At 62.7% G+C, this 56,577-nt stretch carries 51 protein-coding genes (2 of these 51 cut by a window edge); 40 read left to right on the forward strand and 11 right to left on the reverse strand.

The window, feature by feature from the left end:
- The 4 genes from GCM43_RS15435 to GCM43_RS15450 all read left to right on the forward strand — a co-directional run.
- Window positions 1-2,126, forward strand: partial view of a 3-hydroxyacyl-CoA dehydrogenase/enoyl-CoA hydratase family protein gene (locus GCM43_RS15435; protein WP_152245798.1) — the 3' portion only. It extends 274 nt beyond the left edge of the window; only the last 2,126 of its 2,400 coding nucleotides appear in the window; its start codon lies off the left edge, out of view; its stop codon occupies window positions 2,124-2,126.
- 24 nt (window positions 2,127-2,150) lie between these two features.
- Complete coding sequence (locus tag GCM43_RS15440) at window positions 2,151-3,347, forward strand: acetyl-CoA C-acyltransferase (protein ID WP_152245800.1); 1,197 nt, start codon at window positions 2,151-2,153, stop codon at window positions 3,345-3,347.
- A gap of 67 nt (window positions 3,348-3,414) precedes the next feature.
- Window positions 3,415-4,194, forward strand: coding sequence for an enoyl-CoA hydratase (locus tag GCM43_RS15445; protein ID WP_152245802.1), 780 nt, complete (start codon window positions 3,415-3,417; stop codon window positions 4,192-4,194).
- 318 nt (window positions 4,195-4,512) lie between these two features.
- Complete coding sequence (locus GCM43_RS15450; RefSeq protein WP_152245804.1) at window positions 4,513-5,364, forward strand: SMP-30/gluconolactonase/LRE family protein; 852 nt, start codon at window positions 4,513-4,515, stop codon at window positions 5,362-5,364.
- A 31-nt stretch (window positions 5,365-5,395) separates the two neighbouring features.
- Here GCM43_RS15450 and GCM43_RS15455 read toward each other — a convergent pair whose 3' ends face one another.
- Window positions 5,396-6,190: an AraC family transcriptional regulator gene (locus GCM43_RS15455; protein ID WP_152245806.1), complete on the reverse strand. Its 795-nt coding sequence runs from the start codon at window positions 6,188-6,190 to the stop codon at window positions 5,396-5,398.
- Between the two features lie 82 nt (window positions 6,191-6,272).
- On the opposite strand from GCM43_RS15455, the gene GCM43_RS15460 reads away from it, so the two are divergent.
- The 5 genes from GCM43_RS15460 (at window position 6,273) to GCM43_RS15480 (ending at window position 10,617) form a co-directional block, all read left to right on the forward strand.
- Entirely contained in the window at window positions 6,273-7,460 is a 1,188-nt protein-coding gene (locus GCM43_RS15460) for an MFS transporter (RefSeq protein ID WP_152245808.1), read from the forward strand.
- A gap of 108 nt (window positions 7,461-7,568) precedes the next feature.
- Window positions 7,569-7,973: a DUF4431 domain-containing protein gene (locus GCM43_RS15465; protein WP_152245810.1), complete on the forward strand. Its 405-nt coding sequence runs from the start codon at window positions 7,569-7,571 to the stop codon at window positions 7,971-7,973.
- A gap of 70 nt (window positions 7,974-8,043) precedes the next feature.
- Window positions 8,044-8,655, forward strand: a complete 612-nt coding sequence (locus GCM43_RS15470) for a TetR/AcrR family transcriptional regulator (RefSeq protein WP_152245812.1) — start codon at window positions 8,044-8,046, stop codon at window positions 8,653-8,655.
- Between the two features lie 86 nt (window positions 8,656-8,741).
- On the forward strand, window positions 8,742-9,905 hold the full coding sequence (locus GCM43_RS15475) for an iron-containing alcohol dehydrogenase (RefSeq protein ID WP_152245814.1): 1,164 nt from the start codon (window positions 8,742-8,744) through the stop codon (window positions 9,903-9,905).
- A gap of 34 nt (window positions 9,906-9,939) precedes the next feature.
- The gene (locus tag GCM43_RS15480) at window positions 9,940-10,617 is read left to right on the forward strand and encodes a type 1 glutamine amidotransferase domain-containing protein (RefSeq protein WP_152245816.1); all 678 of its coding nucleotides are present in this window, start codon (window positions 9,940-9,942) and stop codon (window positions 10,615-10,617) included.
- Here GCM43_RS15480 and GCM43_RS15485 read toward each other — a convergent pair.
- On the reverse strand, window positions 10,606-11,415 hold the full coding sequence (locus GCM43_RS15485) for a metallophosphoesterase family protein (RefSeq protein WP_152245818.1): 810 nt from the start codon (window positions 11,413-11,415) through the stop codon (window positions 10,606-10,608). The two genes, GCM43_RS15480 and GCM43_RS15485, sit on opposite strands and share 12 nt — an antisense overlap.
- Window positions 11,416-11,450: 35 nt before the next feature.
- Complete coding sequence (gene yjjJ / locus GCM43_RS15490; protein ID WP_152245820.1) at window positions 11,451-12,806, reverse strand: type II toxin-antitoxin system HipA family toxin YjjJ; 1,356 nt, start codon at window positions 12,804-12,806, stop codon at window positions 11,451-11,453.
- Window positions 12,807-13,350: 544 nt separating this feature from the next.
- Here yjjJ and GCM43_RS15495 point away from each other — a divergent pair.
- Together GCM43_RS15495 and GCM43_RS25830 are read left to right on the forward strand one after the other, a co-directional pair.
- Window positions 13,351-14,559: an RtcB family protein gene (locus GCM43_RS15495; protein ID WP_152245822.1), complete on the forward strand. Its 1,209-nt coding sequence runs from the start codon at window positions 13,351-13,353 to the stop codon at window positions 14,557-14,559.
- 10 nt (window positions 14,560-14,569) lie between these two features.
- Entirely contained in the window at window positions 14,570-14,740 is a 171-nt protein-coding gene (locus tag GCM43_RS25830) for a hypothetical protein (RefSeq protein ID WP_193315632.1), read from the forward strand.
- On the opposite strand, the gene GCM43_RS15500 is transcribed toward GCM43_RS25830, so the two are convergent.
- A complete protein-coding gene (locus GCM43_RS15500) occupies window positions 14,737-15,549 on the reverse strand; it encodes a metallophosphoesterase family protein (protein WP_152245824.1) in 813 nt (270 codons plus the stop codon). The genes GCM43_RS25830 and GCM43_RS15500 overlap by 4 nt on opposite strands.
- Window positions 15,550-15,652: 103 nt before the next feature.
- Between GCM43_RS15500 and pnuC the strand changes: the two genes are divergently transcribed.
- On the forward strand, window positions 15,653-16,225 hold the full coding sequence (gene pnuC, locus GCM43_RS15505) for a nicotinamide riboside transporter PnuC (protein ID WP_152245826.1): 573 nt from the start codon (window positions 15,653-15,655) through the stop codon (window positions 16,223-16,225).
- A 73-nt stretch (window positions 16,226-16,298) separates the two neighbouring features.
- Here the strand turns inward: pnuC and GCM43_RS15510 are convergent, their stop codons facing one another.
- Window positions 16,299-17,093 (reverse strand): response regulator transcription factor, encoded by a 795-nt coding sequence (locus GCM43_RS15510; protein WP_152245827.1) that lies wholly within the window; start codon window positions 17,091-17,093, stop codon window positions 16,299-16,301.
- A 393-nt stretch (window positions 17,094-17,486) separates the two neighbouring features.
- Between GCM43_RS15510 and GCM43_RS15515 the strand changes: the two genes are divergently transcribed.
- Genes GCM43_RS15515 through GCM43_RS15530 form a run of 4 tightly spaced genes read left to right on the forward strand, consistent with a single transcriptional unit; the run spans window position 17,487 to window position 22,212 of the window.
- Window positions 17,487-18,020: a Csu type fimbrial protein gene (locus tag GCM43_RS15515; RefSeq protein ID WP_152245829.1), complete on the forward strand. Its 534-nt coding sequence runs from the start codon at window positions 17,487-17,489 to the stop codon at window positions 18,018-18,020.
- A gap of 11 nt (window positions 18,021-18,031) precedes the next feature.
- Complete coding sequence (locus GCM43_RS15520; RefSeq protein WP_226929504.1) at window positions 18,032-18,772, forward strand: fimbrial biogenesis chaperone; 741 nt, start codon at window positions 18,032-18,034, stop codon at window positions 18,770-18,772.
- Window positions 18,773-18,814: 42 nt separating this feature from the next.
- Entirely contained in the window at window positions 18,815-21,208 is a 2,394-nt protein-coding gene (locus tag GCM43_RS15525) for a fimbria/pilus outer membrane usher protein (protein WP_152245831.1), read from the forward strand.
- Window positions 21,208-22,212, forward strand: a complete 1,005-nt coding sequence (locus GCM43_RS15530; RefSeq protein WP_152245833.1) for a Csu type fimbrial protein — start codon at window positions 21,208-21,210, stop codon at window positions 22,210-22,212. Before GCM43_RS15525 ends, GCM43_RS15530 begins: the two co-directional genes overlap by 1 nt.
- Here GCM43_RS15530 and GCM43_RS15535 read toward each other — a convergent pair.
- Entirely contained in the window at window positions 22,209-22,445 is a 237-nt protein-coding gene (locus GCM43_RS15535) for a hypothetical protein (RefSeq protein WP_152245835.1), read from the reverse strand. The genes GCM43_RS15530 and GCM43_RS15535 overlap by 4 nt on opposite strands.
- A 259-nt stretch (window positions 22,446-22,704) precedes the next feature.
- Between GCM43_RS15535 and GCM43_RS15540 the strand changes: the two genes are divergently transcribed.
- The 3 genes from GCM43_RS15540 (at window position 22,705) to GCM43_RS15550 (ending at window position 24,749) form a co-directional block, all read left to right on the forward strand.
- On the forward strand, window positions 22,705-23,262 hold the full coding sequence (locus GCM43_RS15540) for a winged helix-turn-helix transcriptional regulator (protein WP_152245837.1): 558 nt from the start codon (window positions 22,705-22,707) through the stop codon (window positions 23,260-23,262).
- A 42-nt stretch (window positions 23,263-23,304) separates the two neighbouring features.
- Complete coding sequence (locus GCM43_RS15545; protein ID WP_193315633.1) at window positions 23,305-23,694, forward strand: CHRD domain-containing protein; 390 nt, start codon at window positions 23,305-23,307, stop codon at window positions 23,692-23,694.
- Between the two features lie 101 nt (window positions 23,695-23,795).
- Window positions 23,796-24,749 (forward strand): AEC family transporter, encoded by a 954-nt coding sequence (locus GCM43_RS15550; protein WP_152245841.1) that lies wholly within the window; start codon window positions 23,796-23,798, stop codon window positions 24,747-24,749.
- Between the two features lie 40 nt (window positions 24,750-24,789).
- Here GCM43_RS15550 and GCM43_RS15555 read toward each other — a convergent pair whose 3' ends face one another.
- On the reverse strand, window positions 24,790-25,245 hold the full coding sequence (locus GCM43_RS15555) for an OsmC family protein (RefSeq protein WP_152245843.1): 456 nt from the start codon (window positions 25,243-25,245) through the stop codon (window positions 24,790-24,792).
- Between the two features lie 114 nt (window positions 25,246-25,359).
- Here GCM43_RS15555 and GCM43_RS15560 point away from each other — a divergent pair, with 114 nt between their 5' ends.
- The 10 genes from GCM43_RS15560 (at window position 25,360) to GCM43_RS15605 (ending at window position 35,437) form a co-directional block, all read left to right on the forward strand.
- Entirely contained in the window at window positions 25,360-25,926 is a 567-nt protein-coding gene (locus tag GCM43_RS15560; RefSeq protein ID WP_152245845.1) for a DNA-3-methyladenine glycosylase I, read from the forward strand.
- Complete coding sequence (gene mnmC1, locus GCM43_RS15565; RefSeq protein ID WP_152245847.1) at window positions 25,923-27,560, forward strand: FAD-dependent 5-carboxymethylaminomethyl-2-thiouridine(34) oxidoreductase MnmC1; 1,638 nt, start codon at window positions 25,923-25,925, stop codon at window positions 27,558-27,560. Before GCM43_RS15560 ends, mnmC1 begins: the two co-directional genes overlap by 4 nt.
- Before the next feature lie 290 nt (window positions 27,561-27,850).
- On the forward strand, window positions 27,851-28,348 hold the full coding sequence (locus GCM43_RS15570; RefSeq protein ID WP_152245849.1) for a rhodanese-like domain-containing protein: 498 nt from the start codon (window positions 27,851-27,853) through the stop codon (window positions 28,346-28,348).
- A 26-nt stretch (window positions 28,349-28,374) separates the two neighbouring features.
- Entirely contained in the window at window positions 28,375-29,385 is a 1,011-nt protein-coding gene (gene epsC / locus GCM43_RS15575) for a serine O-acetyltransferase EpsC (RefSeq protein WP_152245851.1), read from the forward strand.
- A gap of 7 nt (window positions 29,386-29,392) precedes the next feature.
- Window positions 29,393-29,617 (forward strand): helix-turn-helix domain-containing protein, encoded by a 225-nt coding sequence (locus GCM43_RS15580; protein ID WP_152245853.1) that lies wholly within the window; start codon window positions 29,393-29,395, stop codon window positions 29,615-29,617.
- A 153-nt stretch (window positions 29,618-29,770) separates the two neighbouring features.
- Window positions 29,771-30,703 carry a family 2A encapsulin nanocompartment shell protein gene (locus GCM43_RS15585; protein ID WP_152245855.1) on the forward strand — a complete coding sequence of 311 codons (933 nt, stop codon included), beginning with the start codon at window positions 29,771-29,773 and terminating at the stop codon, window positions 30,701-30,703.
- Window positions 30,678-32,543, forward strand: a complete 1,866-nt coding sequence (locus GCM43_RS15590; RefSeq protein WP_152245857.1) for a family 2A encapsulin nanocompartment cargo protein cysteine desulfurase — start codon at window positions 30,678-30,680, stop codon at window positions 32,541-32,543. Before GCM43_RS15585 ends, GCM43_RS15590 begins: the two co-directional genes overlap by 26 nt.
- Before the next feature lie 146 nt (window positions 32,544-32,689).
- Complete coding sequence (locus tag GCM43_RS15595; RefSeq protein WP_152245859.1) at window positions 32,690-33,409, forward strand: sensor histidine kinase; 720 nt, start codon at window positions 32,690-32,692, stop codon at window positions 33,407-33,409.
- Window positions 33,410-33,420: 11 nt separating this feature from the next.
- Window positions 33,421-35,157, forward strand: a complete 1,737-nt coding sequence (locus tag GCM43_RS15600; RefSeq protein ID WP_226929505.1) for a tetratricopeptide repeat-containing response regulator — start codon at window positions 33,421-33,423, stop codon at window positions 35,155-35,157.
- Between the two features lie 64 nt (window positions 35,158-35,221).
- Entirely contained in the window at window positions 35,222-35,437 is a 216-nt protein-coding gene (locus tag GCM43_RS15605) for a hypothetical protein (protein ID WP_152245861.1), read from the forward strand.
- Between the two features lie 23 nt (window positions 35,438-35,460).
- On the opposite strand, the gene GCM43_RS15610 is transcribed toward GCM43_RS15605, so the two are convergent.
- Complete coding sequence (locus GCM43_RS15610) at window positions 35,461-36,183, reverse strand: PhaM family polyhydroxyalkanoate granule multifunctional regulatory protein (RefSeq protein ID WP_152245863.1); 723 nt, start codon at window positions 36,181-36,183, stop codon at window positions 35,461-35,463.
- 161 nt (window positions 36,184-36,344) lie between these two features.
- Here GCM43_RS15610 and GCM43_RS15615 point away from each other — a divergent pair, with 161 nt between their 5' ends.
- The 7 genes from GCM43_RS15615 (at window position 36,345) to GCM43_RS15645 (ending at window position 45,171) form a co-directional block, all read left to right on the forward strand.
- On the forward strand, window positions 36,345-37,466 hold the full coding sequence (locus GCM43_RS15615) for a DUF3108 domain-containing protein (RefSeq protein WP_152245865.1): 1,122 nt from the start codon (window positions 36,345-36,347) through the stop codon (window positions 37,464-37,466).
- Between the two features lies 1 nt (window position 37,467).
- Window positions 37,468-38,232: a DUF3108 domain-containing protein gene (locus tag GCM43_RS15620; RefSeq protein WP_152245867.1), complete on the forward strand. Its 765-nt coding sequence runs from the start codon at window positions 37,468-37,470 to the stop codon at window positions 38,230-38,232.
- 183 nt (window positions 38,233-38,415) lie between these two features.
- A complete protein-coding gene (locus GCM43_RS15625; RefSeq protein ID WP_152245869.1) occupies window positions 38,416-39,795 on the forward strand; it encodes a hypothetical protein in 1,380 nt (459 codons plus the stop codon).
- Complete coding sequence (locus GCM43_RS15630; RefSeq protein ID WP_152245871.1) at window positions 39,788-40,498, forward strand: hypothetical protein; 711 nt, start codon at window positions 39,788-39,790, stop codon at window positions 40,496-40,498. Before GCM43_RS15625 ends, GCM43_RS15630 begins: the two co-directional genes overlap by 8 nt.
- Before the next feature lie 8 nt (window positions 40,499-40,506).
- Window positions 40,507-43,338: an ATP-binding protein gene (locus GCM43_RS15635; RefSeq protein WP_152245873.1), complete on the forward strand. Its 2,832-nt coding sequence runs from the start codon at window positions 40,507-40,509 to the stop codon at window positions 43,336-43,338.
- A 2-nt stretch (window positions 43,339-43,340) separates the two neighbouring features.
- Window positions 43,341-44,363, forward strand: a complete 1,023-nt coding sequence (locus GCM43_RS15640) for a DUF4424 family protein (RefSeq protein ID WP_193315634.1) — start codon at window positions 43,341-43,343, stop codon at window positions 44,361-44,363.
- A 10-nt stretch (window positions 44,364-44,373) separates the two neighbouring features.
- Window positions 44,374-45,171, forward strand: coding sequence for a hypothetical protein (locus tag GCM43_RS15645; protein ID WP_152245877.1), 798 nt, complete (start codon window positions 44,374-44,376; stop codon window positions 45,169-45,171).
- A 1-nt stretch (window position 45,172) separates the two neighbouring features.
- Here the strand turns inward: GCM43_RS15645 and GCM43_RS15650 are convergent, their stop codons facing one another.
- Window positions 45,173-45,691: a hypothetical protein gene (locus tag GCM43_RS15650; RefSeq protein ID WP_152245879.1), complete on the reverse strand. Its 519-nt coding sequence runs from the start codon at window positions 45,689-45,691 to the stop codon at window positions 45,173-45,175.
- Window positions 45,692-45,863: 172 nt separating this feature from the next.
- On the opposite strand from GCM43_RS15650, the gene GCM43_RS15655 reads away from it, so the two are divergent.
- Window positions 45,864-48,362 carry an alpha/beta hydrolase family protein gene (locus tag GCM43_RS15655; RefSeq protein ID WP_152245881.1) on the forward strand — a complete coding sequence of 833 codons (2,499 nt, stop codon included), beginning with the start codon at window positions 45,864-45,866 and terminating at the stop codon, window positions 48,360-48,362.
- 141 nt (window positions 48,363-48,503) lie between these two features.
- A complete protein-coding gene (locus tag GCM43_RS15660; RefSeq protein ID WP_152245883.1) occupies window positions 48,504-48,743 on the forward strand; it encodes a hypothetical protein in 240 nt (79 codons plus the stop codon).
- Between the two features lie 125 nt (window positions 48,744-48,868).
- Here the strand turns inward: GCM43_RS15660 and GCM43_RS15665 are convergent, their stop codons facing one another.
- Both GCM43_RS15665 and GCM43_RS15670 read right to left on the reverse strand, forming a co-directional pair.
- Complete coding sequence (locus GCM43_RS15665) at window positions 48,869-53,281, reverse strand: translocation/assembly module TamB domain-containing protein (protein WP_152245885.1); 4,413 nt, start codon at window positions 53,279-53,281, stop codon at window positions 48,869-48,871.
- Entirely contained in the window at window positions 53,281-55,260 is a 1,980-nt protein-coding gene (locus GCM43_RS15670) for an autotransporter assembly complex protein TamA (RefSeq protein WP_152245887.1), read from the reverse strand. The genes GCM43_RS15665 and GCM43_RS15670 overlap by 1 nt, the downstream gene beginning before the upstream one ends.
- A 230-nt stretch (window positions 55,261-55,490) precedes the next feature.
- Here GCM43_RS15670 and queC point away from each other — a divergent pair, with 230 nt between their 5' ends.
- Together queC and GCM43_RS15680 are read left to right on the forward strand one after the other, a co-directional pair.
- On the forward strand, window positions 55,491-56,207 hold the full coding sequence (queC, locus tag GCM43_RS15675; RefSeq protein ID WP_152245889.1) for a 7-cyano-7-deazaguanine synthase QueC: 717 nt from the start codon (window positions 55,491-55,493) through the stop codon (window positions 56,205-56,207).
- Window positions 56,208-56,387: 180 nt separating this feature from the next.
- Window positions 56,388-56,577, forward strand: partial view of a sensor domain-containing diguanylate cyclase gene (locus GCM43_RS15680; RefSeq protein WP_152245891.1) — the 5' portion only. Its footprint extends 2,885 nt past the window's final position; 190 of the gene's 3,075 nt are visible here — the first part of the coding sequence; its start codon is at window positions 56,388-56,390; its stop codon lies off the right edge, out of view.

Raw genomic sequence — 56,577 nt, forward strand, 5'->3', positions numbered from 1 at the left:
AAGCCATCGCCGAACGCATGGACTGGAAGCACGACCTGTACCAGAAGGTCGCGCCGCATATCGGCCCGAACGCCATTTTTGCGTCGAACACTTCCGGCCTGTCGATCACCAAGCTGGCCGAAGGCTTTGATGCGGACCTGAAATCGCGCTACTGCGGTGTGCACTTCTTCAATCCGCCGCGCTATATGCACCTGGTGGAAATCATCCCGACCGAATTTACCAAGCCGGAAATTTCCGACCAGCTCGAAGGCTTTTTGACGACCACGCTGGGCAAGGGCGTGGTGCGCGCCAAGGATACGCCGAACTTTATCGCCAACCGTGTCGGCGTGTTCGGCATCCTGGCCATCGTGCACGAAGCTGAAAAATTCGGCCTGTCGGTCGATGTGGTCGATGACCTGACTGGCGCCAAGCTGGGCCGCGCCAAGTCCGGTACCTTCCGTACCGCCGACGTGGTGGGCCTCGACACCATGGGCCATGTGATCAAGACCATGCAGGACTACCTGCCGAACGATCCGTTTGCCGCCGTCTACAAGACGCCGGAAGTGCTGGCCAAGCTGGTGGAAAAAGGCGCGCTGGGCCAGAAGAGCGGCGCAGGCTTCTACAAGAAAGTTGGTAAAGAGATTCAACGCCTCGATTTCGCCACCGGCGAATACGTGGCAGGCGGCGCCAAGGCAGCTGACATCATTGCCCGCATCCTGAAAGAAAAGGATCCGGTCAAGAAAATGAAGGCGCTGCACGACTCGACCAATCCGCAGGGCCAGTTCCTGTGGGCGATCTTCCGTGACGCTTTCCATTACATCGCCATCCACCTCGACACCGTGGCCGACAATGCGCGCGATATCGACTTTGCGATGCGCTGGGGCTTCGGCTGGAACGTCGGTCCGTTTGAAACGTGGCAAGCCTCGAACTGGCTGCAGGTAGCGAACTGGGTCAAGGAAGATATCGACGCCGGCAAGGCACTGTGCAATGCACCGCTGCCAGCCTGGGTATTTGAAGGTCCGGTCGCGGACAAAGGTGGCGTACATACGCCGGAAGGCTCGTACTCGGCGGTGTCGAACAGCTTTGTGCCGCGCTCGACCCTGGCCGTGTACGACCGCCAGCCGTTCCGCGCACCCGTTATCGGCAGCGGCGCCATCGATGGCAAAACCGCTGGCACCACCGTGTTCGAAGACGAATCGGTACGCGTCTGGCACAGTGGCGACGAGGTGCTGGTGATCTCGTTCAAGACCAAGATGCATGTGATCGGCGAAGGCGTGATCAATGGCTTGAAACTGGCGCTGGCTGAAGCCGAGAAGAACTTCAAGGGCCTGGTGATCTGGCACGCCGACGCAGCCGAAGGCGGCGCCTTCTCGGCTGGCGCCGACCTGCAGTCGGCCCTGCCGGCCTTTATGCAGGGCGGCGTGAAAGCGGTCGATCCGATCATCGCCGAACTGCAGAAAACCTTTATGTCGCTGAAATACGCGAACGTGCCGGTGATCGCTGCGGTAGCGGGTCTGGCGCTGGGCGGCGGTTGCGAGCTGGCGCTGCACGCCTCCAAGCGCGTGGCCTCGATCGAGTCCTATATCGGCCTGGTGGAAGTGGGCGTGGGCCTGATTCCGGCCGGCGGCGGCCTGAAAGAAGCGGCGCAGCGTGCCTACAAGGAAGCCAAGGGCGGCGACATTCTGCAGTTCCTGAAAACCGGCTTTACCAATGCCGCTACCGCCAATGTGTCGAAGTCGGCGCTGGAAGCGAAAAAGATGGGCTACCTGAAGGAAGATGACGTCATCGTCTTCAACGCCTACGAGCTGCTGCACGTGGCGAAAGTCGAAGCGCGCGCCATGTTCGACGCCGGTTTCCGTCCGGCCCTGCCGTCGCTGATCCAGGTCACCGGCCGCTATGGCTGGGGCACCATCAAGGCGCAGTTGGTCAATATGCGCGACGGCGGTTTTATCTCCGCACATGATTTCAAGCTGGGCGAAATGATTGCCGAGATCGTCTCTGGCGGCAATGTCGACCAGGGCAGCTTTGTCAGCGAACAGTGGTTGCTCGACATGGAACGCAAGGCCTTTTTGGAATTGCTGAACCATCCGAAGACGCAGGAACGCATCATGGGCATGATGCAGACCGGCAAGCCAGTGCGCAACTAAACGATAGCGAAAGCGAAAGCAGATATGAGCAAACAACTTCAAGACGCATACATCGTCTCCGCCACCCGCACCCCGATCGGCAAGGCGCCGCGCGGCATGTTCAAGAATACCCGTCCGGACGACCTGCTGGTGCGCGTGCTGCAATCGGCCCTGGCGCAAGCGCCTGGCCTGGACCCGGCTTTGATCACCGACGCCATTATTGGCTGCTCGTTCCCGGAAGCGGAGCAGGGCTTCAATATTGCGCGCCAGTCGGTGCTGCTGGCCGGCCTGCCGAAAACGGTAGGCGGCGTCACCATCAACCGTTACTGCGCTTCGGGCATTACCGCCATTGCCATGGCCGCTGACCGCATCCGCGTCGGCGAAGTCGATGCGATGATCGCCGGCGGCGTGGAATCGATGTCGATGGTGCCGATGATGGGCCATCACCCATCGATGAACCTCGACATGTTCACCGACGAAAATATCGGCATGGCCTACGGCATGGGCCTGACGGCCGAGAAAGTGGCGCAGCAATGGAAAGTGTCGCGCGAAGCGCAGGACGCCTTTGCCGTCGAATCGCACCGCCGTGCCATCGCCGCGCAGCAGGCCGGTTTCTTCAAGGATGAAACCACGCCGGTCGAGATCATCACGCGCACGCCGAACCTGGCCACCGGCCAGGTCGATGAAAAGCGCCGCACGGTCGACACCGACGAAGGCGCACGCGCCGATTCGACCATGGAGTCGCTGGCCAAGTTGAAACCGGTGTTTGCCGCCAAGGGCAGCGTTACCGCCGCCAACAGCTCGCAGATGTCGGACGGCGCCGGCGCGCTCCTGATCGTGTCGGAAAAATTCCTGCGCGAGCACAACCTGACCCCGCTGGCCAAGTTCTCGTCGTTTGCCGTGCGCGGCGTGCCGCCGGAAATCATGGGCATCGGTCCGAAGTTCGCCATTCCCGACGCCTGCAAAGCGGCTGGCATCACCCAGGACCAGCTGGACTGGATCGAGCTGAACGAAGCGTTTGCCGCGCAGGCGCTGGCCGTGATCGGCGACCTGGGCCTGGACACTGCCAAGGTCAACCCGATGGGCGGCGCGATTGCCCTGGGCCACCCGCTGGGCGCAACCGGCGCCATCCGCGCCGCCACCGTGATCCACGCGCTGCGCCGCAATAACCTCAAGTACGGCATGGTGACCATGTGCGTTGGTGCCGGCATGGGTGCAGCAGGTATCTTTGAACGCGTATAAGACCACGGCAGCGTGATCAGACAGGGCGCTTCGGGTTATTCCGGCGCCCTTATTTTTTGGAGACATAATGGATATTTTGTGCAGCAAGAGTGACGGCATCCTGACGCTGGAATTTAACCGCCTGGAACGCAAGAACGCCATCACCGGCGCCATGTACCAGACCCTGGCCGATGCCTTGCTGGCCGCCGACAGCGACGACAGCGTGCGCGCGATTCTTTTGTGCGGCAAGCGCGAGATTTTTACGGCCGGCAATGACTTGGACGACTTCATGAAAACGGCGCGCCCGAAAGACGGTTCGGTCGATGAGCAGCGCCCGGTGTTCCAGTTTATGCGCGCACTGTCCGGCTGCAGCAAGCCGGTCGTCGCTGCCGTGTCGGGCGCCGCCATCGGCATCGGCACCACCATGCTGATGCACTGCGACCTGGTCTACGCGGCCGACAACGCCAGCTTCTCGATGCCGTTTGCCCAGCTGGGCCTGTGCCCGGAATTTGCTTCCAGCTACCTGCTGACGCAGCTGGCCGGCTACCCGCGCGCGGCAGAAAAACTGATGCTGGGCGAAGCGTTCCCGGCCCAGGAAGCGCTGGAAATGGGACTGGTGTCGAAAGTGCTGCCGCTGTACGAGCTGATGCCGTACGCGCAGGCGCAAGCGGCCAAGCTGGTAGCGTTGCCCGCTGCCTCGATCCGCGCCACCAAGCGCCTGATGAAGCAGAGCCGCATCGAACCGGTCAAGGCAGCCATTGCTGCGGAAAACCAGCTGTTCAGCAATATGCTGGGCGGCGCCGAAGCGAAGGAAGCGTTTACCGCCTTCTTTGAAAAGCGCAAGCCGGATTTTTCAAAATTTGCCTGATGCTGGTGCTTAGAGGTGCTGGCTGCTTGTCGGCCGCACCTCTACGATATTGGGGTAAAAGAGCGCCGCTCAACGCCAGTATTGTTCGCATTTTCTGCATGGTGAAAACCGCCATGCCTGCTTTTTCTGCGCGAGCGGCTGCATTAGACTGCGTGCAACGCAACTGTTCGCACCACTGGCCCCTATCCCGTACTGAATGCTGGTTAAGGCGCCGCCATGATCAGCAAGGATGACTTCGTTCTGCCGGGTGCATGGCATGACCTGGGCGCTGCCATGGTTGCCGATGTTGACTCTCCCACCCCGCACAGCGAGTAAGCCATGTTTGAAATTATTGACCAGTCCGACGATCTGCTCGGCGAATGTCCTATCTGGTGTCCACGCACACACCGTCTTTTCCGGACCAACATTCTCGGAAACGAACTGCTGGCCTACGAGCCGGCAACCGGCGCCCGTGAACGTTGGGCGATGCCTGAACGCCTGGCGTCTTTTGCATTCACTGCACGGCAAGGTGTGCTGTTGCTGGGCCTGGAATCGTGCCTGGCTTTTTTTGACCTGGCGACAGGGACGTTTATGGAAATCGGCGCATCACCTGGCAACCTCGGCACACGCATAGGTGACGGGCGTTGCGACCGGGCAGGCAACTTTGTCTTCGGCACCATGCACGAAGGCGTGCCGCAGGAGCGGGTGGGCGCTTTTTATCGTCTCAATGCACAGACCATGACAATCGAGTCGCTGGCGCTGCCCGGTGTGGCCATTGCCAACGGCATCTGCTTCAGTCCCGATGGCGCGACGATGTATTACTGCGACTCCCTGCAACCCAAAATTTTGTGCTGTGATTACCCCAGCTTGGAAAACCAGCGCGTATTTGCCGATGTCATCGATGGGGGCGGACCTGACGGCTCCTGTGTCGATGCTGATGGTTTCGTGTGGAATGCGCAGTGGGGCGGCAGCAGAGTTGTCCGCTATCAGCCCGATGGCGGCGTTGATCGCGTCATTGCGGCGCCGGCGAGCCAGACTACCTGTCCGGCCATCGGCGGACCTTCGGGCGAGATGCTGTACTGCACCAGTGCTAGAGTCGGTATTGCCACGCCCACCGATGCAGACGGCGCCCTGCTTGGCGTGAGCGTGCCCGGCATAAACGGGCTGCCCGAGACCTGTTTTGCCGCCTGAAACCGGCGTCAGGCAAGGCGATGGCTATCGTCTACAGCAACGATGAAAAGTACTGGGTCGGCGATTTTCCCAAGGCCTTCTTGAACATGGTGATAAAGGCGTTGACGGAGTCGTAGCCCAGGTTTCCTGCCACATTTTGTACGGAGTGGCCTTCTGCCAGCTGGCTCAGGGCGATCATCAGGTGCAGTTGCTGGCGCCATCGGCCGAACGTCAATCCTGTCGCGTTTTCGACCAGTCGCGCCAATGACCGCTCACTCATGGCAAGAATATCAGCCCATTGACGCAGTGTGGTGCGATCACCGGGATCGGCGATAAGAGTATCGGAAATGCGCCTGATTTTGGGATGGCTGGACATCGGCAGGTGCAACTGTTCGATGGGCGCATCGGACAACTGCTCGAGCAATACCGCGATCAGCCTGGCAGTTGAACCATCCGTGGGCGCAGCAGGATCCTGCCCGGCCACATGGCGGATCATCTCCCGCACCAGCGGCGTAATGGCGACGGTACAGCATTTGTCCGGCATGACGGCCGCACCAGGCTCGATAAACAGAAAGAAGATGCGGGCGTTTCCCGTTGCACGGCAGTTGTGGGCGATACCGCCCGGTATCCAGACTGCATGTTGCGGCGGCACCAGCCACAACGCTTCAGCCACTTCGCACGTGACGGCGCCACGCAAGGCCAGGATCAGTTGCCCCTTGCGGTGCTGATGCGCACGGTGCTCTACGCCGTTCTCCTGTGGCGCTAGTTCGAGCGCGACGGCAGTCTGGTCGAACAGGTCGGAATCAAAATCGTCCGGGGATCTGGCCAATAAGCGCGGTGGTGGCATAATTTAGGTATATTCTGTCAGTTCATCTATATTACACAAACTCCTTATTCTTTAAAGTCATATTTTTTCTACTTGAAGATATATGAATACACTGACAAAGAATAATAGATGGGCATCTGTATCACTGATAGCGGCAATCCTGCTCGTTGCAATGAACCTGCGGGTGCCTTTTACTGGTGTCGCGCCCGTGCTGCCCTGGATTCAGCACGATTTCGGCCTCAATACCACCGCGGTCGGCTTGCTGACCTCCTTGCCGCTGTTTGCCTTTGCGGCATTTTCTCCGTTCGGCGCCTCGATCGCCGTTCGCTTCGGCCTGGAGCGTACCGTTTTCGGCGCACTGGCCCTGATTGCCGCCGGCGTGCTGATACGTTCCGGGGGAAACACATGGTTGCTGTATGGCGGCACGGTACTGATAGGCGCTGGTATTGCCTTGGGTAACGTCCTGCTGCCCAGTCTGATCAAACGCGATTTTTCGGCCAATGTGGTTTCCATGACAGGGGCGTATTCCATCACCATGGGCGCTGCCGGCGCCATCGGCTCCGCCGCAGTCATTCCAATGACGCAGGCGTGGGGCTGGCGTGTTGCGCTTGCGATGTTCATCATCGTGCCGCTGGTGGCGCTGTTGGCATGGCTGCCGCAATGGAAGAAGCATGGCAAAGCTGGCAGTTCCATCCGGCACCAGGGGGCAGGCGTTGCTGTCTGGCGCTCTCCGCTGGCCTGGCAAGTCACCCTGTTCATGGGACTCAATGCAATGCCCTTTTATATCGCGGTCAGCTGGCTGCCGACGATACTGATGGAGCATGGCACATCGGCAGCGGCGGCGGGCTCGCTGCACGGGACGCTGCAGTTGGCCACCGCCGTGCCAGGCCTGCTGATGGCAGCGGTATTGCGCCGGATGAAAGATCAACGCGCTGCGGCCGTGATTGCCAGCCTGATGTCTGCTGTTTCAATGCTCGGCCTGATGCTGGCGCCATCGCTGGCGCTGCTGTGGTCGGTCGTGCTGGGATTTGGCTGTGGCGCCAGCATGATACTGGGCCTGACCTTTATCGGCCTTCGTACCAGCAATGCGAAAGACGCCGCTGCGCTGTCAGGCATGTCGCAGTGCGTAGGCTATCTGATGGCTGCTGCAGGGCCGATGCTGCTGGGCGCGGTACACGATGTCACCAAGGGCTGGTTCATGCCATTGCTGCTTGCAGCCGTTATTGGCGTTCTCGGCGCATGGAGCGGGTTGCTGGCTGGCCGGAACAGGCATCTTGAGTCTGACGCGTGATGGCATAGATGGTGGCCGCAGGCCCAGGGCGGCATCCACCTTTCCGATCTGTCATTTGACCCGCTCAAGGCGCCGCGCTAGTATCGGCTGCATGAGGGGGACTGATTGATGACTACTTTCCTGAGTCTGGCTGGCGCCACGCTGTGCAGCATGCTCGTGTGTACAGCCCATGCTGCAGAGTGCCTGAAGTACGAGCCGGCCGTGGTGACCGTGTCCGGAGAGCTGCACCGCGCAACCTTTCCCGGCAGGCCCAATTTTGAAAGCATAGCCAGTGGCGACGAGCCGGAAACCGGCTTCTACCTGACGCTCAAAGAGCCGCTCTGCACGCAGGCCGATGCGGCTGGCGAGCAGGAAGCGCAGGAAAGCGTGCGCGAGGTGCAGCTGGTACTCACGCAAAAGCAGTATGCGCAGTGGCGTCCCAAGCTGGGCCAGCAGGTCACCCTGCGCGGCGGTCTGTTTGCTGCTTTTTCCGGCCATCATCACGCACCGGTCCTGTTGAAGGTAGCGGACTGACCGAGTTCCGCAGCACGCCCGTTTTCTGCTTTGTAGACGACCGGTCTAATTTTGTGCTATAGTGCGTTTCATGAAAGCCGAATACACCGACATCCGCCAGCATATCCTCGACCAGGGCAAGGCCATCATTACCCGCAAGGGTTTTGCCGGCGTGGGCCTGAACGAGATATTGACGGCCGCTGCCGTGCCCAAGGGATCGTTCTACCATTACTTCAAGTCCAAGGAGTTGTTTGGCGAGGCGATGCTGGCCGATTACGTGACGCGCTACCTGGCCGAAATGGATTTGGTATTGTCCCAGCCAGAGCGCAGTGCGGCGCAGTCGTTGATGGACTACTGGGCCGGTTGGACCAGCGAGAGCCTGGACGGCAGCGGTTGCGATTGCCGCTGTCTGGTGGTCAAGCTCAGCAGTGAAGTTGCCGACATGTCCGAACCGATGCGCGTGACGCTGCAAGATGGCACCAGCCGCATCGTGGCGCGCCTGGCGGTGGCCATGCAGCAGGCGGTGGCCGACGGTTCGCTGGCGCCGCTGCCTGACCCGGCGCATACGGCGCTGACGCTGTACCAGCTGTGGCTGGGGGCGGCGTTGCTGACCAAGCTGCGGCGCGACGCCAGCGCCTTGCAGGCAGCCTGGCAGGCTACTCTGGCGATGCTGCAGTTGCCAGCCGATCAGAAAAGCGCATAAGACAAGTACGCGAATGAGCCAAGAAGTCATTCGCGTTTTTTAGAAAGCCAATCTAGACGACCAGTCTAATTGAAAAGGAGCACACCATGAAAAACTTTGAATTCCATAACCCGACCAAAATCGTGTTCGGCGCCGACAGCGTTGCCAAACTGGCGAAGCTGGTGCCGGTTGATGCGCGCGTATTGATCCTGTACGGCGGCGCCAGCGCCGAGAAAACCGGCACGCTGGCTGAAGTGCGCGCCGCCCTGGCTGGCGCCGGGCGCCACGTGCAGGAGTTCGGCGGCATCGAGCCCAATCCGAGCTATGAAACGCTGATGCGCGCCATTGAACAGGTGCGCCGCGACAAGCTCGACTTCCTGCTGGCCGTGGGCGGCGGTTCGGTGATCGACGGCACCAAGTTCGTTGCTGCCGCAGCCTTGTATGACGGCGAGGCATGGGAAATTGCCGAGCAGGGTGGCGCCAACGTGCACCAGGCACTACCGTTTGCTGCCGTACTGACGCTGCCGGCCACCGGCTCGGAAATGAACAGCGGCGGCGTGGTGACGAAAAAAGCCACGCAGGCCAAGCTCAGTTTCCGCAATCCGCTGCTGTACCCGCGCTTTTCCATCCTCGATCCGGCCAAGACCTTTACCTTGCCGGCCAAGCAGGTTGCCAATGGCCTGGTGGACGCGTTTGTGCACACCACCGAGCAGTACCTGACCTACCCGGTCAACGCGCGTGTGCAGGATCGTTTTGCCGAAGGCCTGCTGCAAACACTGGTCGAGATCGCCCCACAGGCGGTTGCCTCGCCGGACGACTATGAAACACGCGCCAACCTGATGTGGACCGCCACGCTGGCGCTGAATGGCCTGATCGGTGCCGGCGTGCCGCAGGACTGGGCCACCCACATGATCGGCCATGAACTGACAGCCCTGTACGACATCGACCATGCGCGCACGCTGGCACTGGTGCTGCCGGCCCTGCTGGACGTGCAGCGCGAGCAGAAACGTGGCAAGTTGCTGCAGTATGGCCAGCGCGTATGGGACATCAGCAGCGGCACGGACGACGAGCGCATCGACGCGGCCATTGCGCAGACGCGCGCCTTCTTTGAAGGCCTGGGCATACCAACCCGCCTGTCGGCCTATGAGCTGGGCCAGGACGCCGTCGAAGCGGTATTGAAGCAGCTTGAAGCCCATGGCATGACGGCACTGGGCGAACACCGCGATATCGACCTCGCGCGCAGCCGCCGTATTCTCGAAGCAGCACTGTAAGTCATACTTTTAATTTCACTGACAAGGACACACTATGAACATCCTGATGGTACTGACCTCGCACGACCAACTGGGCAACACCGGCAAGAAAACCGGTTTCTGGCTGGAAGAATTTGCCGCGCCTTATTACACCCTGAAAGAAGCCGGCGCGACCCTGACGGTGGTGTCGCCCAACGGCGGCCAGCCGCCACTCGATCCGAAAAGCGATGAAGCCGATTCGCAGACCGACGCCACGCGCCGCTTCAAGGCCGACGCACAGGCGCAGGCCGTGCTGGCCAATACCGGCAAGCTGGCCGATGTGAAAGCCGCCGATTTTGACGCCGTGTTCTACCCGGGTGGCCACGGTCCGCTGTGGGACCTGGCGGAAGACCGCAACTCGATCACGCTGATCGAACAGATGATCGCTGCCGGCAAACCGGTCGCCGCCGTCTGCCACGCACCGGGCGTGCTGCGCCATGTGAAAGGCGCCGATGGCAAGCCGCTGGTCAACGGCAAGCGCGTCACCGGCTTTACCAATACCGAGGAAGAAGCGGTGGGCCTGACCAATATCGTGCCTTTCCTGGTCGAGGACATGCTCAAGCAGAACGGCGGCGAGTACTCCAAGCTGGGCGACTGGCAGCCGTATGCCGTAACCGATGGCCTGCTGGTGACCGGCCAGAATCCGGCTTCGTCGGAAGCGGCGGCTGAAGCGCTGCTGAAGTTACTGAAGTAAGGTGTCCAGTTCTACGATCCGGTTCGGATCGTAGAGCGCGTTTTCGGGCGTGCCGTCCGGGCACCGGTAGCCGCACGGGTTGCACACCACGCGGCAGGCGCCGATGCGGTAGTCGTGCGACGCATGCATATGGCCGTGTACCCACAGATCGGCCTGTGCCGCCAGGGCGTCGAGCGGCGAGGCAAACGCGGGTGAACCGAGGTTGCCTGCGTACTGCGCCTCGACCGACTGCATCGACGGCGCCATATGCGTGATCACCACGGTGCGCCCGTCAAACGGCTGCGCCAGCTGCTGCACCAGCCAGCGCTTGTGCTCCGCGTGCAGCGCGGCCGTATCCCCGACGCACAAAAGGCGCTTTTCTCTGCTGCTGCCCGTGCTGATATGCTTGTAGTCGGGCATATAGCTTTGCGCTGCTGTCATCGCCTCTTCACGGCGCTCCTCGCCAAACAGCAGAAAGTCGGTCCACAGCGTGGCGCCCAGAAAGCGTACGCCATCGATGATCACCGCCTCCTGATCGAGCAGCCGGATGCTGGCGCCTTTGACGTTGGCCTTCGCACAGGCCTTGCGTATGGCGTCCTGCATCTGCTCCAGCCGGTGGCCATAGCCCTCATGGTTGCCATGCACATACAGCACCGGTAGCGCGCCAAAGGTGCGTGCGGCCCAGGTCACGGCGTTGCTGCCGGTGGCAATATCGCCAGCCAGTATCACCACATCGGGACGGCTTTGCGCCAGGTCGACGGCGGGTGTGGCGTTACCCCAGACTTCAAGGTGCAGGTCGGACAGGATCAGCAGACGCATATTGGGCGGGTGGCAAAGGCGAAAGCATCATCGTATTACAAAGCCGGCTGCAAGGCTTGCAAGCTGGCCAGATGCGGTTGCGCTACATCGTTCCTGAATGCGGCTGAAATGCGTGCGTCGTCCAGTACATCGCGCCAGAACTGCATGGCCATGGACAGGCAGCGCGGCAGGTGTCGCAGCGCCAGGCCGGCGCCCAGATTGGCTTGCCATTGCCGGGCAATGACTTCGCCATGCGAATTGGGGCGATACAACATGGGCAGCATGTCGTAGGCGGGCAGCAGGCGATAGGGCTGGTCGAAGGCCCAGGACAAGGCGAGGTTGCCATGATGGCGGTCCGTATTGCCGATCAGCGCGCCATACAGATCGAGCACTTCTATTGTGGCCACATCGTGTGCCGGCAGCAGCTTCTGGCGCGCCAGCTCGTGCGCCACGGCAGTCCAGTTCTGATCGAGCATGCCCAGGTCGCCATCGAGCGCAGACAGGGTCACCATCGGCTGGCGCCCGTTCATGCCGATGCGGTCAAAGCGCACCACCTCAAGAAACAGCCGGCCGCCACCTTGCACGATGTCAGTCTGCGCGACGGCGATGTTTTCGCGTGCCAGCACATTCAATGCAAGATGTTCGCACAGCAGCAAGTCAGCCCAGCGCTGGCCGCCAGCGGAGTCCAGCGGTGGTGAAAACTTGACCAGTACGTGTTCAATGCGCTCTGCAGGACCTGAACGCTGCAATACTGCGGTAAATTTGGGTTGTTCGCCGCCGGCGGAAGAACCGGGCGCTTCGCCCTGCATGGCGTCTTGCGCCATGTGCACATAGCGCTGTGCGCGCTGGTCTTCGGGTAACAGCGATTGCGCCAGCGTGGCCTGGTCGGCAAGATAGCGGGCGTAGGATTCGTTACCCAGTATCAGATTGCCCGCTGCCTGTTCGCTGCGGCAGGCGATGTACTTGAGCGCGTGCGCATCGGTCCAGCGCGAAATATCGGCAGGCAGCTCCAGTTCCGGATATTTGCCTGGCTCCATGCGCCCCAAAAAACCCTGCGGGCGCAAATCCTTGATAAAGAAGGGCAGGCCCTGGAACAGGCGCGGGCTATTGCGTTCCGCTTGCTCCAGCGTATAAAAGCCGCCCGCGAGCGCATCGAGCTGGCCTGCAGGCGTAATGCGGCCCATGCCGTCAATCTGGAATACCGGTACCGGCGTGGCGACGCCTGCAACGCTGCGGCTCAGGGCGTAGCGGCGCGTGCGGCCGGCGCCGAGGGTTACGCCCTGCTCAACGCATGCCCACAGGCGTGAGAAAGTCGGCTGGCTGATCCCCAGCGATTTTGTCAGTTGCGCCATGCCTACCGGGCCGCCGGCCAACAAGCGCAACAGTTCTTCAAGTTGTTCGTTGCGGGTCATTTTTGAAAAAAATGAATAGATTAAATTAGGCTGTCTGTAGAGTGAAGTGTACGTTTTTTGAATAGAAAAGTGAATAGATTAGCGCAAGGTTGGCGTAGGTCGGATTAGGCCCCGAAGGGGCCGTAATCCGACAACATTTTTGGCCTCAACGATGTTGTCGGATTACGCGCTGCGCGCTAATCCGACCTACGGTTCTCTTGAGTCGGAGGCATTACCGACAGAACCAATTTATTGAAGAAAACAACAGCTGATCATTTTTGCCATACTGGCGGTTGACAGCGCCGCGCCAGCAGGCGCAAAATTGCAGTCGATTCTGCTCACGCATTCATCCACCGACTACTTTACGAAAGGACGCAACATGCAATACCAGGCTAAACATCAAACGAATAAAAAATAGCCCCGTGCATGTTGCTCGGGGTCACTGATCCCGAGCCGGCGTTCTTTTAACCCCGGCGAGGAAACTCGTCGGGGTTTTGTTTTTACGGCGTCGCATTCATGCATGCGGCGGCCGTGGGCAAAACCTGGACACACCAAGGTTTTACAGATGCCCATTTATCAGACTTTGCACGACGGCCAGGTGCCCGTGCATATTTTTACCGACGATATCGACGACCAGGCGCTGCGCCAGTTGCGCCATATCGCCAGCCTGCCGATCGTCCACCCGTTTGTGGCGGCCATGCCCGATGTGCATGCCGGTATTGGCGCGACCGTCGGTAGCGTGATACCCACGCGCAGCGCGATTATTCCGGCCGCTGTCGGCGTCGATATCGGCTGTGGCATGAACGCCGTGCGCACCACGCTGTCGGCCAGCGACTTGCCGGACAACCTGGCGCGACTGCGCAGTGCGATCGAGGCTGCCGTGCCGGTCGGCTTCGAGCAGCATGACTGGAGCCGCGTGCAGGGTTCGCGCGATGCGCGCGCCACGCGTCCGTTGGCCGGCCGCCTGGAGCGCATCGTCGAGCGCCATCGCGGCATAGCCAAAATGGTGCGCCAGTTCGAGCGCAGCTGGATTTGCCAGGTCGGCACGCTGGGCGGCGGCAATCACTTTATCGAGCTGTGCCTCGATGAGCAGCAGCGCGTATGGGTGATGCTTCATTCCGGTTCGCGCGGCGTGGGCAATGCCATCGGCCGCTATTTCATCGCCGCCGCGCAGAAGGACATGCGGCGCCATCAGCAGCAGCTGCCGGACGCCGATCTCGCCTATGTCAGTGCCGGCTCAAGCGTGTTCGAGGATTATGTGGAGGCGGTCGACTGGGCCCAGGATTATGCGCTGCTCAACCGCAGCGAGATGATGCGCCGCGTGCTCGAGGTGCTGGCAAAACACGCGCCGCCGTTCCAGCTCGATGGCGAAGCGATCAACTGCCATCACAACTATATTGCGCAGGAAGTGCATGGCAGCGAGCAGCTGTACGTCACCCGCAAGGGCGCCATTTCGGCGCAGCAGGGCGAACTGGGGATTATCCCGGGCAGCATGGGCGCGCGCAGCTTTATCGTGCGTGGCAAGGGTAATCCCGACTCTCTGTGTTCGTGCTCGCACGGGGCAGGGCGCAGCATGAGCCGCAGCGAGGCCAGGCGCCGTTTCAACCAGTTCGACCTGGCCGAGCAGACGGCCGGCATCGAATGCCGCAAGGATGGCGGCGTGGTCGATGAAATACCGGCCGCCTACAAGGATATCGATGCGGTCATGGCGCACCAGAGCGATCTGGTGGAAGTGGTGCATACGCTGGGCCAGGTCGTCTGCATCAAAGGCTGAAGGAGAGAACATGAAACTCAAGCTGAAAACCCCCAAGCCGCGCAATCCGCTGGTGGCCGCCGCCAAGCTGCGCGGCGGCGCCGGTGCGCACCAGTCGGAGCAGTCGCCGCGCGCGGCGCGCCGGGCCGGCAAGCATCAACTGCATCAGTTGCTGTCGGGCCGCCTCAAGCCCGAACGTTAACCACGCGGCCGCGCCGGCAGGCTGACCACGAAATCCGGGTCGAACTGCGCATTTTCTGGCTTGCCGGCACGCGTCTTGTAGCCGCACGGATTGCACACCACGCGGCAGGGGCCAATCCGGTAGTCATGCGACACATGCACGTGGCCGTGCACCCACAGGTCGGCCTGCGCTGCCAGTTCGTCCAGCCGCGACGCATAGGCTGGCGAGCACGCGTCGCTGCCATAGGCGTCGTCCACCGATTGCAGCGATGGCGCCATATGGCTGATCACCACCGTGGCGCCGTCAAACGGCTGCGCCAGTTCGCGCGCCAGCCAGGCTTTTTGCTGCGCGTGGTACTGCGCCGTGTCGGCGGCGCGCAGCTTGCGGTAGCCCTGGGCCGCCAGGCGGATGCGCTTGTAGTCGGTCATCATCGCTTCGGCCTCGCGCATGGCCGCCTGGCGCGTGTCGTCGCCGAGCAGGCGGAAATCGGTCCACAGGGTGGCGCCCAGAAAGCGCACCTGGCCACCGTTTTTATCAGCTAGCACGATGCTGTCGCTGTCGAGAAAATGCACGTGGCCGGTGGCGGCGCAGGCGGCGCGCAGCTCCTGGCGCACCTTGTCCAGATGGTGGCCGTAACCTTCATGGTTGCCGTGTACGTACAGCACCGGCAGGCCGGCAAAGGCCTGGTCGGCCCACTCCACGGCCCTGGTGCCGGTATCGATGTCACCGGCCAGGATTACCGCGTCCGGGCAGCTCTGTGCCAGCTCGCCTTGCGGCGCTTCGTCGCGCCACAGTTCGCGGTGCAGATCGGACAGGATCAAGAGGCGCATGCTGCTCTTCTGGCGGGTGGAGAAGCTTTGATCCTACCTGATATGATGGCAAGCCGGTCATTTGGCCGTACGCTACTACGCCACCTGCGCAAAAGGAAACCGCTTGATTGCCCCGCTAGAAATTGCCGCCAATGTGCTGATGACCGTCTCGATCCTGCTGGCCGGACGCAACAATATTCACTCGTGGTGGATCGGCATGGTGGGCTGCGTGCTGTTTGCCGTGCTGTTCTACCAGGTTAATCTGTATGCCGACGTGCTGCTGCAGCTGTTCTTTATCGTCACCTGCGTGATTGGTTGGCTGCAATGGCGCCGCGGGAATGGCGGCAAGCCGCTGCCGATCACGCGCACCGGCTGGCGCAGCCTGGCCTGGGTGGTGCCGGCCGGCGTGGTTGCCGTGGTCATCTATGGCCTGCTGCTGCACCGTTTTACCAATGCCTATGCGCCGTTTATCGATTCGGCCGTGCTGGTGTTCAGCATCATCGCGCAGTTCCTGCTGATGAACCGGCGCATCGAGACCTGGGGCTTCTGGCTGCTGGTCAATACAGTGGCCGTGCCGCTGTACTACAGCCGCGAGCTGTATCTCACTTCCGTGCTGTATGCCGCGTACTGGGTCAATGCGCTGGTGTCGTGGTACTGGTGGCGCCTGCAGGCGCGCCGCGCTGCTGCAACGCCATAACCGCCAGGCTGACGGCCAGCGTTTGACGCTTGACTGCGCCAAGCTGAACACCAGGTTCTGACCAGGCGCACGCTCAGTGGCCTGGCGCCTGCTCCTGCAGGCGCTGGCGATAGGCGCTGGGCGTGACGCCGATCCGCTCGCGAAAGGCGGTGGCGAAGTTGCCGGCGTTGTGAAAGCCGATCATCAGGGCGATATCCTGCACGTCCATGTCGGTCTGTTGCAGCAACTCCACACCGCGCGCAATGCGCGCTTCGCGGATAAACGCAAACACCGTCATGCCGGTCTGCTCACGAAACATCAGCGTGAGCTTTTCACGGTAGGTGCCGACGCTCCTGGCGATCTCGGACAGATTGGGCAAATCGCCGAGGTTGTCGAGGATCAGCTGCTTGACGGCGTTGACAAACACCATGTCGGGATGCTGCTGCGGCGGCTTGCTGTCGCTTTCCCCGGCCGGCGGCACGGTGCGATCGTGGCGGCGTACCAGGCCCAGGTGGACATGGATGCGGGCGGCCAGCTCGGCCGGCGTGAACGGCTTGGCGATATAGTCCACGCCGCCGACCTGCAGGCCCTTCACGCGCTCATCAACGGCATCGGCGCCGCTGAGGAAAATCACCGGAATATTTTCTGTCTCGGGGTTCGCCTTGAGCAGGCGGCAGGCCGTGTAGCCGTCCATTTCCGGCATGCGCACATCGAGCAGGATCAGGTCCGGGTGCGTGGCCAGCGCCAGCTGGTAGCCCTGGTAGCCGTTATAGGCAGCGGTAAAACGGTAGGGCTGCTCGCTGAGCAACTCGGTCAGCATGCGCTGCTCGAACGTGGAATCGTCCACGATCAGGATGTTCTTTTTAATGGTTTCGCTGGTCACTGGCATGGCCTGATCGATTTAAAAGCCTGCTACTTTCCGGTAGTTTTTCTGCACCAGATGGTAAGTCAAGCATGTTAACCAAAAAACAAGTTGTGGTTTATTATGCCCTGCTTTTAAATTTTTTTCTGCTTTTCTCGTATTTCAAAAGCTGTTTCGCGGCTGGAAGAAGCGCCAATCTTTCAGATCGCCAATAATTGAGCCATAGATTGACGAGAAGCAATGTTGATCACTAAAAACTATGTTCTGCCCGCAAGGCAGAACACAGCAGCCCACGAACGATGGCTGCTCTTGAAATTGTTGTCCTGGTTTGCGTGCCCGAGAAACGCCGGCAATACCGTGACTATCCGCGTGCCCTTTGCAAAGGGCCATAGACTGATGAATGATCATCCGGAGGCTATTATGTTGCGTGTTAAATTTTCCCCATTTGCTGTTGCAGCCGCTGCTGCCATCTCCCTGTTTGCTGCCACCGTACCGATGGCCAGTCATGCTGCTTCATACTCGACCGGCATCAATACGGTCAATTTTGAGGTTTCGCTCAAGATCGTGGCCAACTGTGTGATTGCAGCGCAGCCACTCGACTTCGGTCAAACTCAGGGGGTACTGGCTACTGCCGTGAACGTCAATACCACGCTCAACGTTACCTGCACCAATACCACGCCGTACAACGTGGGCCTGAGTCCCGGTACCGGCGCCGGCTCGACCGGCACCACCCGTTACCTGGCCGGCACGGGCGCCAATACGCAAACCGTGCAGTACAACCTGTTCCAGGCTTCCGGCAATACCGTCTGGGGCAACAACCAGGGCACCGACACCCACAGCGGCACCGGTACCGGCGTTTCGCAGCCGATCACGGTCTACGGCCAGGTGCCGGTGCAGTCCACCCCGGTACCCGACACCTACAAGTCGACCATTACCGCGACGGTCTACTTCTAAGTGCGGCGCCCATGACGGCCAGCCGTTTCCTTTTCCCTCCGACACTGCTGGCGCTGTTGCTGGTGCTGTGCATGGCGGGAGCAGGAGCGGCCAGCGCTGCCAATCTGCAGATTTCTCCGGTCACCATCAGTATGCGCGCCGAGCAAAGCTCGGCCGGCATCACCTTGCAGAATCTGGGCGAGGCGCCCCTGTTCGGCCAGGTGCGCGTGTATCTGTGGGATCAGGCCCGGGGCGAGGAAGCGCTGACGCCGACCCAGGAACTGGTGGCCAGTCCACCCATTGTTGAAGTTGCCGCCAACAGCCGGCAGACCATCCGCCTGGTGCGGACACAGGCCGGTGCAGCCCAGGAAGAACGCACTTACCGGGTGCTGATCGATGAAGTCGGGCGCGACGACGATCCGAGCCGCAGCGGCGTCGATATCCGCCTGCGCTATTCGGTGCCGGTGTTTGTGCTGCCCAGCGGCGCGCCGGGCAAGGAAGCATTGAGCTGGCAGGTATTTCGCAAGGATGGCGAGTGGATGTTGCGCATTGAGAACACGGGCACCCTGCACGCGCAAATCGGCAGCATGACGCTGACCAACCAGGCTGGCAAGGAGCATGTGATCAGCAAGGGCCTGTTCGGTTATGTGCTGGCCAAACGCATGCGTGAATGGCGCTTGCCGGTGCCGAAAGATGCTGCACTGGAAGGGCCGCTGGCCATTGCGGTCAATGTGAATACAAAGGCGAACGTTGCCCGCACGTCGCCCCCTTGACAGCGTCATGCAGGGGGGACGGCTTTTTAATCGGGTTGCTGCATGAAATGGACACCGGTCTGGCAGGCGTTGTGGATCAGCATGCTGGCCGTCGGGCCGCTGGCGGCCGGCGCCGCGGAGGTGGCAGCGCTGGCCGTAGCGGCGGCTGATCCCGACGCGGCCAGGATGCCGGCGCCAAACGAAGCGGTCAATGAACTGTATCTGGAGGTAAGCGTGAATACGGAAGCAACCGGCCTGATCTTGCGCTTTACCCAGCAGGGTAAAGGGCTGTTCAGCAGCGTGGAGAACTTGCAGCAGCTTGGGCTGGACCCGGCGCGCTTCGGCGCGTCCGGCCAGGCCGAGGTGGGGCTCGACGCGATTGCCGGCCTCACGTATGTTTATGACGCGGCGCGCCAGAGCCTGGCGCTCACCGTCAGCGACAGCCTGCGCCAGCCATACGCTGTCAGTGCGCGTGCCGTGCGGCGTGCGCCACCGTCGCAGGTCACGCCGGGCGCGGTGCTGAACTACGAGATTTATTCGGAGCTGGGGGAGACGCGCCAGAGCGCCATTTTCAATGATTTCCGCTACTTCAACAGCAGCGGCGTGTTGAGCAGTACCGGCACCATCAACCTGGGCGGCAGCGCGCGTGACGGCCAGCAGAAATACATGCGCTACGATACGTTCTGGAACCATTCCGATCCCGATACGCTGCAGAGCTGGCAGGTCGGCGACCTGATTTCCTCGTCGCTGAGCTGGAGCCGTGCCGTGCGCATGGGCGGCTTTCAGTGGCGCAAGAATTTCCAGCTGCGCCCTGATCTGCTGACCTTTCCGGTGGCCTCGCTTGACGGCACGGCGCTGGTGCCGTCTTCGCTCAACCTGCTGATCAACGGCGTGCAGCAGTACTCGGCCAGCGTGCCCAGCGGTCCGTTCGTGCTCAATCAGGTGGCCGGCATCAATGGCGCTGGCCTGGCGACCGTGATCACGCGCGATGCGCTCGGGCGCAGCGTGGCCACCACCTTGCCGCTGTATGTCGACACGCGCCTGCTGGCGAGCGGCCTCAGTGATTATTCGCTTGAAATCGGCGCACTGCGGCGCGACTACGGCACGCGCTCGTTCGGCTACGAGCGCAGCCCGGTGGCCAGCGCCAGCGGCCGTTACGGCGTGAGCGATACACTGACCATCGAAGGCCATGCCGAGGTCGGCAAAGGCGTGCTCAATGCCGGCGCCGGCGCCCTGCTGCGGCTGGGGCAGGCCGGCGTGATCAATGGCGCGCTGACGGCCAGCAACGGCAGTGGAACAGGCAGCGGCACCGGCCTGCAGGCCAGCATCGGCTATCAGTACCTGGGGCCGCGCTTCAGCATCGATGCGCAAAGCGTGCGCGCCAGCGCTTCCTATGGCGACCTGGCCTCGCGCGACGGCAGCGCCGTGACCCGCATGGCCGACCGGGTCTCGCTGAACCTGGCCTTGCCGGCCGGGCAGAGCGTCAATCTCAGTTATATCGGCTATCGCACGCCTGGGGCGGAAACCTCGAAAATTGCCACGCTTGGCTATTCGACCACTTTGTTCAACGGTATCTTTTTCAATCTCAGCGCCTTCCAGGATCTGCAGCAGCGCGACCAGCGCGGCTTTTATTTTGGTCTCAGCATGGCGTTCGACAATAATATCTCCGTCAGCACCAGCAGCAGCCGCCAGAACGATGTCGGCAGCCGCAGCATCAGTGCCCGGCAGAGCGCCGACTTTGGCGGCGGCTTCGGCTGGACAGTCCAGGCCGGCACGGCGGGCGGCATGGCTTACCGCCAGGGACAGATCGAATACCTGGGCAGCGACGGCCGCCTGACGGCGCGCGCGCAAAGCAATGCGCTGGGCAGCGCGTCGGCGATCGGCGCTGCCGGTGCGCTGGTGCTGATGGACGGCCACCTGGCCACGGCGCGTCAGGTGGGCAACGGCTTTGCCATGGTGTCGACCGGTGGCGTGGCCAATGTGCCGGTGCTGCACGAGAACCGCCAGATCGGCGTGACCGGACGCAGCGGCTATCTGCTGGTGCCCAACTTGAACGCCTATGGCGACAACCAGATCGCCATCGGCACCGATGGCCTCGATGTCGATGCGCGCATACCCGTGACCAACCTGAACCTGGTGCCGCGCAGCCTGTCCGGCGTGCTGGCCGCGTTCCCGGTCGAGCGCTACAGCGCCGCCACCGTGGTGGTGCACGGCGACGATGGCCAGCCTTTGGCGACCGGCTTGCCGGTGCTGCATGTGCAAAGCGGCAAGCGCACCGTGGTGGGTTTTGACGGCGTGGTGTTTGTCGATGACCTGCAGGCCGATAACGAACTGCGTATCGGCGACGACGATCATCCGTGCACGGTTCATTTCAGCTACCAGCGGCCCGCTGCCGGCGGCCTGCCGGTGCTCGGCCCGGTGCGCTGCATCGGCGCCACTTCGGGCGGAGGCCGCTGATGCGCCGCGCATGGGTCGTGTTGGCGCTGCTGCTGGCCTGGACCTGCAGCGGCCAGGCGCAGGCCCAGGGCAATACCTGTACGGTGGTGGTCAACGAGGTCAATTTCGGCCTGGTGTCGCCGATTTCGGGCGCCGATTACACGGTGACGGGATCGGGTACGCTCACTTGCATATTCGCGCCGCTGGCGCCGTTGCTGACCGGTTACGTCAGCGCCTGCCTGAACCTGGGGCTGGGCAGCAATTCGCTGGCGGCTACTGCGCGCCAGCTGGGCAACGGTACGCTGCGCATGCCGTATAACCTGTATGTGGACAGCAGCTACGCGCCTTCGGCGATCTGGGGCGGGCCTGGCGTGACGGGCGCGCCGTCCTCGCTGCCCGTTTCCATCTCGATGGGACTGCTCTCGCTGGGCGGCACCGCCACCAAGAACTTCAGCTTCTACGGCAAGATCCCGTCCGGCACGGCGCTGGCGGCTGTATCGACAGTGGCCGACGCCAATACCGAATACAGCTCGAGCTTTACCGGCGCCGGCACGCTGACTTATACGTTCAGTTCCGTCACGCCGCCAACGAACTGCCTGGGCAGCACGGCCAGCTTCGGCTTTGCCGTCAAGGCAACCGCCGTCAATAACTGCACCATTACCGCTACGCCGATGGTGTTTTCCAATGCCACCATCCTCACCGGTTCGGTGCGCAGCACCAGCACGCTGACCGTACGTTGTGTCAATAATAATGCTTATCAGATCGCCCTGAATGGCGGCACGGTGGCTGGCAGCGTGGCGGCGCGGCAGATGAAAAATACCGTCAGCGCGGCCAGGGTCGGCTACCGCCTGTCGTCAACGCTCGACGGTCCGCTGTGGGGCGATGGCACCGGCGGCACGGCCATGGTGAACGGGAAGGGTACCGGCAGCAGCGTGCCGGTGACGATCTATGGCCGCGTGCCGGCGCAGACCACGCCGGAGCCGGGCGACTACAAGGATACGGTGATGGCGACGATTTACTTTTAAAACACCACGCTGAGCACATTGGCGCCGGCACTGCTGCGCTGCGGCTCGATCAGGTAGGGCGACTGGTGCTGGCAGCGCACCGAAGCACTGCCCGATTGCGTGCTGATGATGCACGATTCGAGCACCACGAAAGTGGCCTGGAACGAGGCCGAGGCGGTGGCTCCGGTTGCCGTGCCCAGCCAGAGGCTCAGGGTAGACAGCGCAGCAAGGGAGGCGAGCTTGAAAAGAGTCATTGCAAACTAAGTATAAAAAAAACGATCAGGGCACCATCGCACGCGGCATCTTGCGATTGCGTCGTTTTTTGCACCGGGTTGGGGTGGAGTTGAAGCAGACACGATTGTACTTGAACAAGAAAAGTGTGAGTTTTCGCGTATTTTCAACTTGTTTCCCTAGTGAAACTCACACTATCGAATCAGTAGTGACGGAAGCTGGTTATGTTTTTGAAGAAATTTTCATTGTTGCGTGGTAACTAATTCAAATAAGGAGATGGTCATGAAACATACCAACTTTAACAATTTGCCATGTCCGATTGCACGCAGCCTGGGCAAGGTCGGTGAATGGTGGAGCATCCTGATTCTGCGCGAGGCGTTTTACGGCAAGACGCGGTTTGACGAGTTTGAAAAAAGCCTGAAGATTGCTCCCACCATCCTGACGCGGCGCCTGGCCGACCTGGTCGAGGGCGGCCTGATGACGCGCCGCCTGTATTGCGCCAAGCCGCCGCGCTACGACTATGTGCTGACCAAGTCCGGCCGCGCCTTCAAGCCGGTGCTGCTGGCCTTTATCGCCTGGGGCAACGAGCACTTTGCGCCCGAAGGCGCCAGCCTGGTGATTGCCAGCCGCGACACCGGCCTGGCCGCTGATCCGGTGCTGGTCGACGCCATGACCGGCCTGCCCATCAACGATGAATACTATGCGTTTGCGCCCGGTCCGGCTGCCAGTGACAGCATGCGCGACATCATCATGGCAGCGGAAAAAAGCAGCGGCATTGCGCCCAAGCCCAAGGCGCCGGCCGCCAACCGCGGCTGGGTGGCCGAAGGCCATCTGGTCTGACGCTGCTCCGGTCCGATGCGCGGCAGGGTGCTGGCTCAGGCCATGGTCGTTGTGGCGCTCCTGGGCGGCTGCGCCCAGCGCGCGCCGCATGATCAGGACGTCACGCTGAGCGGCGCGCAGTGCGTGCCGGCCAACAGCAGTGCAGCCAGCGCCAGCAGCAGCTTGCGCGTGCTGCCCGACGGACGCGTGACGGGCAGCGTGCGCCATACCGGCATGCTTGCGACCGGCGCGCAGCTGCATGCGGCGCTGGCGGGCGCCAACGGCCCGACCATTGTCACGCTGCAACGGACCGGTGAAGGCAGTTTTGCCGCGCCGCCCGACGCGCGGCTGACGCCGCTGCAGTATGCGCTCTACCAGGCCGGCGGCGTCTACGTCAACATACAAAGCGCGGCCTATCCGGCCGGTGAAATCCGCGCCCAGCTCAAGCCATAGCCGCTTGCAGCAGCACAGAGTTTTCCTCCGTACCTCCTTGGGGCCGCATCAGCGGCTCTTTTTTTGGCCGCGCCTGGCAGATATCACTACAATGGCTGGCCATGCTGACCATCCTCGCCATCACTTTTCCTTTTTTCGCGCTGGTGCTGTGCGGTTACCTGGCCGTGCGGCGCGCGCTGCTGCCGCTGGCCGCCATCGGCGGCCTGAACAGTTTCGTGCTGTATTTTGCGCTGCCGTGCATGCTGTACCGCTTTGGCGCGGCCACGCCAATTGCGCAACTGCTCGACGGCAGTGTCTTTGGCGTATACCTGCTGTGCGCGCTGATCATGGTCGGCGTCACCGTGGCGATGACGCTGAGCCATCGCATCGACTGGAACAATGCCGCTTTCGGGGCACTGGTGGCTGCCTTTCCGAATACAGGTTTCATGGGCGTGCCGCTGTTGCTGGCGCTGCTCGGGCCGCGTTCGTCGGGCCCGGTGATCGTCACCATCGTGGTCGACATGCTGATTACCAGTTCGCTGTGTATTGCCCTGTCGCGTGTCGGTAGCGGTGGCGCGCAAGGCAGCCGCGTCGCCATCGCCAATGCCCTCAAGGGCATGGTCGGCAATCCCATGCCGTGGGCGATTGTATTGGGCGCACTGTCGTCATGGCTGGACTGGCGCCTGCCGGCGCCGCTGATGCAAACCGTGGGACTGCTGGCCGATGCGGCCTCGCCAGTGGCCTTGTTTACCATCGGCGCGGTGCTGGCGCGCTCGCAAATGAGCACGCATGACAACGCGCCGCTGCGCGACTATGTGCCGGTGGCGCTGAAGAAGCTGCTGCTCCATCCCTTGCTGGTATGGGGCGCCGGCCATGCGGCAATCGCGCTGGGTGCGCCGCTCGACCCCTATTCGCTGACCTGCGTGGTGCTGGTGGCCTGCCTGCCCAGCGCCAGCAATGTGACGTTGCTGTCGGAGCGCTTTGGTGCCGATACGGCGCGCATTGCGCGCATTATCCTGATCTCGACCGTGCTGTCGTTCCTGACGTTCGCTGCCGCCGTCAGCTATCTGCGCTAGTGGGACTTGCAGAACGGCGCTGACGCGACCGGCCATGGCGTCAGGATTCGACCACCACCTCGGCCTTCAGTGAATTGGCGATATAGCAGCGCGCATGGGCGTCGTGGTGCAGGCTGGCCAGCGCCTCGGGCAGGGGCGCGGCGCCGGCAAACGCGATCTGCGGGCGCAGCACGATGCGTGTCATGGCCAGCTGGCCTTCGGCATTGCGACTGAGCTCGCCTACGGCCTCGTCGCGGTAGTCGTCAATGACGTAGCCGCGCTGCGCGGCCAGCGACAGGAAGAACAGCATATGGCAGCTCGACGTGGCCGCTACCAGTGCCTCTTCCGGATCGACATTGGCAGCGACCGACATCGGCAGCGGCACTGACAGCGGCGAGGACGAGGCCGGCACATGCAGGCCGCCGTCGAATTGCCATTCATGGCCGCGGCTGTAGCGCTGGCCGGCGAAGTCCTGGCCGTCGCGCTGCCAGGCGACGGTGGCGAAAAACTGTTGCATGGCGTCTCCATAAAAGTACAGGCCGGCATATGGTAAGGCCTGCCGGGGCATTTTTCAAAGTGCCGCCGCCGGCCGTTATACTGGCAGCTTGCCCGTCCACTTTGAAAAGTCGCCATGACAGTCACCCGCTGCAGTTGGGCCAACCCGGCCAATCCGCGTTATCTTGCCTACCACGATACCGAATGGGGCGTGCCCTGCCACGACGAGCGCACGCTGTTCGAGATGCTTAACCTGGAAGGCGCGCAGGCTGGCCTGAGCTGGGAAACCATCCTCAACAAGCGCGAGACTTACCGTGCCGCCTTCGACCAGTGGGACGCCGAAAAAATCGCCGCCTATGGCCCGGACAAAGTGGCGCAACTGCTGCTGGACCCCGGCATCGTGCGCAACCGCCTGAAGGTGGCCGCTGCCATCACCAACGCCCAGGCTTATTTGCGCCTGCGCGCCGAAGGACTCACGCTCGACAGTTTTCTGTGGGCGTATGTCGGTGGCAAGCCGATCGTCAACCATTTCCAGCCGGGGCAGTTCCCGGCCAAGACCGAATTGTCCGACCGGCTCTCGAAAGACCTGGCCAAGCGCGGTTTCAAGTTTGTCGGCTCGACCATCATCTACGCCTATATGCAGGGCATCGGCATGGTCAATGACCACGCGCCCGACTGCTTTTGCCGCACGGGCGTGCAATGACGCTGAAATTGCTGCATGTGCTGCTCGACACCGGTTTCGATGCAGCGCGCTTTGCCGACGCCTGCCAGGCGCACGCCGGAGCGCGCCTGCATTACATTGCGCTGGCAGAGCGGCCGGTCGATACCGGAACCTTGCCGCCCGAATGGCGTGCACAGTGGCCGATGTGGCTGGCCGGCGTGCACCGCATGGTGTCGCCGGACGCACGCATCACGCTTGACCTGTGGATCGGCGCACCTGACGCCAGCCTGGCGCAGCTGTCTGCACGCGTCGATCAGGTGGTTCTGGCGCAGTGGCCGTCGTCGTTGACCGTGCTGGCGCGGCTGATGAACGACGGCGCACGCCTGACGGCGCCGCAGCTCGACAGCGCTCAGCGTGCAGCGCTCGAGAAGGCCGGCTTTGTGTTTGACGAGTGCGGCGGGCAAGCCGTATTGCGTTCGCGCCGGCCGCAGCCGGCGCCCGTTTCCCCGCTGCGCCGGGCGATTGTAATCGGCGCCGGCGTAGCCGGTGCGGCCGCCTGCGAACGGCTCGCTGCGCGCGGCTGGCAGCTCACGCTGATCGAGCGCCATGCGCAGCCGGCCAGTGAAGCCTCGGGCAACCTGGCCGGCATTTTCATGCCGCAGCTGTCGCGCGACGACAATCCGGCTACGCGCCTGGTGCGCGCCGCCTTCCTGTACGCGCTGCGCACCTGGCAGCGCCTGGGCGGCGCCGGCCAGGCTTTCGAGGGCGCGCAATCGGGCGTGCTGCAACTGGCGCGCGATGCGGCGCACGGCGCCGTGCAGCGCCAGATCGCCGCCGCCAATCGCTATCCTGCCGACTTTGCGCAGTGGCTCGAGGCGCCGCAGGCCTCACAGATGCTGGGCGCCGATGCGCCGGACGGCGCCTGGTGGTTTGCCAGTGGCGGCTGGGCGCGACCGGCCACGGTCTGTGCCGCACTGCTGGACGCCTGCGGCGCCCAGCTGACGCGGCGTTTTTCCACCAGTGCGCTGCGCCTGGAGCGCGATGGCGACGGCTGGCTGGTGCGCGATGCAGCCGGTGCCGTGGTTGCTAGCGCACCGACCGTCATCCTTGCCGGCGGCACGGGCGCAGTCGACTTTGAACAGGCGGCGGGGCTGCCGCTAGCCGCCGTGCGCGGCCAGGTCACGCATCTGCCGCAAGACGCGCTGCCGCCGCTGCCGTTCGTGCTGTGCCGCGATGCCTACCTGACGCCGCCCAACCACAATACGCTGTGCGTGGGCGCCACCTATGACCTGGACAGCGATGCGCAGCTGTGCCTGGCCAGCCAGCGCGACAACCTGGAAAAAATCTGCGCCATGCTGCAGCACCCGGTGGTAGACGCGCCGCTGGCAGGGCGCACCGGCTTTCGCTGCGTGGCGCCGGACCGCCTGCCGCTGGTGGGCGCCTTGCCCGACCCGGGCGTGCCTGGGCGCTGCGAACGATTGCGCGACCTGCCGCGCTGGCCTGGCTTGCATGGCCTGCTCGGCTATGCGTCGCGCGGCCTGATCTGGGCGCCGCTGGCGGCCGAGTTGCTGGCCAGCGAGCTGGAAGGTGAGCCGCTGCCGCTTGAAGCGTCGCTGGTGGCGGCGCTCGATCCGGGGCGTTTTATGCTGCGCGAGCGTCGTGGAGGCAGGCCCTGATGCAGCCAGGTTAGTAAAGGTCACAAAGCAAAAAAATGGCGGGCCGGAGACGCGAGTCTGAGAAAATGCCGATGGTCGTGGTGTTGTCGGGTTACGCCCTGCGGGCTAACCCGACCTACGCCTTGCCCTCGACATTTTTCAGCCCCGCTTGGCCCGGTAAGCCTCTGCTGGCAGCTACCTTATACGTTTTCCAGCTTTCCATTCTCTTTTTAATTTGTTTTCTGACCATCACAAGTTCGCTACAGTAAGCATGTGCTGGTTTTCCGAAGATGCTTTCAAGAGGATGCGAGATGGCTGCAACTGAATTGGTATTTGACCCGCAGGCCGCTCATGGCGAGGCCGCGTTTGACGCCGTGCTCAATGAGGCGCGGGCCCGGGCGCAGGCGCAGCAGCTGCCCTATGCGGGCATCGTCAGCCCGCAGGATGCCTGGCAGCTGGTGCAGGCCGGCAAGGCCTTGCTGGTCGACGTGCGCACCAATGAAGAACGGGTGTTTGTCGGCCACGTGCCGGCGTCGCTGCATGTGGCGTGGGCCACCGGCACGGCGATGAACCGCAATCCGCGCTTTGTGCGCGAGCTGGAAGCGAAAACGCGCGACAAGACGGCGGTGGTGGTGCTGCTGTGCCGCAGCGGCAAGCGCTCGGCGGCCGCCGCTGAAGCTGCCGCCAAAGCCGGTTTCAGCAACGTCTTCAATATCGCGCAGGGCTTCGAGGGTGACCTCGACGGCCAGCAGCAGCGTGGCCACAGCGGCGGCTGGCGCTGGCATGCGCTGCCCTGGGTGCAGGACTAGGCTCAACTTTCACTCCCGGGACCATCATGAACCAGCGCGCCTTGCCGCCTGAAATTGCCCCTGCCGCCACCACTGCGCCCTTGCCGCACTGGGAGCTGCACCAGATCGTCGACGAACTGCGCGCCGTGCGCGAGCGCTGGCGCGAAAACCTGCCGCGCCACCAGGAATGCGGTTCGCGCCAGTTCCCGTCGCGCCAGCATTTGCGCGAACTGGTCGCGTCGCTGTGCGCAGCGCTGTTCCCGATGCGCCTGGGCCCACTCGACCTGCAGCAGGAAAGCGAAGATTTTTTTGTGGGCCATACGCTCGACACCACCCTGACCGGCCTGCACGAGCAGGTACGCCGCGAGCTCAGCTACCAGGCGCGCCAGCATGGTCTGGCGCAGACGGTGCCGGCCGAGCAGCAGGCGCTGGCCATCGTGCAGCGCTTTGCGCGCGCCTTGCCCGGCATCCGCGCGCTGCTCGATACCGATGTGGCGGCGGCCTTTCATGGCGACCCGGCCGCGCACAGCGTCGACGAGGTGCTGCTGTGCTATCCGGGCGTGCTGGCCATTACCCACTATCGCCTGGCGCACGCGCTGCATGCGCTCGGTGCGCCGCTGGTGGCGCGCATTATTGCCGAAGTGGCCCATTCGCAGACCGGCATCGACATCCATCCGGGCGCCGAAATCGGCGCCAGCTTTTTTATCGATCACGGCACCGGCGTGGTGATCGGCGAGACCGCCGTCATCGGTGAACGCGTGCGCATCTACCAGGCCGTCACGCTGGGCGCCAAGCGCTTTCCGGCCGGTGAAGACGGTGTGCTGAAAAAAGGCCTGGCGCGCCACCCGATCGTGCACGATGACGTGGTGATCTACGCCGGCGCCACTATCCTGGGGCGTGTCACCATCGGCCAGGGTTCGGTTATTGGCGGCAATGTCTGGCTGACCCGCAATGTCGCGCCGGGCAGCCATATCACGCAGGCGCACAACCAGCACGAGGCCGGCGATTTGGCGCCGCCTGCGCCGCACGTCCATTCTGTTTTTGCCCATCAACCTTGAGGACACCATGTTAATCAAACAGTTTGGACTGGCCGTGCGCCAGTTGCGCGAAGGGCGCGGCTGGTCGCAGGAACGCCTCGCCGAAGCGGCTGACCTGAACCGCTCGTTTATCGGCGAGATCGAACGCGGCGCGGCCACGCCGTCGCTGCTGACGGTGGAAAAACTGGCGCATGCGCTGGGCGTGGGACTGGCTGCGCTGCTGGCGCGCTGCGAGCCGGAACTGGTCGATTAGCCGCCGCTGGAAAGGCGGCAAAAGCAGACCGTAAACATACCGCAAACAGCGCGCAATAACGGCTATAGCATGTTGAGGGAAAAGAGGAGACAGCCGATACTTTATTTGTTTTTCAAATAAGGTTATTCACTTTTCTCATCAGGAGTATGGTTCATGGCAGATGCAACAAACGACAGCCAGATTGCGCTTGGCGACAACGCCGCGCGCCAGTTGGCCAATGCAAGCAAGAGCGTTCCCCAGTTATCCACGATCACGCCGCGGTGGCTGGTCCATCTGCTGCAATGGCTGCCGGTCGAAGCGGGTATCTATCGCCTGAACAAGGTCAAGAATCCGAAAGATGTGCGGGTCGCCTGTTCGCAGCGCGACGAGTCGGAACTGCCGCAGACGTTTGTCGACTACGAAGAGCAGCCGCGCGAATACTTCCTCAATGCCGTCAGCACCGTGCTCGATGTGCATACCCGCGTGTCGGACCTGTACAGCAGCCCGCACGACCAGATCAAGGAACAGCTGCGCCTGACCATCGAGACGATCAAGGAACGCCAGGAAAGCGAGCTGATCAATAATCCCGATTACGGCCTGCTGGCCAGCGTGCATGACGACCAGCGCATTTATACCCTGACTGGCGCGCCGACGCCCGACGATCTCGATGAGTTGCTGACCAAGGTGTGGAAAGAGCCGGGCTTTTTCCTGGCGCACCCGCTGGCCATTGCCGCCTTCGGCCGCGAATGCACGCGCCGCGGCGTGCCGCCGCCGACCGTCAGCCTGTTCGGTTCGCAGTTCCTGACCTGGCGCGGCGTGCCGCTGGTGCCGTCCGACAAACTGCCGATCGAAGACGGCAAGACCAAGATCATTTTGTTGCGCGCCGGCGAACAGCGCCAGGGCGTGATCGGCCTGTTCCAGCCTGGCCTGGCGGGCGAGCAGAGTCCGGGCCTGTCGGTGCGGTTCATGGGCATCAACCGCCATGCCATCGCGTCGTACCTGATTTCGCTGTATTGCTCGCTGGCCGTGCTGACCGATGATGCACTGGCCGTACTGGAAGACGTGGAGATCGGTAAATACCATGACTACCCAGACACCTACAAGTGATGGCGTGGCAGGCCTGCGCCCGCCGCCCCATCCCGGCCCGTCCCTGCCGGACGAAGCGACCCTGAACCGGCTGGCCGGCGAATTTTTTGCACGCCTGCCGGGCCTGGGCGCCAGCGCGGACAAGTCGCCCAGCCTGGGCGGCTCTGGCAGCGTGTTGGACGCTGCGCCGCGCTACGCCAATCCGGCCCGTCCGTTGCCCCAGCCCGGCCCGTCGTTTGCCGCCATCGCGCCCGGCGTGGCGAGCGCGCAGGTGCCGCCGGTGACGGCGCCGCTGGAGTCGCCGCTGGCACCGGCGCCGGCCTCGGTGCCGACGCCGCGCCTGTCGGCCATTGCGCCGCCGCAGGGTGCATCCGCTTCGGCATCGCCTTACTATTTTCTCGGCGCACAGCACGGTTATCCGCGTGCGCCTGCTGCCGGCAGCGGACTTGACGAGCTGGCGCGCCAGGGCCAGGGTCAGCCCGGCCAGGACGCGTTGCGCGGTCTTTTTTCCGCTCCGCAGCGCGCGCCGTCGCCGCAGTTGCCGCAGTTGCCAGTCGGGCCGGCAGCCGCTGCACCGCAGTTTTATTTCGAGACGGTGCTGACGGCGCCGCCGGCAGGCCAGGGGCAACGCAAAACTCCTGCGCCGTTCGACGTGCATGCCGTGCGGCGCGATTTTCCGGTGTTGTCGGAGCGCGTCAACGGCAAGCCGCTGGCCTGGTTCGACAATGCGGCCACTACCCACAAGCCGCAGTCGGTCATCGATCGCGTGGCGTATTTCTACGCCCACGAAAATTCGAACATCCACCGCGCCGCCCACGCACTGGCGGCGCGTGCCAGCGACGCCTATGAAGCGGCGCGCGCCAAGGTGGCCGGTTTCCTGGGTGCGGCCTCGCCCAACGAAATCATTTTCGTGCGCGGCGCAACCGAAGGCATCAATCTGATCGCCAATACCTTCGGGCGCAAATTTATCGGCAGCGGCGACGAGATCATCGTCTCGCAGCTCGAGCATCACGCCAATATCGTGCCGTGGCAGCAGCTGGCGGCCGAGAAGGGCGCCACGCTGCGCGTGATTCCGGTCGACGACAGCGGCCAGATCATCGTCGACGAGTTTCGCAAGCTGCTCAATGCGCGCACCAGGCTGGTGTCGGTCACGCAGGTGTCCAATGCGCTCGGCACCGTCACGCCGGTAGCGCAGATCATCGCGCTGGCGCATGCTGCCGGCGTACGGGTGGTGGTTGACGGCGCGCAGGCGGTGTCGCACCTGCGCGTCGATGTGCGCGCGCTGGATGCCGACTTCTATGTGTTCTCGGGGCACAAGGTATTCGGCCCGACCGGCATCGGCGCCGTGTACGGCAAGCTCGATCTGCTGGAGCAATTGCCGCCGTGGCAGGGCGGCGGCAACATGATTGCCGACGTCACCTTCGAGCGCACCGTGTACCAGGGCGTGCCGAACCGTTTCGAGGCCGGCACCGGCAATATCGCCGATGCGGTGGGTCTGGGTGCGGCCATCGATTACGTGCAGCGCATCGGCCTGGAGAACATCGCCGCCTACGAGCATGCGCTGCTCGAGTACGCCACGCACCAGCTGCAGGCGATTGCCGGTGTGCGCCTGATCGGTACCGCGCATGAAAAAGCCAGCGTGGCCTCGTTCGTGCTGGCCGGTTATGAGCCCGGCGAAGTCGGCCGCGCGCTCAACGAGGAGGGCATTGCCGTGCGCTCCGGCCACCATTGCGCCCAGCCTATTTTGCGCCGCTTCGGGGTGGAGGCCACCGTGCGTCCTTCGTTTGCGTTTTACAACACCTACGAGGAAATCGACCGCATGATCACCGTGATCAAGCGGCTGGCTTCAGCACGCCGCTAGGCTGTTTGCATCAGGCCGGCAAGACCGCCCCGCTGGAACCGGGGGCGGTCTTGTTGTATCTGTGGTGCAACTTCTGCTGTCTGGCGGTTATCGCGCAAAAGCGAACGGTATAATTTGCCGGAAATAGACTGAGCGTGGAGCCACCGGTGGAAGACCAACACAGCTCGCCTGAACTGTTCCTGTTCCTGGCGTCGACCGTGCATGACATGAAAAATTCGATCAGCGTGCTCAGCGGCACGCTGGAGTCGCTGCTGGCGGCCGGCCATGCGAACGAAGCGCCCGACCCCGCGTATCTGCAGATGGCGCAGATGCTGTACCAGACCAAGCGCCTGAACGACAACCTGATCCAGCTGCTGGCGCTGTACAAGCAGGTGGGCAAACCCGGCTACCCATTCGACCTGCAGCCGCAACTGGTGGGCCAGTTGATCGACCAGGTGGTGGACCAGGAAAAAGTGCTGCTGACCTCAAAAGGCATCACGCTGCAGACCGATTGCCCGCCCGGGCTGATCTGGACGCTGGACGAAGACCTGGTGATCGGCGTGCTGGCGCATGCCATCAACAACGCCATCCGCTATACGCGCGACACGATCCGCCTGTCGGTGCAGGAAGTGGACGGCGTGCTCGAATGGCGCGTGGAAGACGATGGCGAAGGCTATACCGAGGCGCTGATCGAAGCGGGCGCCAGCGCCATGGAGGGCCTGCGCAACAATGTGGGCGTCAATTTCGCCACCAACAGCACCGGCCTGGGCCTGTATTTTTCCAGCGAAGTGGCAAAAATGCACAAGCATCGCGGCAGGAGCGGCAGCATTGCCCTGGAAAACGGCGGCGCGCTCGGTGGCGGCTGCTTTATCTTGCGCTTGCCCTGAACGAGGACTGCATGGTTGCCGATCATCACGCTACCGCCATCGAGGCCGATTCCACCAATTGGGCCGACAAGCATTATCTGCTGGTTGACGACTTTGTCGGCATCCGCATCCTGCTGCGCGAATCGTTGCGCAACCTGGGCGCGCGCCATATCGACCAGGCTGCCAGCGGCGGCGAGGCGATGAAGCTGCTGGCCAAGACTCGCTACGACGTGGTGCTGTGCGACTACAACCTGGGCGAAGGCAAGAACGGCCAGCAGGTGCTCGAAGAGACGCGCGTGCGCAACCTGACGGCACCGTCGAGCGTGTGGCTGATGGTGTCGGCCGAGAAAAGCGTCGAGTCGGTGATGGGGGCGGCCGAGCACCAGCCTGACGCCTACCTGATCAAGCCGATTACCGAAGGCGTGCTGCTGACGCGCCTGAACCGCGTCTGGCACAAGAAACAGGTGTTTCGCGAGATCGACCAGGCCTGCCTGGAAAAGGATTATCTGCGCGCCGCCAAACTGTGCGATGCGCAGATCGAGACGAACAAGCTGCACGAACTCGATCTGCTGCGCATGAAAGCGAACTTGCTGCTCAAAAGCGGCGAGCCCGACAAGGCGCGCGCGATCTATGAAAAAGTGCTGCAGGACCGCGATTACAGCTGGGCCCGGGCCGGGCTGGGCAAAATCCGCATGAACAACGGCGAGCACGAGGCGGCGCGCCAGATCTTCCAGGGCGTGATCGTCGAGAACCGCTACTATATCGACGCCTACGATCAGATGGCGGTCGCCTACCAGCTGATGGGCCAGCACGAGGAAGCGTGCGGCGTGCTGGAAAAAGCGGCGCGCCTGTCGCCCAATTCGGTGCCGCGCCAGCGCAACCTGGGACAGGCGGCGTTAAGGGTTGGCAATATCGGCATGGCGGAAAAGGCGTTTCGCAAATGCGTAGCGATCGGCGAATTTTCGGTCATGAAGACGCCGGATGCCTATCTGGGCCTGGCGCGCGTGTGCGGCCTGAAAAATGAAGCCAAGGAGGCGCTGCAGTGGCTGCTGCTGGCGCAGCGCGAGTTTCCGCCCGAGCAGATTGGCCTGCGCGCCAAGATTACCGAAGGCATGGTGCACCATGAAACGGGCGACTACCGGCGCGCGCGCAAGTGCGGCGACGAGCTCGAAGCGATGCTCGAAGAAAATCCCGACCGTCCCGACAAGGCCATCTGCATGGAGCTCGCTACCTTGCTGTTTGCCGTCGGCGTCAAGGATGCGCCGGCCGGCCTGCTGTGCTACGTGGTGAAAAACAACCATGACAACCAGGTGGTGCAGGACGAAGTGCAGAAGATCTTCGACAAGGCCAGGATGGGCGAGGAAGGCACCAGCCTGATCAATGCTTCGCGCAAGGAAGCGTCCGACCTGATGAACAAGGGGGTGTTGCTGTGGAAGACCGACAAGCTCAACGAAGCGGTCAGCTGGATGCGCTCTGCGCGCGAAAAGCTGCCCAATAACCTGCGCATCCTGTTCAACTCGGCGCAGATTATCATCTCATTCCTACAGCAGCGCGGCTACCACGCCGAGCTGGCGGCCGAGGCCGGCGAGGTCTTGCTGTATGTCGATCAGATTGCACCGGGACAGCAACGTTTTGCGCAGTTGATGGAGCAATTGAAGCAGATGACACCGGCAGCAGAGCCGACGCCGCCAGAGAAAGCGGCGGTGCAGGAAAGTGTCGCAATGGTAACGACCAAACCGCCTAAATCCGTGCGCACGCGTGCCGGATGATAAACTGTGCGTCAGCCTGGGCTGGCCCGGGCTGGAGTTGCTTTATAACAATAAGGAATACACTATGCGTGATGTAGTCAATGAAGTCTACAAAAAAATGAAAGTCGGCAGTATTGCCTGGGTACGCCCGGTTGCGGCCAAAGGCGATACCCTGGAAACGTTCCAGGCTTCCTACGAGCACGCCAAGGCCTTGGCTGACGAAGGCCTGATCACGATCGGCGACGTCAAACGCCAGGCTGACAATCTGATCGAGGCGATCCGCATCCACCGTATCGGCTGATCACGACCTGCGCCGCACGGCCATCAGGTCTTGCCGGCAGGCTTGGCCTTGGGCGCCGTACGTTTTGCCGGTGCGCGTGCTTTGGCCGGTGTGGCTGTTTGCGCCGGCCCGGCTTCCTGCTTGCCAGCTGGCGCTGCCGGTTTGACGCCGGCAGGGTCGCTGGCCATGGCGCTGCTGACGGCCAGCTTGAACTGATCCTGTAACAGATTCCACCAGACACTCGGGTTGGCCAACTGGGCAGCTGCTTGCGTCGCCGCATCGCCGGCCGCCGGATCGCCGGCCGGCGCGGCGGCGGCGGTTGGCGGCGCCTCGGCTTGCGGCTTGGCCTGCTGTGCCGGTTCGGGCGCGGCCGCTTTGGCTGCTGCCGGCTGCTGGAAAAATGCCGCGGCATACGGCACGGTCTCGAACAGCGACTTGTCGCTGGCGCCTGGCTGGGTCATGGCGGCGGCCATGCTGGCGCCCATCGACTGCAAGGTGGTAATTGTGCCGCGCTGCACTTCCAGCGCCTGGATACTGCCGCGCAGCATGCTGATATTGAGGTTGAGCCAGGTTTCAACGGCTTTCAAGTCGTTGATTTTCTTGTCCAGCTCTTCTACCGACAGCGTCGGCGCGGTAATGCCAGGTACGCCGAGGCCCGGCATGCCCATGCCGGGCACGCCCATGCTGCTCCACAGGTTCTTGACGAAATCGAGCGTATCGGTCACAACTGCTGCGCCCGGCATCTGGGGCATATGTGGATTGGCCATGAAACTCTCCTGTAGGTGGTTTGCCCTTAGCGTAGCAGATATCAGCTTGCTACTGACAGCTGGCGCCTGACATTTTTTTGCCAACATTTGCTTACACAAAACAATTGCGGCAAAAGCAGCAGTAAGCTTGAAAAAACGCGGCAGGCGTTACACTTGTGTCCATGACGTCAGCTTCCTTCTTCTCGCCGCCACGCCGCCGCACCGTGATTTTCATCGTGGTGATCGTGGTGCTGCACTACCTGGCGCTGCGCTGGCTTACTTTGCAGGCGGGTAGCAGGCTGCCCGTGCAGGACAGCGTGCATGAAACCAGCGTGGCGCTGCTGCCCGACACCAGTGCGCCGCCGCCGCTGCCGCCGGTGGCGCCGTCGTTGCCGGAGCCGGCCTTGGCGCCGCCGCCCTTGCCGACGTTGCCGCTGGCCGCCATCAATGCCGAGGCGCCGCCAGTGGCGCCGGTGGCCGCTGATGCACCAGCAGCAGCGCCTGCTGTTGCAGTGCAGCAAGCGCCTCCTGAGACCGCGTCCGAGCCTGCACCCGAGACCGTTGCGGCAAGTCCGGCGGAGCCGCCGCCACCGGCCGCACCGGCCGCGCCGCGCTACAAGACCAGCGTGCCGGCGTCGGCCCAATTCGACATGCAGGTGGACCGCCGCGATGCCGACGGCACCAAGTGGACCGGCGTGGCGTCGATGTCGTGGAATAACCGCGGTGACAGTTATCGCCTGGGTTTCGAAGCGGGCATCAGCATGCTGGTGACCCGCATCAACCTGCTGGTGATGCACAGCGAGGGCGTCATCGACGCCAGCGGCGTGGCGCCGCGCACGGTGACGGAAAAGCGCCGCGGCCGCGCGCAGACGGCCACGCACTTTGATCCCGACAAGAAAACCATCACGTTTTCCGCCACCACGGCCAGCGTGCCGTGGCAGGAGGGTGCGCAGGACAAGGCCAGCGTGCCGTTCCAGCTGGCCGCCATCGGCCGCGGCGACGTCAACCAGCTGGCCGGCAATATCGACATCCTGGTGGGCGAGGAAAAAGGCGCGGCCGTGTTTCGCTTCAAGCTGGTGGGCGAGGAGGAACTGGAAACGAAGATGGGCCGGCTGGTGACCTGGCATCTGAGCCGCCCGCCCAAGCCGGGCACTTATTCGTCGCAGCTCGATATCTGGCTGGCGCCGTCGCTGCAATGGTATCCGGTGCAGATACGCAATACCGAGGCCAGCGGCGCCGTGACCACCCAAACCGTGAGTCAAATTACTGTCAACGATACAACAAAAGATACAACAGGAAAATAAAATGCATACTTTCAATCGATTCAAAACCGCGCTGGCGGCAGGTTTGCTGGCCGCGGCCGCCAGTTCCGCCTTTGCCGCCGACGAGGCGGTCGAACATCCGGTGATCAAGCGTCCGTTCAAGCTGCTGCCGTCGGCCGACCTGGTTTATACGATCAAGGCAAAACAAAAGGGGTTGTCGCTGTCGGGCGAATCGACCAGCAACTGGCGCGCCGGCGACGGCAAATACGCGCTGCTGGCCGAAACCCGTGCCGCGCTGTTCGGCAAGATCCTCGAACAGCGCAGCGACGGCACGGTCGACGATTACGGCCTGGCGCCGGCGCAGTTCGTGGAAAAACGTTTCCGCAAGGAAGCGGCCACCACCGTGTTCAACCGCGACAGCAAGACCATCACCTTCAGCGAAGGCGACAAAAGCTATCCGCTAAACGGTGGCGAGCAGGACCGCAACAGCACGGTCTGGCAACTGTCGGCCGTGGCGCGCGCGGCGCCCGAGAAATTCGTGCCCGGTTCATCCTGGACCTTCTTTGTTGCCGGCCGCAATGACGCCGAACCATGGACCTTCAAGGTAGTGAAGGAAGAGCCGGTGGCCACCGGCCAGGGCGAGGTACAGGCGATCCACCTGATCAAGACCCCGCCTCCGAACAAGAAAGGCCAGCAGGTCGACCTGTGGCTGGCGCCTTCGCTGGAGTGGTATCCGGTCAAGATAACGTTTGCCGACGATGATGGTGATTATGTGGAGCAGACGCTGCAAAAGATTGTCAAAAAATAAGCTCGTATTTTGATTGTTGCTTTGTTGCAATTTTGTCGCCGACGCTGCCAAAAGCCGGGTCCAGACCCGGCGCGGCCGACCCCAACTGTTATACTGACGCCCCCGCGAACCCCCAAGCCCGCAGCGCCGTCTATGCCCTGCGCAGCCCGCTGAACACTCATCCGGAATAGAATGATTGATATAATGGCAAGTGCAGCCGTGGCTGCGGACGCAAACCAGACTGAGCAGCAACAACAGGAACACCAGGACACGCTGCAGGCGCATTTCCAGCCCAATATCTCGGCCGACGAGATCGAACAGGTGTTCCACCTGAAGCGCGCGCAGCCGCTGCTGCAGGTGTTTACCGCCTTGTTTCATGGGGGCTTTGACGGCGTGCTGGTGCGTTTGCTGGTGTTGCGCGAGCTGGCGGCCGATGCCGGCACCTCGGCCTATACGCGCGCCGATATCAACACCAAGCTGGCCTACCTGCTGCCGGAAAGCCTGGAAACGGTGCTGCTGCGCCTGCGCAGCAACCAGTTGCTGGCCTGGGATGCGCAGCAGGGCGTGTATCGCGTCACGCCGATGGCGCGCAATGTGCTGTCGGCCATCGACGGCCTGCTGGGCCTGGGCCAGAGCGAAGACGAGGCCGAGATGGGCTTTCTGCTGTCGCAGGTGGCCGGTTCGCAGGCGGTGGGCGGCGTGTCGGTCGAGCAGTTGCAGCATCTGCTGGGGCGCCTGGTCGACCTGACCGATGAATTTTCCGACGCGATTGCTTCCGGTTCCGAGTTCCGCCTGCGCGCCGCGCAGGTCAAATGGAACCTGGCCTGCGACTGGGTCGAGAAGGGCTCGGAAATCCTGCTGGCCATTACCTCCGATGAAAACGCCGATGGCGCCACGCACAAGGCGGCGCAGGCGATCGGCCGCGCCCAGAGCAAGCTGCTCAATATGCAGGGCATGTTCTCGCGCGCCCTCAACCAGATCGAGCGCCAGCGTGTGCACCTGGGGCAGTCAGGCCTGTCGACCACCGATATCAAGCGCTGGCTGCTGCAGCACGAGGATCTGGCCAGCCTGGCTGAAAACGCCATCGACCAGCCGGTGGTGCCGCTGTTTGCCACGCCGGCCGAGATGATCGACGTGGCCGAGACCGAACTGCTGTCCGAACGCGCGCTGGGCACTGCCAGTACCGGCCTGCCCAGCGGCGAAGACGCGCCCACCACCATCAGCGAAGGCCCTGCCATGCAACTGGAACTCGATGATCTGCTCGAACGCCTGTCCAATTTTGCCAGCCTGGGCAACTTCCCCAGTATCGGCGAAGAGGCGCCCAAGACGGCCGCCGTGCATGAGTCGCTGCTGCCGGCCAGCTTTGCCGTCGCATCCTACCGCGCCTCGATGCTGCCGCTGTTGGGCGACGAGTCCGAAGCGAGTCTGCAGGGCGCCACGGCCGAGCTGGCGCGCCTGCCGATCACCTTTACACCAAGCGACGAGCTGGTGCAATTGAACGACCCGCATGTGGCGGCCATGTCGATTGCCTCGCTTTCGCTCAATTTCTCTCTTGATTTAGATAGCGGCACTGCCGATGAATGACGATTCCCAAATCCTGATTGCGCGCCTGCTCACGCATCAAACCCTGCGCCGCGACGACAAGCTGGTCAAGCGCGTGCTGTCGGACGAGCTGTTCCGCGCCGAGATCGATGCGCGCCTGCTGGCCTGCGGCATGAAGCTGCTCGACAACGTGTATGCCGACCATGTGACGCTGGCCCTGTCGCGCACCATCGAGCCGAAGATTTTCGGCGCGCGCGACGTCTGGCAGAACAATAACTTCGGCCTGGCGAGGGATGGCGTGGCGCTGCTGGTGGTGCTGTGGGCGCAAATCATCCTGCCCAAGCGCGAACGCCAGGAAACCCACCAGCATGCCGACGACGACCAGAACGACATGTTCGGCACCGACAAGCCGCTGCCGCGCGCCGAAGACACCTCGGTCGGGATTGCCTACAAGGCGCTGCTGGCCGACTTCGGCGATAAATTGGGCAAGAAGACCCGCATGGACATGAATCTGGGCACGCTGGCCAAGCTGGGCTTTATCGAGCGGCGCGGCGACTATATCCTGGAAGGCCCGCTGCTTGACCTGATGATGGATACCGATGTGCTCAAGGAACGCATTATCAACGGCGCGCTGGCCGACGTCTTCAAGCGCGTGCCGGCGCGGCTGGTACCGGTTGGCGAACCGCTGTCGGAGCCCGATGCCGAGCCGCTGGACGGCCTCGATGAATCTCAATTGCCTCACTGAAAGCTGCCATGTTTCATATCAAATCGCTGGAACTGGTGCACTGGGATTACTGGCAGCGCATCAAGAATATTCCGCTCGATGCCAAGATCATCACCATTGCCGGCCAGAACGGCTCGGGCAAGACCACTTTGCTCGACGCCTTGCGCACGCTGTTCGGCCTGGACTGCTCGATGGGCCGCACCTACAAGCACTATGCACGCCACTCGGGCCAGCAGACGGCCTGGCTGCGCGCCGTGGTCGACAACCGCAACCGGGGCCGGCAACTGTCGAACCGGCCGTTTCGCAGTTCCGGTTTTTTCAGCGACGATGAAGTCACGCTGTTTTGCCAGATACAGAAAAACGGCGGCGACTGGAAGCGCCAGTATCTGATGCGTCCGGGTAATGTGCAGATCGAGGACATCAGCGACGCCAACGACTGGCTGGGCGTGGAAAACTACCGCAAGCGCCTGGCCAATGCCGGTTTGTCGCAGGCCATGTCGAAAGTGCTGGCGTTAGAGCAGGGCGAAACCGACAAGCTGTGCGAATATGCGCCGCGCCAGCTGCTCGACCTGGTGTTCCAGGTGTTTGGCGACAAGGAGGTGCTGGACGCCTATGACGAAGCCAAGCGCCATCAGCGCGATACCGAAGAAGAACTGAAACGCTTCGAGGCCGAACTGGAAGCGTCGAAAACCAATCTGGAAGGCCTGCGCCTGCGCGTGGCCAACTATCATCAGTGGGAAGGGCTGCACAAGGAGCGGCGCAACCTGCTCGAAGAAGTGCTGCCCAGCCTGCAGTACCACGAGGCGCGCGAAAAAGCCGCGCAGGCCAGCCGCCAGCTGCGCGATGCGCGCAAGCCAATGGCTCAGCTCGACCCGCTGCTGGCCGACAAGCGCAATGCGCTCGCTGCGCAGGCCAAGGCGCTGTCGGACGCGCAGATGAACGAAACGCTGCTCGAGCAGGAATCGATCGGCCTGCAAAGCCGCCTGTCACTGATCAATGCCAAGCTCAAGCCGATCGACAGCCTGCTCGAACAGAAAGAGCGGCTGCAGAAACTGGCGGCCGATTCGGGCAGCGATATTGCTGAAGTGGCGGTGCAGCTGGAACAGAAAGAAGCCGAACTGCTGCGCCAGCGCCAGCAGCGCGATGCAGTCGCTGCGCGCATTGCCGCCGACCAGGCCACGATTGCCGCGCTGCAGGGCAAGACCGCCATGCCGGAGCCGGACAATGTACGCGCCATGCGCCGTGCGCTGCGCGACGCCGGTATCGGCCACGCCATGCTGTCCGATATCGTGGAAGTAACCGACAGCCGCTGGCAGGGCGCGGTCGAAGGCGTGCTCGGCGGCTACGCCTCGGTGGTGCTGCTCGACCAGGCCAAGGATGCTGCTGCCGCCTACCGGCTGGCGGAAAAAGAGCGCTATCGCCACTTTATCGTGCCCGACCTGGTCACCGCACCGGTGGCGAAAGACGACAGCCTGCTGGCGGTGGTAAAGTTTTCCGCGCCGGTGCCCTCGTGGCTGATCGATCAGCTGTCGCGCATCGGCCGCGTCGATTCGGTCGAAGCGGGCTTCAAGCTGGGCAACCAGGAAGAATGGATCACGCCCGAAGCCTATCACCGCGAACGGCGCGGCGGGCGCTCGCTGTTTGTGGAAGCGTCGCGTTATCGCTTCGGCCAGGCCGGCCGCAGTGGCCGCATGGAAGCGCTGCAGCGCTCGTTGCCGGGCCTGGAAGCGCAGGAAGACACGCTGACGCTGGCCATTTCCAAACTGGCGGGCGAAGTGGGCGCACTGAAGGGCCGTATTGCCGGCGTCGATGCGGCCAAGGAATTGAGTGCGCGCCAGGACGAATTTGCTGAAGCGCTGCGCAATGCCAAGCCGTTGAAAGAAGAGCGGCTGGAAGTGGGCACGCGCCTGGGCGAACTGCAAAACCTGACCAAGAACGCCACCGTGGTGCGCACGCGCGCCGATACGGTCTGGCAGAACGCGCGCCTGGCCCTGTCGGAAGCGGAAGCCGGCTCGCGCCTCGGCTACAAGAAGCAGATCGAGCAGCGCGCCGAGCATGCGCGCGCCTTGCTGGCGCTGCGCCGCACCTGGCGCCATCTGCCGAAAAGCTGGCGCCGCGCGAGCCGGCGCGCCGCGCTGGTGGCCGAACACCAGAATGCGCACCAGGTCGATTTGCGCGTAGCGAGTCTGCAGACCAGTCTGGCGCGCGACGACTGGGAACTGGACGCCACCGTGATCGACCAGCACCACCGCCTGGCCGAGCAATTGCAGGGCCGCCAGTCGGAAACCGACGAGCGCCGCTACCAGAACAACCGCGCCATCGAAGCGACCGGCAATGCGCGCGGCGCCTATATGGAGCGGCTGCGCTACACAATCAAGACCTACAGCAAGAACATCAAGGAGCTGGGGGCGCTGGCCGGCATCGAAGTGCAGGCCGATCCGGTACGGCTGGAAAACGACGATGTGCAGCTGTCGCAGGCAGGCCTGCATGTGCGCTTCAAATTCGACGGCAAGGGCGTGATCGGCATGAACGACGGTGAAGCGTCGGGCGGCCAGCAGGTGATGAAGTCGCTGGTGCTGCTGATCGGCCTGCTGAAGTCGGAAGACGGTTCGGGCGGCTTTGTATTTATCGACGAACCGTTTGCCCACCTGGATATCCGCAATATCCAGCTGGTCGGCGAGTTTTTGAAAAACACCGAAGCGCAATACCTGATGACGACGCCGCTCACGCATAATACCGATGTCTATGATCCGTCCGAACTGACCTTGATTACCAGCAAAAAGAAAAAGGATGCACCATGGGCACAACCGATTTTTGTCTTGCAGCGGCGCCAGGAAACCCCGGCCGTCAAAGGGGCTTGAGCGTGCTGCGCAAGCTGGCGCTGGCCGCCGCCGTCACGTTGTGCCTGGCAGCGACGGTGCAGGCCAACGACGGCATCGGCTCGATCACCACCGGCGGCATCGTGTTTGGCAAGACCGATGCGGTGGCCATGAAAAAGGAAGTGCTCAACGTCAGCCCTGCGCTGATCAGGGTTGAATACGAGTTTCTCAATGAGTCGTCGCGCGATGTGGAGGAAACCATATTCTTCCCCTTGCCCGAATACCAGGCAGGCTACCACCAGTCGCCCACGTATTACGGCCAGCCCAAAGATTTTTCAATCGAGGTCGATGGCCAGCCCAAGGCTTACCAGACGCGGCTCGAGGCCAAACTGGACGGCAAGGATGTGACGGCGCGCCTGAAGGCGCTGGGCCTGTCGAACGAACAGATCGCCTATTTTCCGTCCTACACGCTGTTTGACAAAAAGGTTGCCAAGCTCACTGCTGCGCAGCAAAAAGCGCTGATTGCCGACGATTTGCTGGCCAAACTAGACGACGAGGAAAACTGGGTGCCGGCCTGGAGTGTGAAGATTATCTACCAGTGGCAGCAGAAATTTCCGGCCGGTAAAGTAGTGCGCGTGCGCCATCAATATGCGCCGTTTATTGCGGCTGGCCCCGGCGCGTCCTACCTGGGCGAAGGCAAGGAGTTCGAGCAGAAATACTGTGGCGACAAGGCGTTCTATGCGACCTGGAACAAGCTTGCCAAGAAGCAGGGCGAGAGTGGCTTTGTCAATGCGGCGTGGGTGTCGTACATATTAACCACCGGGAACACCTGGAAGAATGGCATCGAAGACTTCACGCTCAATCTGGTCAAGGAAAAACCGGACGAACTGATCAGCCTGTGCTTCCCGGGCACCTTCAAGAAAATCAATCCCACCACGCTGCAAGTGAAGCTGCGCAACTTCCGTCCGCAGCAGGAATTGAATGTGTATTTCGGTAATTTGGATAACGGTGCTGAAAACACCGGCGTGGCGCCCAAGCTGCCAGCCAATTTTGGCATCGGAAAATAAAGGAAACAACTTGCAGATACCAGCAATCAGCCGTCTGGCCCGTTTTGTGTGTTTGTCCACCGCGCTGGCCATGCCTGCCGCCTGGGCCAGCAATTATAGTGACTTTGCCAGCGCCAACGACCGTTTTTCCGTGCTGATGCTGCACGCCAAGCCGGAAACGGGCTTGCCGCAGATGAGCGATCCGGCCGTCAAGGATATGTTCGCCACCGTGGTCGATGGTAACCGCCTGTTTGCCAGACCCGATGCGCCCTTGAACAAGATGGCCACCAGCCTGGCCATCTGCCAACAGGTGACTGGCTATGCCCAGTACTACCAGAACTTCGGCATGAATCAGTTTGGCGCCTTGAACGGTACCGAACTGCAGCAGGCACGGCGCAAGCAGTTTGACGAGAACCTGGAGAAATATGGCAACGAGATGAGTGCGCTGTTTGCCTTTGTGGTCCACTGCAATACGCATCTGATTGGGCTGATGGAAGCCGAGCGCCAGGCCGACCCGGCCGAGGCGGCCACGCCTGAGGGCAAGCAGCGGCTGCATGACTTCAGCGTCAATACGGCGCGCGCCTATGCCGGCCTGGTGCAGTTCGTGGCCATGCCGTTCTGGACGGTGCCGCAAAAGAAAGTCATGATTGAGGCCAGTGCGCAGCACGCCACCGTCAATGCGGCGCTGATGAAGCCGCAGCAGCGCCAGGCACTGCTGTCCAGCCTGGCTGGCGTTGATGGCGAGCTAGATCCATCGCTGGCCGCGCCGCTGGCCACCGTGCGCCAGTCACTGGCCAGCACGGCCTGCACGGGGCTGTGCGAGTACTAGCTTACTCGACTGCTTCGAGCGGTTTGCTGCGCTGGCGCCAGCGCAGCAAACCCCAGGCGTACCAGCTGTAGTAGCCGGTCAGCAGGCCGTAGGCGGCCATCGTCAGCGGGCTCTGGCCGAATGGCGGCGGCGGCACCGGCACATCGAGGCGCGTGTTGAGGTAAATTTCCATGCCGCGATACAGCAATCGCGCCACGAATACCATCGTGACCACCAGCGCCAGGTAGCGGTGCTGGGTAAAGTAAAAATCCTTGCCAACCTGCTCGAAGCGGGTCAGTTTCAATCCCAGTACGGCCAGCCAGCCGCCGGCGAGCACGCCGGCGCCCAGGCTCGACAGCGGCAGCAGCTCGAATCTGGTGGTAAATGCCAGAAACACGATCAGGGCTGGAAAGGCAATCGCCACCAGCCAGTGACGCCACGGCTGTGATTTCTGGCGCGCCACCAGTTTTTTCAGGCGCGAATAAATGCGCCACACCAGCAGCGGAACCAGGAACAGCAGGGCAAGAGTGGTTGTTTCCATGAGTGAATGCGATAACGGCTAAAGCTGCGATTGTAAGCCAGATCGCCGGCCGTGCGGCAGCGCTGGAAAAGTTGCTTGTTGACATTTCAAGAACGCTTGCGCACTATGATCCGTCCTGCCGGCCGTGCATCACGGCTGTCGTCTGTCTGTTTATCGCTGATCACGGAGCTCCATGTCTACTCGTCTGCCCCTGCTGCCCCTGTTGCCCCTGTTGCCCCTTTCCGTTGGCCTGATGGCCGCCTCGTCGATGGCCACTGCACAAGATAGCGGCTATCAGCTGCCGCCTGCCGCGCTGCAGGCCATTGTCGATGCGCCGCGCGCGCCAACCCTGAGCCTCTCGCCGAAACGCAACCTGGCCGCCATGCTGGTCACGCCATCCTTGCCGGGCATCAGCGAAGTGGCGCAGCCGGAATTGAAACTGGCCGGCCTGCGCATCAATCCGCGCACCTATTCATCGAGCCGGTTCAGCTTTTACACGGGTTTGTCGCTACTCGATATCGATACGCAAAAGCAATTGGTCATCAAAGGCCTGCCGGCCGATGCGCGCATTGCCGACCTGGCCTGGTCGCCCGACCAGCGCTATCTGGCATTCACACAGGTGGTCTACGCCGATGCTGCCAAAGGCGTGAAGGAGTCCGGCGTACAGCTGTGGCTGCTCGACGTGCAGGCGCGCAGCGTGCGCAAGCTGGCCAGCCAGCCTTTGTCGAGCGTGTACGGGCGCGGCTTTTCGTGGATGCCTGACGGCAAGACGCTGCTGGTGCAGCTGAAGCCGGCCAAACTGGGAGCGGCGCCGTCGGCAAGCGGCATTCCGACCGGTCCGGCGATCCAGGACAGTCTGCCCGGCGGCGCCGTCAAGCAGCTGCGCACTTATCCTGATTTGTTGAAAAACGAACAGGATGCGCTGCTGTTCGAGCACTACATCACGGTGCAGCTGGCCCTGATCGATGTAGCTGGCAAGCAGCGCCTGGTGGGCCAGCCTGGTCAGTTCGCGCGCGTGTCGGTCGCGCCTGGCGGCAAGTATCTGCTGACCACCACGCTGGAGCGCCCGTATTCGTATATCGTGCCGGCGCGCAGCTTTGCCCACAAGACCGAAGTGCGCGACCTCAATGGCAAAGTGGTGCATCTGGTGGTGCAGCGTCCGCTGGAAGAAGGCCTGCCACCGGGTAACGATGCAGTATCGGCCGGCGTGCGCGATATCAGTTGGCGCGTCGATGCGCCGGCCACGCTGGTCTGGGCCGAAGCGCAGGATGGCGGCGATCCGGCCAAGACGGCGGAGATCCGCGATATTGTCTATACGCAGGCGGCGCCCTTTACCGCTGCGCCGGCCGTGCTGGCCAAACTGGGTTCGCGCTATGCGGGCGTGGCCTGGGGCCGCGGCGACCTGGCTCTGCTCAATGAAGCGTGGTACAAGACGCGCGCCGTCAAGCAGTGGCGCATCTATCCCGATGCACCGGGCAAGGCGGCCGAGCTGGTCTCGTCGCGCTCTTTCGAGGACCGCTATAACGACCCGGGCAGCCCGGTCATGCGCGCCGACGCGGCCGGCTTGCCGCGCCTCTTGATCGGCGCCGACAATACCATCTTGCTCGATGGCCAGGGCGCTTCAAGTGAAGGCGACCGCCCGTTTATCGACCGTTTCAGCCTCGATACCAAAAAGACCGAACGCCTGTTCCAGAGCGCGGCGCCCTACTATGAAAACGTGGTGGCGGTGCTGGACGAAGATGGCAGCCGTCTGCTGTCCACGCGCGAAACGCCGACCGAACAGCCGAACTACTATGTGCGCAACCTGAAAGCCGGCGCAGCAGGCTTGACGCCGCTCACGCATTTCCCGCATCCGCTGCCGCAACTGAAAGACGTGCAGAAAGAGCTGATCCGCTACAAGCGCGCCGACGGCGTCGACCTGACGGCAACGTTGATGTTGCCGCCCAACTACGACGCCAAACGCGACGGCCCGCTGCCGACGCTGATGTGGGCCTACCCACAGGAGTTCAAGACGGCCAGCGCCGCCAGCCAGACCAAGGGTTCGCCGTATAAGTTCAATGCCGTCAGCTACTGGGGCCCGGCCGCCTTCCTGGCCATGGGCTATGCGGTGCTCGATAACCCGTCGTTCCCGATTGTCGGCAACGGCGAACAGGAGCCGAACGACACCTATCTGCCGCAGCTGGTGGCCGATGCTGAAGCGGCAGTCGATGAAGTGGTCAAGCGCGGCGTGGCCGACCGCAACCGCATCGCCATCGGCGGCCACTCGTATGGCGCCTTTATGACTGGCAACCTGCTGGCCCACACGCGCTTGTTCCGCGCCGGCATCGCGCGTAGCGGCGCTTATAACCGCACGCTGACGCCATTCGGCTTCCAGTCCGAAGATCGTTCGTTCTGGCAGGCGCCGGCCGTGTACCAGGCCATGTCGCCGTTCAACTATGCCGACAAGATCAAGGATGCGCTGCTGATGATCCACGGCGAGCAGGACAACAATTCGGGCACCTTTCCGATCCAGAGCGAGCGCATGTTCCAGGCCATCAAGGGCCTGGGCGGCACGGCGCGCCTGGTGATGCTGCCTAACGAAAGCCACGCCTACCGCGCGCGCGAATCAATCATGCACATGCTGTATGAAAGCAACAACTGGCTGGAAAAATACGTGAAGAATGCGCCGCCTGCTGCGCCTGCAGCCAAATAAGCGCGGTTCAAGGCAGTAATTGGCGTTGGCGCCGGCATCTCGTGGTATGGTCTTCCTTTGGTGCAAAGGAAAACCGACCCACGGATGCCTGGTGCGCCTGATTTTCAGCGTAGTTTATTTCGTCAGAAAGGCTGTTTTTAGATGGCAATTATCAAGGAAGTCTACACACGCAAAGTCAGCGGCGACACGTTCGACTATGAGCTTGACTACACACCCGGCGCCGATGTGGGCTGGATCGCGCGCGTGTACCACGACGGCGTACTGAAGGGTTCGCCCCATGGCGCGCTGACCGCCAACGTGCTGACCGGCCCGGCGCTGGAGCAATACCTGCGGGCCTATGTTGAAGGCATGATCGAGCGCGGGCTCGACGTCGCTGAATAAAGCCGGTAGGTCGGAGTAGGTCGGATTAGCGCGCCAGCGCGTAATCCGACAACACCTGCAGCGCCAACAATGTTGTCGGATTACGGCCCGAAGGGCCTAATCCGACCTACGCCTCTCTCCCCCAATCAATCAAACGCCCAGGTATACAGCACATCGAGCGCATTATTGGTGCCGGTCTGGAACTGCAGCGTGATGCGGCGGTTCAGTTTGTAGCGCAGCTTGACCAGGCTTGACGCCGTGCTGGTGCCTTGCTCGAACGTCAGGTAGGCGCGCGAGGACAAACGCTTGCCGACGGTCACCACCGTGCTTTCCAGCCCCTGCGCCTGCGACAGGCCCACTTCATCGAGACCGAGCGAGCTGGCGATCTTGCCTTGCATGCCGCCGCCCGAGCCGCCGAACAGCGCGCCGGCAGCGGTGGTCAGCAGCGCCATTTCATCGCCGGCAGCCGCTTCGGCGCCGTGGCCCAGGATCAGCCAGGCCAGCTTGTCGCTGTCCGAGACGTTCGGCGTCGAGACCAGTTTGGCCGTCGGCGCCTGCGCCGTGCCGCGCACTTCCACACCCGCTTCCACATTGGTTTCCGACAGCGCTTCGCCGTCCGGACGCTTGCGTACCGCCAGGATATTGAGCGACGGATTGTCATAGGCGCCGGTAAAGTTGATCACGCCACGGTCGATCGACAGTTTCTGGCCATAGGCCGCATACAGGCCGTTGGCAACGCGGATGCTGCCCGTCACGCGCGGCGCCGAACTGTTCTGGATACGCGCACGGATATTGCCGGCCAGGTCGGCGTCGATACCCATGCCGCGCAGATGGAAGGCGTTGCCCAAGTCAAATTCCAGATCGACGTTCAGCGGCAGCGATGGCGCTTCCTTGGTGGCGCGGCTGTTCTTGCCCAGTACCACCACGTCGTCGCTTTGCGTTGGCCTGTCTTGCGGCGCCAGTTCGATCAGCGCGCGGTTGGCCTTGAACTTGCCGTCGAGGCTGAAGCGCTTGTCGTTGCGCACCACGCTGGCGTTGCCCGACAGAATCAGGGTACGGTCAGGGCGCGACAGCGCCGTCAGGCGGTCGGCCACCAGGCGCAGCTCCATGGTCGCTTCGCCGCCGGCAAAGCGTACCCAGCCATCAGCCTGGGCCTTGCCGTTGCCGCCGTCAAAGCTCAGCCGCTGCAACTGCAGCTGGTCGCCGGCCAGCTTGGCTTGCAGCACGCCATTGCGCAGGCGCAGGCCCTGTTCGGCCCAGTTCACCACCAGCTTGCTGCCATTGATATCACCGTTCAACAGTGGCGCACCGATGGTGCCGCTGCCAGTCAGCGCCATCTGCAGGGCACCGTCGAGCTGCAGCCCAGCCTGGCCGGTCAGGGCGCCGACCCAGGCCAGCGAGGCGATATTGGTGGTGCTGGTCAGGTTCAGGGTGCTGTCGTTGCCGATGCGTCCGCCCAGCATCTGCACGGTGGCGTTGACGTCGCTCTGGCCCACGCGCGAGCCGTCCAGTTTGGCTTGCAGGCGCAGCTGGTCGTTGGCGATATTGACGCGGGCATCGAGCGTGCGCAGGCCCAGCGTCAGCGGCTGGTACAGGCCGACGGTGACGTCGCCTTTTTCACGGAACAGATGCACCATGCCGGCCAGCACCGGCGTTTTCTGCGCCGCCGTTGGCGCCTGCATGTCCACCTGCCACTGCGCGCCCAGCGTCAGGTCGCCGCGCAGGTTTTCCTGCAGCGCCGGCGAGAACTGGCCCAGGTAGGTCAGTGCCACGCCGGTAGCCTGGCCGGTACTGGCCCAGCGCGGTCCGTTCTTGGTAAGCGACTGCATGGTGATGCTGCCCGCTGGCAGTTTGATCACCGTATTGCCCACGCTGATCTGCTCGGGATTGCCCAGGCCGCCAACGCCGCTGCCGGCCGGGCCGGCCACGCGTACCGCTACCGGCGACTGCAATGCCAAAGCATAGCGGCCCTTGTTCTGCAGGCTGTCGATACTGCCGGTCCAGCTGGCGCCGCTCTGGCTGCCGTGCAGTTGCACGCTGGCGTCAAAGTCGTCGTTGCGCGCTGTCAGCGAGACCGTATGGCTGCCGCGCGTGCCGGTACTTTTCACATGCGCGTTGGCCAGCTTGAAGGTGGGCGTGCTGTAGCCGGTAATATCGAGTTCGGCGTTCAGCGGGTCCTGCGCGCCGGTGCCGCTGCCAACGCTGGCGCTGCCCTTGATGGCAGTGAGGCGCTGGTCGCCAAAGAAGGTCAGGTCGCGTCCGTCCAGGCTCAGCTGCGCTGCCGGTGCGTCCATCTTGCCCGACACGGTGCCGGCAGCGCGCAGCACGCCGCCAAAGCGCGGTCCCAGCGTGGACAGTTGCGGCGCGTCGAGCTTCCAGGTCAACTGGTCGGTGCTGCCGCCCAGCGCACCTTTGGCCAGCAGGCTGTTGGGCCCCAGGCGCAGTTCGGCGTCGACGCTGTCGACACGTTTGGCGGTGGCCGACAATTTGGCATAGCCGGCCAGCGGCGCGTTTTGCAGCGTGGACTCGCGCAGCGCGAGCGTCAGGGCCAGGCGCCAGTCTTTGGTCAGGCGGCCAGTGCCATTGAAGTCGGCGTTGACGTTACCGACTGGCAGGTCGCCAAACGCGGCCGGATTGAGTTTCTGTACCGAGCCGGCCAGTTTCAGGTCGGGTTCCTTGTTGGGGCCGGTCAGGCCGACGTCGCCGCTGGCGTGGATCACGCTGTCGGGAGCAGGGCGCTTGCTGCTGGTTAGACCCAAGCCTTTGGCGTCGGCCACAAAACTGCTGCGCGGCTGCTGCAGCGTGCCTTGTGCCACGCCGCTGGCCAGCAGGGTGCCAACCAGGTTGCCTTGCAACGCAGAGAGCTGGCGTGCATCGACATTCCAGTTGAGCTTTTCGCCGGCGCCGCCAAAGTTGCCCTTGGCAGCGATGGTGTTCTTGCCCAGCGCCAGTTGCACGTCGATACCGCTGAAATGGGCGGCGTCGGCGGTCAGCTTGCCCTTGCCTGACAAAGGCTGGTCAAGCAGCTTGCTGGGGCGCACGGTGAAGTCGGCATTGGCCAGCCACTGCGGCGCGACGTGACCATTGGCGCGTACATCGAGGTTCAGGTCGGCCACCGGGAAGGCGCCGAAGTCGGCCGGATTCAGGCGACTGGTGCTGGCCACGGCTTTGAAGGGTTGGTCGTCCTTGAACGTGATTTCACCGCTGGCGTTAATGCTGCTTTTGCCCGCCTGCAAGGTGGCCTTGCGCAGCATGACCAGCGAGTCGGCCAGCGTGGCTTCCAGGGCCAGGCGCATCTTCGCTTCGCCCAGTTTGGCGCGCACCGCATGCGTCTTGCCATCGCTGTCGAGCGTGATGTCGCCGGCAATGGCGGTATTGTTGATGCTGCTATAAATCTGCTGCAGGTCGATCTTGTCGGTATGCAGCGTAAATTGCGCGGCGCCGATTGGTGCGTTCACGCCATCGCGGTCGAGTTTACCCTTGCCGGCAAACTTGCCGGCCTTGCCGAAGTCGATCAGGGCCGACTCCAGCGTGGTGGCCGTCAGCGTGCCGCCCAGTACCGCTTCGAGCTGGCGCAGCGGCAGTTTCTGCTGGTCAATCTGGCCGGGCGCAGCGTGGTTGACAATGGCCAGCTTGCCCGACACGGCCTGCTGCGCGCCGATGGCCGCATCGAGGTCCAGGCTCAGGTCGGCCTGCGGCCAGGTGGCGTCATAGCGGCCCGGATTGATATTGCGCCCGGCAATGCGCGCCGAACGCAGGATGATGACCGGGTCGAACGGCGCCAGCGCCAGTTGTGCATCGGCCGTGGCCGGTCCGGCCGCACCCTTGGCGCCGATGGTGAGTACATTCAGATCGCCGCCCAGCTGCAGATTGAGCGCTGCCGGTTTTTCGCCGGCGGGCGGGGTGGCCTGCGTCAGGCTGGCCGTGCCCTTGAGTTTGAACGGCTGCGTGCCGGCAATTGTCAGCTCGGCCTTGGCCAGGCCGAATGGGGTGGCGGCCGATGCGTCTTTCAGCTGCCATTCGGTCTTGTCGCCAGACAGCGCAAAGCGGATGTTGTCAAACACGGTGTTGCCGGTCTCGCCGACCAGCGTCAGCTTGTCGAGCTTGGCTTCGCTGATGCCGATTTTGAACGGCGGCGCCAGGCTGGTCGGCATGGTGGATGGTTCATCGGACTTGGCCAGGCTTTGCACGGCCAGGCTGGCCACATGCAGCTCGCTGATCGCAATGCCTTCCGAGAAATACTGGAACGGCGACCAGTTGATATCGACATTGTCGGCCGTGATCTGCTGCGTTTTGTTGCGGTAGCGCACATGACCGAGGTGCATGCGGTTATACAGCGAGCCCGACACGCCGCTCACTTCAATTTCGCCGCCGCTGGCGCTGGCCACTTTCTGCACCAGCAGTTGCAGCGTCGATTCGCGGCCCAGGAACCAGAAGGCGCCACCCAGTAGCAGACCCGCGCTGGCCACGCCGATCAGCAGATAGCGCGGCCAGCGCCGCGCCTTGGGAACTGGCGCCGTCGCGGTCGCCTGTGGGGATTCGTTGTTAGGTTCGGACATCAGAAAGTGAATCCCAGAGAAAAGTGTAAACGATAAGCATGAACGGCGTGGCCATACGCCACGTCGACGTTGATGGGGCCGACCGGGCTCTTGTAGCGCCCGCCCAGGCCATAGCCCGATTTCGGCGTCAGCGCGCCCTTGAAGTCATCTGCGGCATTGCCTGCGTCATAGAAAGCGGCAATTGCCCACTTCGGCTTGAACCAGTATTGATATTCGGCGCTGGCGGTAGCCATATAGCGCCCGCCCACGGTGGCGTCGCCTTCCTTCACGCCCAGTTCCTGGTAGGCATAGCCGCGCACCGACTGGTCGCCGCCGGCGCGGAACAGGTAGACGGCTGGCACACCGGTTTTTTCTTTCGAGCCCAGCGCGCCGATTTCACCGCGCACGATCAGCTCGCCCTTTTCGCCGAGCGGGCGGTAATAGACGCCCTTGCCGGCCACGCGCACGAAGCGCTCGTCGGTCAGCACAGGCAGCAGCGCGCCGCCGATCTGGGCATTCAATACGTAGCCTTTGGTAGGGAACAGCAGGCTGTCGAGGTTGCGTTTGGTAATCGCATAGGTCAGCGGCAGGCTCTTGCTTTGCGTCTGCTCCAGACCGACCACGGTTTTGGTTTCGCTGAGGAACTCGAACGTCAGGCTGCGTTCGAGGTTGGTGCCGCCCCAGTTGCGCTTGGCCGTAACGCTCGATACGGCGGTAATCTCGTTGGAAATATCGCTGCGCTCGAACGACGTGCCCACGCTGTCGTTATAGCCGCGCTCGGTGGTCGGGAAATAGAAAGTGCCGCGCGCCGTCTGTTTCTTGGTCTCCATCGTCAGTGCGCTCTTGAAGCGCGTATTCCAGACGTTCAGGTTGTCGTAGTTGAGCTGGACGCGGTTACCGGTATTGGTACTGAAACCGATACCGGCGCTGACGTTCTGCTGCTTGTTTTCGGTCACGCGCACCACCAGCGGCAGCTGCGGCGAAGGGCCACGCCGGGCAGTGGTTTTTGGTGGTTCCTCACCAGCCGCCTCGGCAGCCTGGGTTTCCTGGCCGGCCTCGATCTGCTCGTTGAGGATGCTGCTCATGTCGGCGCTGACTTCCACGCTGGCAAAGTAGCCGGTGTCCTGCAGGCGCGCCTGGTACAGCTGCAGCGCTGACTCGCTGTAGTACTCGCCGGGACTGATCTTGTTGAGGTTGCGGATAATGCTGGGGTCGTAGCGCTGCAGGCCTTCGATGCGCAGGTCGCCAAAGCGCAGCTCGGGGCCGCTGTCGAGGATGACAAGCAGCGACACTTTATGCGTGTCCGGATCGACCACCGCCTGCGTATCGACCAGCTGCGCGCGCGGGTAGCGCGTCTGCACCACTTCGCGCAGCAGCGCCCGCTTGGCCGATTCCCATTCGGACTGGCGGAAGATGCTGCCGGTTTTCAAGGCCCAGTTGCGTTTGAGTGCTTCCGTATCAAACGGCTCGCTCGCCGCCAGTGGCGGCGTGGGATCGAAGCCGCGCAGTTCCAGTTCGACCTTGTCGACCGTCACCGGTTGGCCCGGCTCGACTTCGACCGTGACCACCGGGCGCTCGGCATTGATGTCGACGCGCACCTCGACGGTGGGCGTATAAAAGCCGGCCGTGGCCACCAGGTTTTTGACCTGTTCCGGTGTATCGCGCACCAGGCGCTGCAGCTGGCCGCGGTCCATGCGCGGGTTGCCGCGAAAGCGTTCCAGGTCGAGGTTTTTCTCCAGCAGCTCATCGAGGTCGCCGGGCGCCACCACTTTGACCGTGTACTGCAGCGCTGGCGTGGCCGGCTCGGCTACGATATCGGCTGCTGTGTCGGTCATCGGTTCGACGCTGGTCGTGTCGGCGGCTGGCGTGTCTGCCGGCGCCTGTATGGGGGCAGCGGCTGTGCTTTCGGGCGGCGCCGGCTCGGCGCTTTGCGCGCGCGCCTCGGCCATCGGCACGGCCAGCAGGCTGCCGCCGGCCAGCGCCAGTGTCAGTTGGCCCATTACTTTTGGCAGCAAGTGTGCCAGAATTCGTGGTCGTATCGCCTTGCCGGCCGTTGTCGGTCGTATGGGTGGTGCAGAAAACATGGTGCTCCAGGTGAGTAAATGCTGAATGCATGTTACCGGAATAGGTAAATTGATGGCGTCCGAATAAGATCTTTTTGCGTCTGGCAAGCACGGCCGCTTGTAGTGCATGATGGTAACAATAATGTTTATTAAATGGAAATATAATTATGCTAGCAACTGACTCCGCACTGGTCCTGTTCAGCGGTGGCCAGGATTCCACTACCTGCCTGGCGTGGGCCCTGAAAAACTACAGCCGTGTAGAAACCATCGGTTTCGATTATGGCCAGCGCCATGCGATCGAACTGACCGTGCGGCCGACCCTGCTCGAACAGATGCGCGCCCAGTCGCCGCTGTGGGCCGGGCGCCTGGGCGAAGATCACATGATCGACCTGTCCCTGATTGCCGCCATTTCCGATACGGCCATGACGCAGAACGTCGAAATCGTGATGCAGGAAAACGGTTTGCCCAATACTTTCGTGCCAGGGCGCAACCTGCTGTTCATGACGGTGGCTGCCACGGTGGCGTACCGCCGCGGCCTGACGGTGCTGGTGGGCGGCATGTGCGAAACGGACTTTTCCGGTTATCCCGATTGCCGCGACGACACCATGAAGGCGCTGCAAGTGGCGCTCAACCTGGGCATGGACACGCGCATGAAGCTGGAAACGCCGCTGATGTGGCTGGACAAGGCGCAAAGCTGGGACCTGGCCGAAAGCCTGGGCGGCCAGCGTCTGGTCGACCTGATCCGTAGCGGCACCCATACCTGCTACCTGGGCGAGCGTGGCGCGTTGCATGACTGGGGCTACGGCTGCGGCACCTGTCCGGCCTGCGCCTTGCGCGCCAATGGTTACCATCAGTACATACAGAGCAAGCAGTCTGGCGCCTGACACTGCCGCCAGTTCAGAGCGTAATAAAGCAATTTTGTAGTCTTTTTGACACAAAATACATTTATGACAGCACGCTGCACGTTACGTGCTATCGTTGATCGTGACGACTGATGGTTAGCCGCAGCCGATGCTGCGCACCGGCCGTCATCAGGTTTTATTCGATCAGCCATGCCGCCCGCCATGAACAAACGCGTCCAGCCGTCGTTTTTTTCCAAGCCGCCATCGGATTGGGTCGGACCGCGCCTGTTTGCCGCTCTGGTGCTGACCTTGTGCCTGAGCCTGACGTATGGCGCCTGGCGCACGGCCAGCGACGCCAGCGCCCAGCAGGTGCGCCTCGATTTTGATTTTCGCGTACGCGAACTGGTCAGCC

It is taken from the genome of Janthinobacterium aquaticum (assembly GCF_009208565.1).
Taxonomy (GTDB): Bacteria; Pseudomonadota; Gammaproteobacteria; order Burkholderiales; family Burkholderiaceae_D; genus Janthinobacterium.

What these genes read in the sequence shown, in the direction of transcription:
- GCM43_RS15480 (WP_152245816.1), top strand. Translation starts at nt 9,940, where the DNA reads ATGAACATCCTGATGGTACTGACCTCGCACGACCAACTGGGCAACACC.
- GCM43_RS15540 (WP_152245837.1), top strand. Translation starts at nt 22,705, where the DNA reads ATGAAACATACCAACTTTAACAATTTGCCATGTCCGATTGCACGCAGC.
- GCM43_RS15535 (WP_152245835.1), bottom strand. Translation starts at nt 22,445, where the DNA reads ATGACTCTTTTCAAGCTCGCCTCCCTTGCTGCGCTGTCTACCCTGAGC.
- GCM43_RS15570 (WP_152245849.1), top strand. Translation starts at nt 27,851, where the DNA reads ATGGCTGCAACTGAATTGGTATTTGACCCGCAGGCCGCTCATGGCGAG.
- GCM43_RS15620 (WP_152245867.1), top strand. Translation starts at nt 37,468, where the DNA reads ATGCATACTTTCAATCGATTCAAAACCGCGCTGGCGGCAGGTTTGCTG.
- GCM43_RS15625 (WP_152245869.1), top strand. Translation starts at nt 38,416, where the DNA reads ATGGCAAGTGCAGCCGTGGCTGCGGACGCAAACCAGACTGAGCAGCAA.
- GCM43_RS15485 (WP_152245818.1), bottom strand. Translation starts at nt 11,415, where the DNA reads ATGCGTCTGCTGATCCTGTCCGACCTGCACCTTGAAGTCTGGGGTAAC.
- GCM43_RS15560 (WP_152245845.1), top strand. Translation starts at nt 25,360, where the DNA reads ATGACAGTCACCCGCTGCAGTTGGGCCAACCCGGCCAATCCGCGTTAT.
- GCM43_RS15510 (WP_152245827.1), bottom strand. Translation starts at nt 17,093, where the DNA reads ATGCCAGTGACCAGCGAAACCATTAAAAAGAACATCCTGATCGTGGAC.
- GCM43_RS15515 (WP_152245829.1), top strand. Translation starts at nt 17,487, where the DNA reads ATGTTGCGTGTTAAATTTTCCCCATTTGCTGTTGCAGCCGCTGCTGCC.
- mnmC1 (WP_152245847.1), top strand. Translation starts at nt 25,923, where the DNA reads ATGACGCTGAAATTGCTGCATGTGCTGCTCGACACCGGTTTCGATGCA.
- GCM43_RS15465 (WP_152245810.1), top strand. Translation starts at nt 7,569, where the DNA reads ATGACTACTTTCCTGAGTCTGGCTGGCGCCACGCTGTGCAGCATGCTC.
- GCM43_RS15615 (WP_152245865.1), top strand. Translation starts at nt 36,345, where the DNA reads ATGACGTCAGCTTCCTTCTTCTCGCCGCCACGCCGCCGCACCGTGATT.
- GCM43_RS25830 (WP_193315632.1), top strand. Translation starts at nt 14,570, where the DNA reads ATGAAACTCAAGCTGAAAACCCCCAAGCCGCGCAATCCGCTGGTGGCC.
- GCM43_RS15660 (WP_152245883.1), top strand. Translation starts at nt 48,504, where the DNA reads ATGGCAATTATCAAGGAAGTCTACACACGCAAAGTCAGCGGCGACACG.
- GCM43_RS15630 (WP_152245871.1), top strand. Translation starts at nt 39,788, where the DNA reads ATGAATGACGATTCCCAAATCCTGATTGCGCGCCTGCTCACGCATCAA.
- GCM43_RS15525 (WP_152245831.1), top strand. Translation starts at nt 18,815, where the DNA reads ATGAAATGGACACCGGTCTGGCAGGCGTTGTGGATCAGCATGCTGGCC.
- GCM43_RS15590 (WP_152245857.1), top strand. Translation starts at nt 30,678, where the DNA reads ATGACTACCCAGACACCTACAAGTGATGGCGTGGCAGGCCTGCGCCCG.
- GCM43_RS15665 (WP_152245885.1), bottom strand. Translation starts at nt 53,281, where the DNA reads ATGTCCGAACCTAACAACGAATCCCCACAGGCGACCGCGACGGCGCCA.
- GCM43_RS15530 (WP_152245833.1), top strand. Translation starts at nt 21,208, where the DNA reads ATGCGCCGCGCATGGGTCGTGTTGGCGCTGCTGCTGGCCTGGACCTGC.
- GCM43_RS15585 (WP_152245855.1), top strand. Translation starts at nt 29,771, where the DNA reads ATGGCAGATGCAACAAACGACAGCCAGATTGCGCTTGGCGACAACGCC.
- GCM43_RS15605 (WP_152245861.1), top strand. Translation starts at nt 35,222, where the DNA reads ATGCGTGATGTAGTCAATGAAGTCTACAAAAAAATGAAAGTCGGCAGT.
- GCM43_RS15650 (WP_152245879.1), bottom strand. Translation starts at nt 45,691, where the DNA reads ATGGAAACAACCACTCTTGCCCTGCTGTTCCTGGTTCCGCTGCTGGTG.
- GCM43_RS15450 (WP_152245804.1), top strand. Translation starts at nt 4,513, where the DNA reads ATGTTTGAAATTATTGACCAGTCCGACGATCTGCTCGGCGAATGTCCT.
- GCM43_RS15580 (WP_152245853.1), top strand. Translation starts at nt 29,393, where the DNA reads ATGTTAATCAAACAGTTTGGACTGGCCGTGCGCCAGTTGCGCGAAGGG.
- GCM43_RS15555 (WP_152245843.1), bottom strand. Translation starts at nt 25,245, where the DNA reads ATGCAACAGTTTTTCGCCACCGTCGCCTGGCAGCGCGACGGCCAGGAC.
- GCM43_RS15455 (WP_152245806.1), bottom strand. Translation starts at nt 6,190, where the DNA reads ATGCCACCACCGCGCTTATTGGCCAGATCCCCGGACGATTTTGATTCC.
- GCM43_RS15600 (WP_226929505.1), top strand. Translation starts at nt 33,421, where the DNA reads ATGGTTGCCGATCATCACGCTACCGCCATCGAGGCCGATTCCACCAAT.
- GCM43_RS15670 (WP_152245887.1), bottom strand. Translation starts at nt 55,260, where the DNA reads ATGGGCCAACTGACACTGGCGCTGGCCGGCGGCAGCCTGCTGGCCGTG.
- GCM43_RS15460 (WP_152245808.1), top strand. Translation starts at nt 6,273, where the DNA reads ATGAATACACTGACAAAGAATAATAGATGGGCATCTGTATCACTGATA.
- GCM43_RS15445 (WP_152245802.1), top strand. Translation starts at nt 3,415, where the DNA reads ATGGATATTTTGTGCAGCAAGAGTGACGGCATCCTGACGCTGGAATTT.
- yjjJ (WP_152245820.1), bottom strand. Translation starts at nt 12,806, where the DNA reads ATGACCCGCAACGAACAACTTGAAGAACTGTTGCGCTTGTTGGCCGGC.
- GCM43_RS15520 (WP_226929504.1), top strand. Translation starts at nt 18,032, where the DNA reads ATGACGGCCAGCCGTTTCCTTTTCCCTCCGACACTGCTGGCGCTGTTG.
- GCM43_RS15635 (WP_152245873.1), top strand. Translation starts at nt 40,507, where the DNA reads ATGTTTCATATCAAATCGCTGGAACTGGTGCACTGGGATTACTGGCAG.
- epsC (WP_152245851.1), top strand. Translation starts at nt 28,375, where the DNA reads ATGAACCAGCGCGCCTTGCCGCCTGAAATTGCCCCTGCCGCCACCACT.
- GCM43_RS15495 (WP_152245822.1), top strand. Translation starts at nt 13,351, where the DNA reads ATGCCCATTTATCAGACTTTGCACGACGGCCAGGTGCCCGTGCATATT.
- GCM43_RS15610 (WP_152245863.1), bottom strand. Translation starts at nt 36,183, where the DNA reads ATGGCCAATCCACATATGCCCCAGATGCCGGGCGCAGCAGTTGTGACC.
- GCM43_RS15655 (WP_152245881.1), top strand. Translation starts at nt 45,864, where the DNA reads ATGTCTACTCGTCTGCCCCTGCTGCCCCTGTTGCCCCTGTTGCCCCTT.
- GCM43_RS15475 (WP_152245814.1), top strand. Translation starts at nt 8,742, where the DNA reads ATGAAAAACTTTGAATTCCATAACCCGACCAAAATCGTGTTCGGCGCC.
- queC (WP_152245889.1), top strand. Translation starts at nt 55,491, where the DNA reads ATGCTAGCAACTGACTCCGCACTGGTCCTGTTCAGCGGTGGCCAGGAT.
- GCM43_RS15440 (WP_152245800.1), top strand. Translation starts at nt 2,151, where the DNA reads ATGAGCAAACAACTTCAAGACGCATACATCGTCTCCGCCACCCGCACC.
- GCM43_RS15500 (WP_152245824.1), bottom strand. Translation starts at nt 15,549, where the DNA reads ATGCGCCTCTTGATCCTGTCCGATCTGCACCGCGAACTGTGGCGCGAC.
- GCM43_RS15550 (WP_152245841.1), top strand. Translation starts at nt 23,796, where the DNA reads ATGCTGACCATCCTCGCCATCACTTTTCCTTTTTTCGCGCTGGTGCTG.
- GCM43_RS15545 (WP_193315633.1), top strand. Translation starts at nt 23,305, where the DNA reads ATGGTCGTTGTGGCGCTCCTGGGCGGCTGCGCCCAGCGCGCGCCGCAT.
- GCM43_RS15470 (WP_152245812.1), top strand. Translation starts at nt 8,044, where the DNA reads ATGAAAGCCGAATACACCGACATCCGCCAGCATATCCTCGACCAGGGC.